Below are 56171 nucleotides of genomic sequence, written 5' to 3'. Positions count from 1 at the left end.
CTCGTACGTCGCCATGCCTTCGGACACCGGCTTGCCGATCACCAGGTCCGACATCACCGACGTCGCCGCCTGGCTGATCGAGCAGCCCACGCTGCTGTGCGTGACGCCCTTGACGGTGTCGCCGTCGAGCTCGACCCGGAGCGTGACCTCGTCCCCGCAGGACGGGTTCACGTGGTGCACCTCCACGTCGTACGGGTCCGCGAGGCCCGCGTGGTGCGGGCTGCGGTAGTGATCCAGGATGATCTCCTGGTAGAGGTTGTCGAGCTGCATATCAATCCACCTTGAAGTACTTGCGCACGAATCCGAGGCCGTCCACGAGCGCCTCGATCTCCTCGGGGGTCGTGTACAGATAGAAAGACGCTCTGGTCGACGATTGCATTCCGAACCGCTCGTGCACCGGACGCGCACAGTGGTGCCCGGCCCGTACGGCGATGCCGCGGGTGTCCAGCACGGTCGACACGTCGTGCGGGTGGACGCCGTCCAGCGCGAAGCTGATCGCACCGCCGTGGTCGGTGGCGTCCTGCGGTCCGAGGATCTTCAGACCCGGAACCGTCTTCAGGCCCTCGAGCGCGTACTCGACGATCGCGTGCTCGTGCGCCGCGATCTTGTCCATGCCGATCCCGGACAGGTAGTCGACGGCCGCACCGAGCCCGACGGCCTGCGCGATCGGCGGCGTACCGGCCTCGAACCGGGCCGGCGGAGCGGCGTACGTCGAACCGGTCATCCGGACGATCTCGATCATCTCGCCGCCACCGAGGAACGGCGGGAGCGAGGCGAGCAGGTCGTACCGGCCCCAGAGCACGCCGATGCCGGTCGGGCCGACCACCTTGTGGCCGGTGAAGGCCAGCAGGTCGGCGCCGAGCGTCGAGACGTCGACCGGGAACTGCGGGACGGCCTGCGACGCGTCGACGACCACGGTCGCGCCGACCGCGTGCGCCTTCGCGGCGATGTCGCTGATCGGGTTGATCGTGCCGAGCGCGTTCGAGACCCAGGTCAGCGCGACGACCTTGGTCTGCTCGGTGAGCAGTTCGTCGATGTTCGACAGGTCGAGCCGGCCGTCCTCGGTCACGCCGAACCACTTCAGCGTCGCACCTGTCCGCTCGCAGGCGAGCTGCCACGGGACGATGTTGCTGTGGTGCTCCATCTCGGAGACCACCACGACGTCGCCGGGCTTCAGCGAAGCGCCGAGCGTGTGCGCGGCGAGGTTGAGCGCCTCCGAGGCGTTCTTGGTGAAGACGATCTCGTCCCGCGACGGCGCGCCGATGAAGGCCGCGACCTTGTCCCGGCCGCCTTCGTACGCCGCGGTGGCCTCGGCGCCGAGCTGGTGCATGGCGCGGGCCACGTTCGCGTTGTGCTTGAGGTAGTGGTCCTCGATCGCCTGCACCACCTGGCGCGGCTTCTGCGAGGAGTTCGCCGAGTCCAGGTAGACCAGCGGGAACCCACCGGCCAACTCGCGCGACAGGATGGGGAAGTCCGCCCGGACCGACTGCAGGTCCAGCGGACTGCTGAATGTGGTCCGGGCGTCGGTCACTTCGCGCCTGCCTTCAGGAACCGCTCGTAGCCGTTGGCCTCGAGCTCTTCGGCGAGCTCCGGGCCGCCCTCCTCGGCGACGCGACCGTCGACGAAGACATGCACGAAGTCCGGCTTGATGTAGCGCAGGATCCGCGTGTAGTGGGTGATCAGCAAAACGCCCTTGTCGCCCTGGGCGGCGAACCGGTTGACGCCCTCGGAGACGATCCGCAGCGCGTCGATGTCGAGGCCGGAGTCGGTCTCGTCGAGGATCGCGACCTTCGGGTTCAGCAGCTCCAGCTGGACGATCTCGTGCCGCTTCTTCTCACCGCCGGAGAAGCCCTCGTTCACGTTGCGAGTGCCGAAGTCGGCGTCCATGTCCAGGTCGGCGAGCGCCTTGTTGACGTCCTTGACCCAGGTGCGCAGCTTCGGCGCCTCGCCGTCGATCGCGGTCTTCGCGGTCCGGAGGAAGTTCGCCACCGACACACCGGGCACCTCGACCGGGTACTGCATGGCCAGGAACAGGCCGGCCCGGGCACGCTCGTCGACCGACATGTCCAGCACGTCCTCGCCGTCGAGCGTCACGGTGCCGCTGGTGACGTTGTACTTCGGGTGCCCGGCGATCGAGTACGCCAGCGTCGACTTGCCGGAGCCGTTCGGGCCCATGATCGCGTGCGTCTGACCGCCGGCGATGGTCAGGTCGACGCCGCGCAGGATCTGCTTCGGGCCGTTCTCGGTGTCGACCGACACGTGCAGGTCGCGGATCTCGAGTGTCGCCATGAGGTTTCTTCTATCTCCGTCGTTTACAGGGCTGCTTGGTTCAGGGGGTTCTTCACGTCGACGAGTACGTCGTCGCCGTCGAGGCGGACCGGGTAGATCGGCACCGGGTCGTACGCCGGCAGGCTGGTCGGCTCGCCGGTGCGCAGGTCGAAGCGGGACCCGTGCAGCCAGCACTCGATCTCGCACTCGCCGACGTCACCCTCGGACAGCTGGATCTGCGCGTGCGAGCACTCGTCCCGCACCGCGAAGTACTGTCCCTCGCTCTTCACGACCGCGACCTCCACGCCGCCGACCTCGACCGGGATGACTCCCTCGTCGGGTACGTCGGCGGCGGCGCAGGCGCGCTCGAAGCTGTCGCTCACTGGCCGATGACCGCCTTGGCGGATTCGCTCAGCTCGGCGGTGCGGGCCAGCTTGTCTTCGATCACCTCGTGCAGGTGCTCGGTGACCTCGGGGACGCCGATCTTGCCGATGATGTCGTTGAAGAAGCCGGACACCACCAGCCGCCGGGCCGCGTCCTCGGGGATGCCGCGGGCCTGCAGGTAGAACAGCTGCTCGTCGTCGAACCGGCCGGTCGCGGAGGCGTGACCGGCGCCCTCGATCTCGCCGGTCTCGATCTCCAGGTTCGGCACCGAGTCGGCGCGGGCGCCGTCGGTCAGGACCAGGTTCCGGTTCAGCTCGAAGGTGTCGGTGCCTTCGGCCGCGGCCCGGATCAGCACGTCGCCGATCCACACCGAGCGGGCGTGGTCACCGGCCAGCGCGCCCTTGTAGAGCACGTTGCTCTTGCAGTTGGCCGCCTCGTGGTCGACGAACAGCCGGTTCTCGTGGTGCTGGCCCGACTCGGCGAAGTACACCCCGAGCAGTTCGGCGTCGCCGCCGGGACCGGCGTACCGGACGTTGGTGCCGATCCGGACGACCTTGCCGCCGAGCGTGACCGCGACGTGGTGCAGCCGGGCGTCCCGGCCGACGAGCGCGTCGTGCTGGCCGAGGTGGATCGACTCGTGGTCGCCCTGCTGGATCGAGACGACCCGCAGGTCGGCGCCGTCGCCGACGACGATCTCGACGTTGCTGCCGAGCTCACCGGAGCCGCTGTGATCGATGATCACGATCGCCTTGCTGTGCCGGCCGGACTCGATGATCAGGTGGCTGAAGCCGCGGGCGCCAAGGCTCGCGACGTTCACGTGCACCGGCTCGGTCAGCTCGGCCTCGACCGGGATCCGGACCGCGAACGCGTCACCCGCGTGGTTCCAGGCGACGGCCGCGGCGCGGTCCTGGGGCTTGCCGACCTTGAGCGAGTCCGCGGCGACGGTCTCGAAGACCACGCCCTCCGGACCGGACGCGTCGACCTTCGGGGTCTCGGTGCCGGCCGCGTCCTCGAACAGGGCCTTCAGCTGCTTGACCGGGGTGAAGCGCCACTCCTCCTCGCGCCCGTTCGGCACCGCGAAGTCGGCCACGTCGTACGACGTCGGCCGCTCGCTGCGGGCCTGGAGCGGGACCGGCGAACCCGGCCCGTGGGAGTGCGCCCTGTTGCCGGTAGCAACAAGGGTGTCAGACGACGACATCAGCCGACGGCCCCTTCCATCTGCAGCTCGATCAAACGGTTCAGTTCCAGCGCGTACTCCATCGGGAGCTCGCGGGCGATCGGCTCGATGAAGCCGCGGACGATCATCGCCATCGCCTCGTCCTCGGCCATGCCCCGGCTCATCAGGTAGAAGAGCTGGTCATCGCTGACCTTGGACACGGTCGCCTCGTGCCCCATCGCCACGTCGTCCTCGCGGACGTCGACGTACGGGTAGGTGTCCGAACGGCTGATGGTGTCGACCAGCAGCGCGTCACAGCGCACCGTGGACTTGCTGTGGTGCGAGCCCGGCGCGACCTCGACCAGACCGCGGTACGACGTCCGGCCGCCGCCGCGGGCCACCGACTTCGACACGATCGAGCTCGACGTGTACGGCGCGTTGTGGACCATCTTGGAGCCGGCGTCCTGGTGCTGGCCCTCGCCCGCGAACGCGACCGACAGGGTCTCGCCCTTGGCGTGCTCGCCCATCAGGTAGACGGCCGGGTACTTCATCGTCACCTTGGAGCCGATGTTGCCGTCGATCCACTCCATCGTCGCGCCCTCTTCGCAGGTGGCGCGCTTGGTGACCAGGTTGTAGACGTTGTTCGACCAGTTCTGGATCGTCGTGTAGCGGCAGCGGGCGCCCTTCTTCACGATGATCTCGACCACCGCGGAGTGCAGCGAGTCCGACTTGTAGATCGGCGCCGTGCAGCCCTCGACGTAGTGCACGTAGGCGTCCTCGTCGACGATGATCAGGGTCCGCTCGAACTGGCCCATGTTCTCGGTGTTGATCCGGAAGTAGGCCTGCAGCGGGATGTCCACCTTCACGCCCTTGGGCACGTAGATGAACGAGCCGCCGGACCAGACCGCGGTGTTCAGCGAGGCGAACTTGTTGTCGCCGACCGGGATCACGGAGCCGAAGTACTCCTTGAAGATCTCCGGGTGCTCCCTCAGACCGGTGTCGGTGTCCATGAAGATCACGCCCTGGGCCTCCAGGTCCTCACGGATCTGGTGGTAGACGACCTCGGACTCGTACTGCGCCGCGACACCGGCGACCAGGCGCTGCTTCTCCGCCTCGGGGATGCCGAGCTTGTCGTAGGTGTTCTTGATGTCCTCGGGCAGCTCTTCCCAGCTCGAGGCCTGCTTCTCGGTCGACCGGACGAAGTACTTGATGTTGTCGAAGTCGATCCCGGACAGGTCGGCGCCCCACGACGGCATCGGCTTGCGGTCGAACAGCTTCAGGCCCTTCAGCCGCAGGTCGAGCATCCACTCCGGCTCGTTCTTGAGAGTGGAGATGCCCCGCACCACGTCGGCGGACAGGCCGCGCTGGGCGACCGCGCCGGCGGCGTCGGAGTCGGCCCAGCCGTACTGGTAGTTGCCGAGGCCTTCCAGTTCGGGGTGAGCGGTTTGCGTCATCGTGCGGTCCTCGCAGCTTCGCCGTCGGATACAGGGGCAGCAGGCACTGAGTCGACAGGGCCTGGGATATGCGTCGTACAGACACCGTCGCCGTGGGCGATGGTGGCCAGTCGCTGCACGTGCTTGCCGAGGAGTCTCGAGAACACCTCGGTCTCGGCCTCGCACAGCTGGGGGAACTGCTCGGCCACATGCGCGACCGGGCAGTGGTGCTGGCAGAGCTGGGCGCCGTGGCCCGCCTCCGCCGTGGACGCGGCGTACCCGTCGGCCGTCAGGGCCTGGGCGAGCACCTCCGCCTTCTTGCTCTCGGGAGCCAGTGCGACCTGCTCCCGGTACCGCTCCTCCACCTCGGCGACACGGCGCCGGGCGAACTCCGCCACGGCGTCGTCTCCGCCGGCCTCGGCGATGAACCGCATCGCGGTCGCCGCCAGGTCGTCGTACGCCTGGTGGAAGGCGTGCCGGCCGGTGTCGGTCAGCACGAAGACCTTCGCGGGGCGGCCGCGGCCGCGCGGGCCGTAGATGCGCTCCTCGCGGGACTCGACCAGACCCTCGTCGAGAAGGTGGTCGAGATGCCGCCGGACCGCCGCCGGGGTCAGCTCGAGCCGCTCCGCCAGCACCGCGGCGCTGGACGGACCGTTGGTCAGGATCGAGCGTGCTACCCGGTCCCGGGTGGACTCGTCCCGCGCGCTACCGGCGCCGTGGGTCACGGCTCCGCTGTTCGCAGGATTTTTCACAACATCAGTGTCGCGTAAATACCCGGGCCCTTCAAATAAGGCTCCCCTAACCGGTTCACGCGTCCACGCGGGGCGCCGGACCGGACCGTGAGCGAGGTCACTTCCCGCCCCCAACCCCGAGCGGAGCGAGGGTTCTTTCAACCGGTTCTCTATGCTGCCGTTGTGCCAGTCGCGGTAGAGATCGACAACCTCGTCGTGCGGTACGGCGAGAAGACCGCGGTCGACGGTCTCGGTCTCACCGTAGCCGCCGGCACGGTGACGGCCGTGCTCGGCCCGAACGGCGCCGGCAAGACCACGACCGTCGAGAGCTGTGAGGGGTTCCGCCGGCCCGACTCCGGGCGGGTCCGGGTGCTCGGGCTGGACCCGATCGCGGATCACGACGAGTTGATGCCGCGGATCGGCGTGATGCTCCAGGAGGGCGGCGCCTGGTCCGGCGTCCGTGCCGTCGAGATGCTCAAGTACGTCGCGACGCTGCACACCCACCCGCTCGACATCGCGATGCTGGTGGAGCGTCTCGACCTGGGCAGCTGCGGACGGACGCCGTACCGCCGGCTGTCGGGTGGCCAGAAGCAGCGGCTGTCGTTCGCGCTGGCGATCGTGGGGCGGCCGGAGATCGCGTTCCTCGACGAGCCGACGACCGGCCTGGACCCGCACGGCCGGCGCGAGATCTGGCAGGTGATCCGCGACCTGCGCGACGACGGCGTGACCGTCGTCCTCACCACCCACGCGATGGACGAGGCCGAACAACTGTCCGACCAGGTCCACGTGGTGTCGGCCGGCAAGGTGATCGCCTCCGGCACCCCGGACGATCTGACCGAGCACCACAAGAAGTCCCTCGAGGACGTGTTCCTCGAACTCACCGCCAAACCGGAGCGCTCGTGAGTAGTTACGCACCGCAGCCGGGGAGTGCGCCGTGGCCGCGGAAGGTGCTGGCGCACTCGCGGATGGAGTTCAAGCTGCTCGTCCGCAACGGTGAGCAGTTGCTGCTGGCGCTGGTGATCCCGCTCGGCATCCTGCTGCTGCTCGGCGCCACCGGGCTGGGCGACCGCCTGCCACTCGGCACCGGCCGGCCGATCGACCAGGCCGTGCCGCGCGTCCTTGCCCTGGCCATCCTGTCCTCGTCGTTCACCTCGCTGGCCATCGCGACCGGTTTCGAGCGCCGGTACGGCGTCATCAAACGACTAGGCGCCTCGCCGCTGTCCCGCACCGGCCTGCTCGCAGGCAAGATCGGCGCCGTCCTGATCGTCCAGCTCATCCAACTCGCCGTCCTGATGGGGACGGGGCTCGCGCTGGGGTGGAAACCGGTAGGCGGCGTCGAAGCCGTCGTCGGGGTGATCCTCACCGTCCTGTGCGGCACGGCGGCCTTCGCATCACTCGGGCTGCTGATGGCCGGCGTACTGCGTGCAGAGGCCACGCTGGCCGCCGCGAACCTGCTGTATCTGTTGCTGCTGGTCGGCGGGGCGATCATGACGCCCGTCGACGAGTACCCGTCCGGCATGCAGAGCGTCGTACGCCTGCTGCCGAGTGCCGCCCTGGCCAACGGGCTGGCGAACTCGACCGTCGAAGGAGTGATCCCGTGGGCCGCCGCGCTGTCGCTCGCCCTGTGGGCCGGGGTGCTCGGCTACCTGGTCTCCCGGACCTTCCGCTGGGACTGACCTTTAGAGTGTCCCGGTGATGACGACGGAGCCTCCGCCTCGAGAAGCCGAACCAGTCAGCCGTTTCTGGCGGCTCGTGCCCGAGCCGAGCCTGGACGTGGTCCGCCGTTGGGGCTGGGCCTCGATCGTGGTGAACATCGGCATCGTGGTGACCGGCGGACTGGTCCGGCTGACCGGCTCGGGGCTCGGCTGCCCGACCTGGCCGTCGTGTACGGACGATTCGTACGTGCCGCATGCAGCCCTCGGCTATCACGGCGCGATCGAGTTCACGAACCGGATGCTCGGATTCGTGGTCGGTGTCGTCGCGATCTGCACCTGGCTCGTCGTGATGCGCTACCGCCCGGTCCGCCGCGACCTGCGCCGGCTCGCGACGGCGGCGGCTCTCGGCGTACCGCTGCAGGCGGTCATCGGCGGTATCAGCGTGCTCACCGGCCTGAACCCGTGGATCGTCTCGGCGCACTTCCTGGTCTCGCCGATCATCATCACGCTGACCGTGTCGATGATGCGCCGGTCGCGTACCAGCCCGTACCCGCACACTCCCCCGGTGGTCCGCGCGCTCGCGACCGCCTGTGTGGTGGCCGTCTGGCTGACTGTTGCCCTCGGCACCATTGTCACCGGCGCCGGCCCGCACTCGGGCGATCCCGAGACCGGGCGCAACGGCTTCGATCCCGAACTGGTCAGTCAGCTCCACGCGGACGTGGTGTTCGGGCTGCTCGGCATCACGATCGCGTTGGTGATCGCGACCCGGGTCACCGCGACCTCGCGCACGTTGCGCAAGCTGGCGGCCTGGTTACTGGCCGTCGAGGTGCTGCAGGGCGCTGTCGGCTTCACGCAGTACTTCACCGGGCTGCCCTGGGGTGTCGTGCTCGTGCACATGTTCCTGGCCGGGTTGCTGATCGCGCTCGTCACGGCCGTGTACGGCGAGCGCGGCACGCCCGCAACGTAGATCCGGCAACCTTCACCGGATCTACGTTGCGTCACAGCGTCAGCGACGCGTCAGCGTGACCGTCGCCGGCGTGATGCCGTACGGCGTGTCCGACGTGAAGGCCAGGCGGGCGTCGTACTTGCCTGCCGTGGACGTCGTCGCAGCGTCGAACCGCAGTCGTACCGTCACCGACCGACCAGCCGGAACGGTGACCTGAGTACGGTCGGCCGACAGCCAACTCACATCCGCGCCGAGGACACACGAGTCCTGACCGGACAGGTACTCGGCGAACGGCGTCGCGGTGAACGACCCGATCGAACCGCCGATCCTGCTCAACCCACAGGCCGCACCGCCGCGGAACATGCTGTACGTCGCATTCGGCAGGTCCGACCAGGCACCTGTCGCCGGGTCGAACTGGACGGCCTGGTTGGTGATGTAGCCACCGGTGATGCCGCCGACCAGTTGCAGCTTGCCGCCACTGCCCGAGTACGCCATGCCCCACGCGGGGTACGGCATGTCGGCGATCCGGGTCCAACTGTCCGAGTCGGGCGTGTACCGGTAGGCACTCGCGACCGGGAACTCGTGCCACGGGTCGTCGAGCAGCGGCACCAGGCCACCAGCGCAGATCAGTCCGTCACCCGATCCCGTGCACCCCGCCATCACGACGTGTTCCGGGTACGCCGCAACGCGCGTCCAGGTGTTGCGACTGGCGTCGTACCGGTAGGTGGGAGTCGCTTCTGTGCACGCCTGCGACGCACAGCCGGCCACCACGTACAAGGCACCGCCGACGACCGCGCCCGACGACGCGCTGCTCGGCACGGGGAGGTCGGCCACGCGTGACCACCGGTTCTTCGCCGGGTCGTACGCGTACGTCGCCGAGCTCGGGTTGCCCTGCGGGTCCCAGCCTCCGGTGACGTACAGCTTGCCGCCGACGAAGCCGCCGACCGCACTCTCCCGCGGCTCGGGCAGGTCGGCGATCCGCCGCCACGAACCGGCCGTCCGGTCATAGGCGTACCCGGCGGCGGTCAGACCGTCGTCGGTGGCTCCGCTGACCGAGTAGACGACTCCGTCGTTCGCTGCGACGACGTTGTCCATGATCGGCGTCGGGTAGTTCGGCAGTTGCGACCACGCCGGATTCGTCGACGCGTCCCGGGACGGCACCGGGTTGTGCCCGTTCTGCTTCCCCTTTGCGAACGACAGCGGGGATGCGTCCACCTTCTCGCGTCGCAGCGGCGCTCCGGGAGCCGTCGTCCGGTGATGACCGTCGGTCGCCGTGAACCCACGGTCCTGCTCGACCAGCGACACCTGAGCAGGCTTCGTGCCGTGATTGGTGAGCGTGATCGTCCGAGGTCCGATCGGCCCCTTGCCGGCGTTGACCGAGACCGTCGACGGAGTCACGGTGACCCGTCCTGCCTCCAAGGACCAGTCGAGCCGGGTCGTCCGGTGCGCGGCGATCCGCGCCGTCTGCTTCGCCTCGGCGTACTGCCGTCCAGTGGCGCTGAGCGCTGCGTTCCCGGTCGGGGCGAACAGCGAGTAGTAGCCGTCATCGAGCTGCGAGTCGTCGGTCGTCGCGTGGCTGACCGCGGGAGTGGTGCCGCCGGCGACCTGTGCGCCGGTCAGTGCAGCACCGGTGTTGTGGTCGCGGACGAAGCCGGCCACGAGTCCACCCGGAGTCGCCTCGCACGACCGGTTGCCGACGTACACGTCGTCCAGCTCCCAGTAGTTGTCGGCCTCCCCGCTGAAGCGGAACCGCACCCGGACGTCGGACTTGTGCGCGGCCTGCGGGATCGGCACGTCGACGTGTCCCCGGACGAAGGCGTCCGGCGCCCGCCAGACGTTCTGCCAGGTCGCGCCGCCGTCGAGGCTCAGGTCGACGACGCCGTCCTGCTCACCGAATCCGTAGTCGTAGTAGTAGGTGTCGAAGCCGATGGTCGGCTGGGACAGCTCGGACAGGTCCGCTGCCGGGCTGACCAGGCTCGTGTCGTTCCGATCCACCGGGAACGACCAGTTGTCGACGATCGCGAACTGGCCGGCGGCGCCGGTCAGGTTGCCCTTGCTGCCGGGATCGTCGAACGTCCAGGTCTTGCCGCTGCCCGCATCGTCGGTCACCTGCCAGCCGTCCTGAGCCTGCGACCATCCCTCGAAGCCGGTACCGGCGCCCTGGAATGCGCGACCATACCCTGCGGCTGTGCAGCTCGATTCGTCCACGCCCAGCGCGACGTCGCGCACCAGCGCGCCCTTTCCGTTGCCGACGGCAACACTGGAGTCGGCGGTCCGGTAGCCGGGCAGGTCGGCTGCCTGGACGTGCAGCTTGTACGTCGTACCGACCGGGAGCTCGACGCTGTAACGACCGGTGAACGGATCGGTGTGGACGGCTCCGTCCGGATACCCGTCGATGGAGATCTTCGCGTACATCGGCCACCCCTGACCGGATCCATCGGTGACGGTGCCACTGACCGTACGACGAGCCACTGCGGTCAGCGCGAAGTTCCTCGACACTGTTGCACCCGCGGACACGCTGACCTGGTCGAGCGTCGCGTCGGCGTACCCGAATTTCGAGGCGACGACCCGGTAGGTCCCCGCGGCTACCGCGACCCGGTAGTTCCCCGACTTGTCCACGACGGCGCGGGTGCGATAGCCGGTCTTGTCGGTGAACGTGACTGTCGCACCGTCGAGCGCCTGGTTCCGCGTCCGCACCGAGCCCGAGACCCAACCGGGCGACCCGAGCGTCAGGGCCGACACACCGTTGGGCGTACCGACGCCGGTCGGGCCGTCCCAGCCTGCGCCTGCCGTGCACCGTACGTCGCCACACGAACCGTCAGCGCCCTCGGTGACGTCGTTCAGCGAGCTGCCGTGGCGGTACACGTAGGTGGCCGGATTGCTTCCGGGGACGGGCGTGCCCGCCAGCGCGTACATCGCGGCGACCAGCGGGGCGGACAGCGACGTACCGCCGTACTGCGCCCATCCGTCCTGCCCGAGCGTGTTGTAGACAGCGAGCCCGGTGTCCGGGTCGGCTACGGCGGATACATCGGCGGTGGCCCGGGTGTCGGGGCAACCGGTGTCGAGGTCGCTCTGGTAGTCGGGGCGCGGCTCGTACAGCGAGCAACCGCTGCCACCGTCGGCCCAGGCCGCCTCGTGCCATCCGCGCGTGGTCGAGGCGTCCCGGGTCAGCGTCGTACCGCCGACCGAGATCACGTTGGGTGAGGTGGACGGGTAGCTCTGGACGTTGCCGGAATCGCCGGACGACACGGTGACGGCGATACCGGGGTGGTCGTAGTAGTGGTCGTAGTACGTCTCGAACGGGAGTTCACCGTCGATGCCGTACGAGTTGGAGATCGCCACGGCGCCCAGGGACGCCGCGGTGTCGACCGCCTGGCCGAGACTCGGTGAGCTGTTGCTGTCGGCCTGGACGAGCAGGATGTGACAGTCGGGACAGGCCGAGGAGACCGCGTCCAGGTCGAGAGCCGTCTCGATGGACCAGTCGGGATCCTCCTGTGGATAGTCCGTCCCGCCGCGCTGGTCGACCTTCCGGAAGCAGCCGTTCTCCGTCGTACAGGCAGGCAGGCCGTAGTGCGCCCGGAACACGGCCAGATCGGATTCGGCGTTCTCGTACCCGAAGGCGTCCACGATCGCGACGGTCCGCCCGTCGCCGCCATCCGGCAGGGCGTACGCCGACTTGATCTCGGCCGGCCCCAGCGATCCGGGGATCGGCCCGGCGGTGCGCTGCGCCAGCGCGCCCTGATCGCCGGCCCGTCCGACCGCGTAGCAGCGCGCCAGCGGCGTGGAACCGTCGGTGGCCGTCTGGGCGACATTGCACCCCGCCGGGACAGCGCGGCTGCCGCGCGGCCCACCTGCGGTCGGTGCACCTGCCGATGGTCGGCTTGCCGCGGATGCCGTAGCCGGTGTCACGGTCGACACTGTCACCGCGGACGCCACCACGGCCGCGATCGTGGTCAGGACGACCAGGAAGGTCCGGCCCGGTCTTCTCATCAGGCCGTTACGTCTTGTGCTCGTGCGTTGCACGCCTCACCCCTCGCTCGCTCTTCCGGCGGGACAGTCCCGTCGGGTTGCCCAGCTCACAACCAGCCCGCCCGCGCAGCGTGCAGACCGGCCTGGAATCGTGTTTCGGCGCCCAGGAGCGCCATCAGCGCGGCGATCCGCCGCCGGGTGGTTCGATAGCTCCAGCCGAGGTGCCGTGCGATCGCCTCGTCCTTCATCCCGCTCGCGAGCAACACCAGGACGCGCCGGTCGTTCTCGCTCGGTTCGACCGTCCCGTCCTCGTCGCCGGCCCGCAGCGAACCGTGCGACGTCAACGGCGTCGCCTGCTCCCACAGCTGATCGAAGACGAGCAGCAGTACGTCGAGCAGGCTGCACGGGTGCACCACGATCGCGCTGGCGATGTCGCCCTGGTCGATCGACTGCGGGATGAACGCCGTCCGGCGATCGAAGGTCGCCAGCTTCAACGGCAGCTCGGACGTGACCCGGGCCTGCTCGCCGGCCGCGACGTACCGCAGGATCGCACCCACCGCGTTCGGCGCCTGTTCCAGCGCGGCGCGGTCGTAGATCGCCCGGCAGGTCACGCCCCTGGCCAGCACCTCGAACTCGACGTCGTTGGTGTCCGGGCCTTCCGCACGCACGTACGGCGGAGTGTCCAGGACCTGCACCTCGTCGGTGGCGGCGCGCTGGAGCTGGTCGAAGCGGCTCAGCACTGCGTCGGCACCCATCACGACCTCGATCAGTTCGGTCGGCCCCGTACTGCGACCCGCGCGGAAGTCGGCGACCCAGGCCGTCGCGAGGGCCCGGATCCGCTCGAGTTCGGACTGCTGCCGGCGCACGAGCGCCTCGATCGCCGCATCCGGCGCCACCGGCAACAACCGGGGCGTGGGCACCGGCGAGCGGGTGATCAACCCGGTCTGTTCCAGCCGGGCGACCGCGCGGCGAACCCGCCCGGCCGGCGAACCGATCCGGTCCGCCAACCCGCTCACTGTCAGGCCCGGCCATCGCAGCAGGATCCGGTACGCCCGTTCCTCGAACTCGCCGACGCCGAGGACCGACAGCTCGGACCCAGTCTGCATGCTGAACCCCTCCCTGACGGTGCGCCTGGACCCTCACCGCCCGGGTACGCCGCAGCAGTCTCGTCAGGGCCACATCAGGGTGTCCAGCACCATCTCCGGCCTAAATAGGCCACGGCCATAACTGGCCAGCTCGGCCGGGAGATGCTGCGTGGACATCGCGCGGGGACCGTGAACATCTGATCAGATGTTCACGGTCCCCTGTTCCTGTCCTAGCCGTCAGGCTCAGTACTTCACGCGGTAGACCGCTCCCGGGCCGAAGACGGGGGCGGAGACGAAGAGTTGGCCCCAGCGGTTGAAGGCTGCTCCACCCGGCAGGGTCAGCTGATCCTTCACCAGTTCCCGCTTGTAGCCGGCGCGGTGGTTCCTGCCCGGGTACTGCAGGAACAGCCCGCCGTGCGTCGGGCCGCTCAGCTCGAACTTCAGCCAGCTCGCCTTGTCCAACTCGACGACCGCGAGCGTGCCGCGCGGACCGCCGGCCAGGTCGACGATCGACGTGTAACCGTCGGCGTACCGCTTGCAGTTGCCCTTGTTCGGCTTGACCGGGTCGCACACCGCGCCCACCGAGCCCGGCCTGATCCGCCAGATCTCCGACGTCCCCGGCGTTGCCGGGAAGCCACGGAGCTCACCGACGTACCAGTAGCCGTCCGAGCCCACCGTGACCGACGTGGCCACAGCTTCGGCGACGAACGGTGTACCGGCCGGCGGCAGCGGGTTGCCCTCCGGATCCTTGGCGGGCAGACCGGACGGGACCTTGACCGTGCGTGGCTTCAGCCGCGCGACCGTCTTGACGTGACCGTTCGGCCACACCCTCAGCAGATCGTTGTTCGCGGCATCGGACACCAGCACCGTGCCGTCACTCAGAGCCGCGACGCCGAACGGGTTGGACTCCGTCGGTGAGTCGGCCTGGTTGTACGGGTCCGGGTCGTGCGCCTGGTACGCCGCGATGTCCGCGACCTTGACCAGCGGCTTCCCGAACCGCATCCGGTACAGCGTCGAACTGCCGGGCACCGGCGGCTGTCCCGGCTCGCCACCCGCACCGGTCAGTGCGTACGTCGTACCCCATTTGTTCGTGTCGATCGCGGGCGGGAACCCACCCGAGCCCGGCACCGTGCCGAGTTTCACGGACCTGTGGCCGTTCGTCACGTACACCGAACCGTCGGTGACGCTGTAGATGACCAGGTTCTTGTACGTCGAGACGCCGCGCGGACCGTTCAAACCCGTTGCCACCGGCGTCAAACTGCTGCTGTGACCACCGGCATCAGCCTGCCCGGCCACCAGCAACGAGCCCGCCAACGCGAGTGCGGCAACTGCCGCAACACGTGTTCGTACCCCCATACGAAACCCCCTGCCACTGTGTCTCCCCAGGCGTGGAAACGCCTCCACAGACCGGACCATCGCAACACGTGGTCACGATCTGGTCAAGCGCTGCGGGTCAGTGCAGGAGCGGATCTACGGCCGCCGCGATGAACAGCAACGCCAGGTAGATATTCGAGAAGTGGAAGAGCCGCATCGGCCGCAGGGCAGCGCCTTCGGCGCCGGTGTGGGCCCGGAGCAACAACCGGCGGGCCTCGCGGAGGAACACGAAACCGAGCACGATCGAGGCCAGCGGATACACGTAGCCGGTGCCCGCGATCGGCCAGAGCGCGATCGACGTGATCACCATGACAACGGAGTACGCCATGATCTGCCGCGCGGTGGCGACCGGGGTGGCGACTACCGGCAGCATCGGCACGTCGACGGATGCGTAGTCCTCGCGGTACCGCATCGCCAGCGACCAGGTGTGCGGCGGAGTCCAGAAGAACACGACCAGGAACAGCACGACCGGGGTCCAGGCCAGCTTGCCGGTGACCGCGGTCCAGCCGATCAGGGTCGGGAAGCAGCCGGCGATACCGCCCCAGACGATGTTCTGCACGGTCCGGCGCTTCAGCACCATCGTGTAGCCGAAGACGTAGAACAGGTTCGCCGCCAGCGCGAGGCCGGACGACAGCCAGTTCACGAAGAAGCCGAGCTCCAGCGTGGCCAGGACGCCCAGCACGACGCCGAAGATCGTCGCCGAGCGCGGGCTGACCGCGTGCCGCGGCAACGGGCGGCGCCGGGTCCGGCGCATCTGCTCGTCGATGTCGCGGTCGAGCACGCAGTTGATCGTGTTCGCGCTGCCGGAGGCGAGGATGCCGCCGATCAGGGTGGCCACCACGACCTCGAGGCCGGGCACTCCCCCGGCGGCCAGGAACATCACCGGCACGGTGGTGATCAGCAGCAGCTCGATGATGCGCGGCTTGGTCAGACCGACGTACGCCTTCACCACGTCGCGCACCGACGGACTCACCACAGCAGTAGCGTCCGGCAGCGGCGTCGGGTACGACGTCGTCGCGGCGGGACGCGGGTCGACGGCCGTCACGAACACCTCGAACAGAGTGGGTTGACGCCGGGCTTCCGGCGCTGACGATTCAGCAGTCTACGACGCCCCGTAGGAGGGTTCTCGCACCCCCCTCCGATGAGGCCGGTACGAGCTCGGTACGGGCCCGGTACCAGCTCAGTAGGAGCACAGTGTGACCTCGCGGACGTCGGGGAACAGCGGAGGATGCTGAACGGTTGACAAACAGTCGAGCGGTGCGCAACAGGGACAGTCCCCCGCAGTAGGCTCATCCCGAGTGCGTACCGAGAAGGCCCAGTAAGTCTGCATCGAGAGGAGCGCCGGCGGCGTGACGGAGAAGACCAGCCCCAAGCTTGAATGGACCGAGCTCGACCAGCGCGCGGTCGACACCGTCAGGGTGCTCGCGATGGACGCGGTGGAGAAGGTCGGCAACGGCCACCCCGGTACGGCGATGAGCCTCGCGCCGGCGGCGTATCTGCTGTTCCAGAAGGTGATGCGGCACAACCCGGCCGACCCGCACTGGGCCGGTCGCGACCGGTTCGTGCTCTCCGCGGGTCACTCCAGCCTGACGCTGTACATCCAGCTCTACCTGGCCGGCTTCGGCCTCGAGCTGGACGACCTGAAGGCGCTGCGGACCTGGGGCAGCAAGACGCCGGGCCACCCGGAGTACCGGCACACCCCCGGTGTCGAGACCACCACCGGCCCGCTCGGCCAGGGCGTCGGCAACGCGGTCGGCATGGCGATGGCGGCCCGCCGCGAGCGCGGCCTGCTCGAGCCGGACGCGCCGAAGGGCGAGGGTCTGTTCGATCACAACATCTACGTGATCGCGTCCGACGGTGACCTCGAGGAGGGCGTCTCGGCCGAGGCGTCGTCGCTGGCCGGTCACCAGAAGCTCGGCAACCTGACCGTCATCTACGACGCGAACAAGATCTCGATCGAGGACAACACCGACATCGCGTTCTCCGAGGACGTCGCGGCCCGGTACGCCGCGTACGGCTGGCACGTCCAGGACGTCGACTGGACCCAGGGCGGCACGGGCTACCAGGAGGACGTCCAGGCGCTGTACGACGCGCTCGAGGCGGCCCGGGCGGTCACCGACAAGCCGAGCTTCATCCGGCTGCACACGATCATCGGCTGGCCGGCCCCGAACAAGCAGAACACGGGCAAGATCCACGGCTCGGCGCTCGGCGCCGACGAGGTGGCCGCGACCAAGAAGGTCCTCGGCTGGGACCCGGAGCAGTCGTTCCAGGTCGCCGACGACGTCCTCGCGCACACCCGCGAGGCGCTGGACCGCGGCAAGGCCCTCGAAGCCGAGTGGAACGAGAAGTTCGACGCGTGGAAGGCGGCGAACCCGGAGCGGGCCGCGCTGCTCGACCGGCTGTCGAAGCGCGAGCTGCCGGCCGGCTGGAAGGACGCGCTGCCGAGCTGGGACGCCGACGCCAAGGGCGTGGCCACCCGCGCCGCCTCCGGTGAGGTGCTGACGAAGCTGACGCCGGAGCTGCCGGAGCTGTGGGGCGGTTCGGCCGACCTGGCCGGCTCGAACAACACCACCCCGAAGGGCCAGCCGTCCTTCGTCCCGCCGGAGTTCGCCACCAAGGAGTTCCAGGGCGACTGGTACGGCCGCGTGCTGCACTTCGGCATCCGCGAGCACGCGATGGGCTCGGTGATGAACGGCATCGCCCTGCACGGCCTGACCCGCCCGTACGGCGGTACGTTCCTGGTCTTCTCCGACTACATGCGCCCGGCGGTCCGGCTGGCCGCGTTGATGAAGCTCCCGGTGACGTACGTCTGGACGCACGACTCGATCGGCCTCGGCGAGGACGGCCCGACCCACCAGCCGGTCGAGCACCTGTCGGCGCTGCGGGCGATCCCGGGCCTGGACGTCGTCCGCCCCGGTGACGCGAACGAGACGGCCGCCGCGTGGGCCGCGATCCTCGAGCACACCGACCGCCCGGCCGGCCTCGTGCTGACCCGGCAGAACGTGCCGACGTTCCCGCGCGGCACGGATGGGTACGCCACCACGGAGAACGTCCACAAGGGCGCGTACGTGCTGCTCGACGCAGATGACGCTGGGGGCACGCCCGACGTCGTGCTGATCGGCACCGGCTCCGAGGTCCAGCTCGCGGTCGAGGCGCGGGCCAAGCTGGCCGAGGAGGGCGTCAAGGCCCGCGTGGTCTCGATGGTCTCGCGCGAGTGGTTCGACGAGCAGGACGACGCGTACCGCGAGTCGGTGATCCCGGCCGATGTCCGCGCCCGGGTCTCGGTCGAGGCCGGGATCGCGCAGAGCTGGCACGACATCGTCGGCGACTCCGGCCGGTCGGTCAGCCTGGAGCACTACGGCGCCTCCGCGGCGTACCAGACGCTGTACGACGAGTTTGGCATCACCGCCGACGCGGTCGTCCAGGCAGCCAAGGACAGCATCGCCGCGGCCGCACAGATCAGCGGACCGGGCGTGCCGCCCGGCCGCGCCGCCGCCGGACCGGTCGGACCGGCCGACGCCAACTGAAGACACCCCCACCAGAACACTTCGGAAGAAGGCATCGGACACATGAACGATCGCTTGAAAGCACTCGTCGACGCGGGTGTCTCCATCTGGCTCGACGACCTCTCCCGCCAGCGGCTGACCAGCGGCAGCCTGCAGGCGCTGATCGAGGACAAGCACGTGGTCGGTGTGACCACGAACCCGACCATCTTCGCCAAGGCCATCTCGGACGCCGACGCGTACGCCGAGACCGTCAGCCGGCTGGCCGCCCAGGGCGTGTCCACCGACGAGGCGATCCGGGTGATCACCACCAGCGACGTCCGCGACGCGGCCGACGTGTTCAAGCCGGCGTACGACGACTCCGAGGGCCAGGACGGCCGGGTGTCGATCGAGGTGGAGCCGACGCTCGCGCACGACACCGCGAAGACCGTCGAGCAGGCCAAGCAACTGTGGGACATCGTCGGCCGGGAGAACATCTTCATCAAGATCCCCGCCACCAAGGCGGGTCTGCCGGCGATCACCGAGACGCTGGCCGCCGGGATCAGCGTGAACGTGACGCTGATCTTCTCCCTCGAGCGTTACAAGGCGGTCGTGGCCGCGTTCCTGAGCGGCCTCGAGCAAGCCGTCGAGAACGGCCACGACGTGACCAAGATGGCCAGCGTCGCGTCGTTCTTCGTCAGCCGGGTGGACACCGAGGTGGACAAGCGGCTGGACGCGATCGGCACCGACGAGGCCAAGGCGCTGAAGGGCAAGGCCGCGATCGCCAACGCCCGGCTCGCCTTCGAGGCGTACGAGGAGATCTTCGACACCGACCGCTGGCACGAGCTCGAGACCGCCGGCGCGAAGCCGCAGCGGCCGCTGTGGGCCTCCACCGGCACCAAGGACCCGTCGTACTCCCCCACGCTGTACGTCGACAACCTGGTCACCCGCGGCGTCGTGAACACGATGCCTGAGGCAACGATCAAGGCGGTCGAGGAGCACAGCGAGTTCTCCGGCGACACGGTCCGCGGCCACTACGACGAGTCCCGCAAGGTGATCGCCGACCTGGAGAAGCTGGGCATCTCGTACGACGAGGTCGTACAGCTGCTCGAGGACGAGGGCGTGGCGAAGTTCGACGCCTCCTGGTCCGAGCTGCAGGACACCGTCACGGCGGCCCTGAAGGGCGCGGCCAAGTGAGCGCTCCGAAGGTCAGCACGCAGAACGGCGACTGGACAGAGGTCGTCGACAAGCTGGTCGCCGAGAAGATCGCGTCCCGGATCGCCGCGAAGGACGCGACGATCTGGGGCCCGGACGCCGAACACGAAGCGTCGATCCGGCTCGGCTGGGTCGACCTGCACGACACCTCCCGCCCGCTGCTGGCCGAGATCGAGGCGCTGCAGGCGGACCTCCGGTCGGAGGGCCTGGACCGGATCGTCCTGTCCGGCATGGGCGGCTCGTCGCTGGCGCCCGAGGTCATCACGCGGACGGCGGGCGTCGAGCTCGTCGTCCTGGATTCGACCGACCCGAGCGTGGTCGGGCGGGCACTGGCCGGTGACCTCTCGAAGACCGTGATCGTCGTGTCGAGCAAGTCCGGCGGGACGGTCGAGACCGACAGCCACCGGCGTGTGTTCGTCAAGGCGTTCGAGGACGCGGGCATCGACGCCGCGTCGCGGGTCGTCGTGGTGACGGACCCGGGTTCGCCGTTCGAGAAGCTCGCGGCGGACGAGGGCTACCGCAAGACGTTCCTGGCCGACCCGAACGTGGGCGGCCGGTACAGCGCGCTCACGGCGTTCGGCCTGGTGCCGTCCGGTCTGGCCGGCGCGGACATCGCCGAGCTGCTCGACCAGGCGGCCGAGGCCGCTCCGGAGCTGCAGGCCGACTCGACCGACAACCCGGCGCTCTGGCTGGGCGCTGTGCTCGCGGCGAGCGCGGACCGGGACAAGGCGATCATCACCGCCGACGGGTCCGACATCGTCGGGTTCCCGGACTGGGCCGAGCAGCTGATCGCGGAGAGCACCGGCAAGAACGGCACCGGCGTACTGCCGGTCGCGGTCGAGGTCGGCGCGCCGGAGCTGCACAGCGACGCTGCTGACCTGACCAACGCGCTGCTCGCGGAAAAGGCGACCAGCGGTGTGCCGACGGCGCTGACCTCGGGCTCGCTCGGCGGTCAGATGCTGCTCTGGGAGACCGCGACGGCGGTGGCGGGCTACCTGCTCGGCATCAACCCGTTCGACCAGCCCGATGTGGAGAGCGCGAAGAAGGCCGCGCGCGGTCTGCTCGACGCGCAGCCGGAGCCGGAGGCGGCCGCCTTCACCGAGGGCGCCGTCGAGGTTCGGGGCTCCGAGGGTCTGCTGGACGGCGTGGACTCGCTGCAGGGCGCGGTGGACGCGCTGCTCGGCAAGCTCGACGCCAAGGGGTACGTCGCGGTCATGGCGTACCTGGATTCCGAGCGGGACGCCGACCTGTTCGGCGTACGGCCGGCGCTGGCGACCAGGACCGGTCGTCCGGTGACCTTCGGCTGGGGCCCGCGGTTCCTGCACTCGACCGGTCAGTACCACAAGGGCGGACACCCCGAGGGCGTGTTCCTGCAGATCACCGGGGCACACCCGACCGACGTGGAGATCCCCGATCGGCCGTTCAGTTTCGGTACGTTGATCACGGCGCAGGCCGCCGGCGACGCGGGAGTACTGGCGGAGCGCGGGCGTCCGGTCCTGCGTCTGCACCTGACCGACGTGGCGAACGGCGTACAGCAGCTCCTGTCGTTGTTCGGCAACTGAGACACGGGAGGAAGCGGGCAATGACCGCTGAGCTCGACGATGGGCCGGCCGACGTCAAGCCGTACCGGAACCCGCTGCGGGATCCGCAGGACCGGCGGCTGCCGCGGATCGCGGGGCCGTGCAGCCTGGTGATCTTCGGCGTGACCGGCGACCTGGCCCGCAAGAAGCTGATGCCGGCGGTCTACGACCTGGCGAACCGGGGGCTGTTGCCTCCCGGTTTCGCCCTGGTCGGGTTCGCCCGCCGCGACTACACCAACCAGGACTTCGCCCAGATCGTGCACGACTCGGTGAAGGAGCACGCCCGGACGCCGTTCCGCGAGGAGGTCTGGCAGCAGCTCTCCGAGGGTTTCCGGTTCGTGCCGGGTGACCTGACCGACGACGTGGCGTTCGAGCGGCTGCGCGAGACGGTCGACGAGCTGGACGTCACCCGCGGTACGGGCGGCAATCACGCGTTCTACCTGTCGATCCCGCCGGGCCTGTTCCCGGAGGTCGTGCGGCAGCTGTCCGAGCACGGACTGACCGACGAGAAACCCGGCTCCTGGCGGCGGGTCGTGATCGAGAAGCCGTTCGGTCACGACCTGAAGAGCGCCCGCGAGCTGAACCGCGTGGTCGAGTCGGTGTTCCCGCCCGAGGCGGTCTTCCGGATCGACCACTACCTGGGCAAGGAGACGGTCCAGAACATCCTGGCGCTGCGGTTCGCCAACGAGATGTTCGAGCCGATCTGGAACAGCAACTATGTCGACCACGTGCAGATCACGATGGCCGAGGACATCGGCATCGGCGGCCGCGCCGGGTACTACGACGGCATCGGCGCCGCCCGCGACGTGATCCAGAACCACCTGCTCCAACTGCTCGCGCTGGTCGCGATGGAGGAGCCGGTCAGCTTCGACGCCTGGTCGTTGCGCCAGGAGAAGAAGAAGGTGCTGAACGCCGTACAGCTGCCGGAGCGTCTGGACCTGCACAGCGCCCGCGGTCAGTACGCGGCCGGCTGGGCCGGTGGCGTGAAGGTCAAGGGATACCTGCAGGAAGACGGTATTCCGCCGAATTCGGCGACCGAGACGTTCGCGGCGCTGCGGGTCGACGTCGACACCCGTCGGTGGGCGGGCGTCCCGTTCTATCTGCGCACCGGTAAGCGGCTCGGGCGCCGGGTGACCGAGGTCGCGGTGATGTTCAAGCGCGCGCCGCACCTGCCGTTCACCAAGACCGAGACCGAAGAGCTCGGTCAGAACGCACTGGTCCTGCGGATCCAGCCGGACGAGGGCATCACCATCCGCTTCGGCGCCAAGGTGCCCGGGACGACGATGGAGATCCGCGACGTGAACATGGACTTCCAGTACGGCGGTTCGTTCACCGAGTCCTCCCCCGAGGCGTACGAGCGGCTGATCCTCGACGTACTGCTCGGTGATCCGCCGCTGTTCCCGCAGCACACCGAGGTGGAGCTGGGCTGGAAGATCCTCGACCCGGTGCTCGACTACTGGGCCAGGCACGGCAAGCCGGAGCAGTATCCGTCCGGCGACTGGGGACCGGCCTCGGCGCACGAGATGCTCGCCCGCGACGGACGGGCCTGGAGGCGGCCATGATCATCGACCTGACCGACACGACGTCGAGCGAGATCGCCTCGGCGCTGCTGAAGGCCCGCCGGCACGCGGGTTCGCCGGCGATGGGCATGGTCGGCACGATCGTGGTCGTCGTCGACGAGGCGTCGCACCACGACGCGATGAAAGCCGCGAACGAAGCCGGCCGCGAACACCCGTCGCGCGTCCTGGTCGCGATCCTGCGGCCCGGCCGTGGCGCGCCGGGGCTGGACGCGGAGGTGCGCGTCGGCGAGGGCATCCCGGGCGAGGCCGTGCTGCTCAGGCTGCACGGTGAGCTGGCGAAGGTGCCGGAGTCCGTCATCACGCCGCTGCTGCTGCCCGACTCCCCCGTCATCGTCTGGTGGCCGGGAGGCGGACCGAAGGTTCCGGCCGACGACCCGCTGGGGCGGCTCGGTCGGCGTCGCGTGACGGATGCTGCTTCGACTCGGCGGGCTTCGGTGGACTTCAGCGCGCGGGCCGAGGGCTACAAGCCCGGCGACACCGACTTTGCGTGGACGCGGTTGACGCCGTGGCGTGCGCTGATGGCGGCGGCGCTGGACCAGTACCCGACGAAGGTGACCGGGGCCGAGGTTGCGGCCGCCAAGGGTAACCCGAGCGCGGACCTGATGGCTGCTTGGCTGCAGTCGCGGCTGAAGGTGCCGGTAGAGCAGCGGAATTCGCGCGGTCCGGGCGTGACCGCCGTACGGCTGTTCACGCCGTCGGGCCAGATCGCGTTGACGCGGCCGGATGGCGCGGTGGCGACGTTCAGCGTGCCGGGTCAGCCGGATCGCCCGGTCGCGTTGAAGCGGCGTACGACGTCCGAGCTGCTGAGCGAGGAACTGCGCCGGCTCGACCCGGACGATGTGTACGCGAAGACGCTGGCGTGCATGGTCGAGCGGGACCAGATGCCGGCGGCCGAGAAGAAGGTCGACGCGTCGGCGCGGAAGTCGACGGCGGCGAGCGTGAGCGCGGCAGGCAAGAAGGTGGTCGCGGCGCAACAGCCGGCCGACTCGCAGAAGAAGGCGGCTGCTGCGAAGAACGCGGCGCCCTCGAAGAAGGCGGCTGCCAAGAAGACGGCGGCGAAGAAGACTGCGGTCAAGAAGACGGGTGCGGCCAAGAAGGTTGCCGGGAGCAAGCGGGTGGCGAAGCGATGACTGTCGATCCGGAGTTGCTGATTCACACCGACGCCGAGGACCTGGCGTTCTCGGTGGCCGAGCGGTTGATCACTGCGCTCGCCGACGCCCAGAGCACCGGCGGGGTCGCGCAGCTCGTCCTCACCGGCGGCCGAGTGGCCGCCGAGGTGTATCGCGCGGTGGCGGGATCGCCGGCGATGGTCGAGGTCGACTGGCACCGGGTCGAGTTCTGGTGGGGTGACGAACGCTTCCTGCCCGACGGCGATCCCGAGCGGAACGAGACGCAGGGGCGGGACGCTCTGCTGTCCGCGCTCGACGTCGACCCGGCGCGGGTGCATCCGATGCCGGCCGACACCGGACAGGGCGCGGAGGCGGCGGCAGCGGCGTACGCCGACGAGCTCGAGGCAGCCGGTCCGCCGACGTTCGACGTACTGATGCTCGGCGTCGGGCCGGACGGGCATGTGGCGTCGCTGTTCCCGGGGTATCCGCAGCTCGAGGTCCTGGACGTTGCGGTGGTCGCGGTGCACGACTCCCCCAAGCCGCCACCGACCCGGGTGTCGCTGACCATGCCGCTGCTCAACCGGGCGCGCGAGGTCTGGTTCGTCGTGTCCGGCGAGGACAAGGCGGACGCGGTCGCGACGGCTCTGGCCGAAGGTGACGTCCCGGCCGCCCACCCGAAGGGCGAGAACCGCACGCTCTGGCTGCTGGATCAGGCCGCAGCCTCGAAGCTGTCGTAGTTCGGCGCGCACCGAAGCGTCGGGGTGACAGACTCGGCGAATGACCTTCCGCGAGTTGCACGCCTCTCCGTTCGTGATGCCGAATGCCTGGGACGCCGGAAGTGCGGTGATCCTCGCGGCGGCCGGTTTCCCGGCGATCGCGACGACGAGCGCCGGGATCGCGTTCTCGATGGCGAAGGGCGATCACACACTTCCCGACGGCGCGCCGGCGGTGTCGCGGGAGGCGATGTTCGAGCGGGTGCGCGAGATCGCGGCTGCGAGCGCCGTACCGGTGAACGGGGACCTCGAGGACGGGTACGGCGCTGAGCCGGCGCGGGTCGCGGACACGATCACGCTGGCCCGCGAGGCCGGGCTGGCGGGCGGGAACATCGAGGACTTCGACGGGCGGGAGCTGTACGACGTCGAGCTGGCGGTCGAGCGGATCGTGGCGGCGCGGGAGGCTGCGGGGTCCGAGTTCGTGCTGACCGCGCGGACGGACGGGCAGTTGCTGCGTACGTCGACGTCGCTGGCGGACTCGATCGATCGCGCCAACCGCTTCCGCGCGGCGGGCGCCGACTGCCTGTACGTGCCCGGGGTGAACGACCTGGACGCGATTCGCCTGCTGGTGCAGGAGATCGACGGTCCGCTGAACGTCGTGATGGGCCTCGGTACGTCGACGCTCACCGTCGCCGATCTGCAGGGCGTCGGGGTGACCCGGATCAGTCTCGGCGGCAGTATCGCCCGGGCCGCACTCGGGTTCGTCCGCCGGAGTGCGGAGGAACTGGCGACGAAGGGAACAATCACCTTCGCCGCCGACCAGATCCCGCAGGCTGAACTGAACGTGCTTTTTGCGCGATCATCCAAGGGTGAGCACTAGGTCCGGCTTGCCCTTGGTGGCGACCGTCCACAGCATCGTGGGCTTCGCCACGTGGGCCTGCCTGATCGTCTTCTTCGCCGTCGGAGGTCCCTTCGGCACCATCAACGACTTCGGCAACGCCCTCTTCGGCGTCATCAGCTTCGCCCTGGCATGGATCCTTCGCCCTGCGGCTCCCCGGCTGTCCGGTGTGTTGGTGGGTCTTGCCGGACTGGGTGCGGCGTTGACGGTCGTGGGCACAGTGCTCGTGGTGGGCGAGATCACCGGGTACTACCTCGCCGGATTGTGGTCGAGCTCCGGGTTCGGGCTGATCGGGGTCTGGCTGGTGGGGATCAGCCGCCCGGCCACAGCGCGGATGCGTCGGACGGGATTGGTGGCCGGCGCGGTCATGGTGCTCGGGCTGGCCGGCGTACCTGGCATCTTCATGGGACTCGACATCCTGGAGACCGCTCCGGCGTGGACCTATCTGGCCGACATCAGCTGGGCCGGGACGTACCTGCTCTTCCCGGCCTGGAGCCTAGGGCTGGCCTGGCAGAACCGTCCCGAACGCGTCGGCTAGCGCCGGGAACATGCCGCGAACGTCTCCCCCGCCCACCCAGATCCCGATCGCCAACGCAGCAGTTGCCTCCAGCAACTTTGCCCGTGCCAACCCGCCAGCGGTGACGGGAACACAGCCGACGCTTTGGACCAGCTCCGCGACGAGGTCGAGTCCTCCGTCCCCACAGATGGGCACACCCAGGCCGGCCGGCGGGTTCCGCCAGACCGTGTCCGCGGCGAGGTTGAACGCCTTGACCACCTGAACCTCCGGGACCGCCCGGCTGATCGCCTCGGCCGTCGCCGGGTGTGCCAACGTGAAATCCCTGTGGTCCAAGGCATTCGTGCAGTCGATCAGCGTCCGCCCCGGCGGCACGAGCTTCGCCACCTCCACAGCCACTTCTGCCGGTACGGCGAGCAGCACCACCTCGCCGTACGCCGCCGCCTCCATCAACGAGCCCGCTACGGCGCCGATCCGCTTGGCCAGCTCGGCGGCCCGCTCGGGATCGCGACCGCCCACCATCACGTCGTGACCGGCCTCGACCCATCGGCCGGCCAGCGCCTCGGCCATCAATCCGTTGCCCAGTGTTCCTATTCGCATGGTCCGACGGTAGACAGTCCGATGCGCACCTCCGGGTGTCTATGCTGGGTCGATGTCGTCCGTGAAGCAGTTCCAGGTCACCTTCGATTGCGCGGATCCGGAGCGCGTCGCCCGCTTCTGGTGCGAGGTGCTCGGATACGTCGTACCGCCGCCGCCGGAGGGCTTCGCCGACTGGGGCGAGTTCGACCGGTCCTTGCCGCCGGAGAGCCAGGGTGCCGCGTTCGCCTGCGTCGACCCCACGGGTGTTGGGCCGCGGTTGTTCTTCCAGCGCGTTCCCGAGGGCAAGGTCGTGAAGAACCGCGTGCACCTCGATGTACGGGTCGGCACCGGGCTCGTGCGTGAGGAGCGGCTGGCGGTCCTCGAGGCCGAATGTGTCCGGCTGGAAGCGCTCGGCGCGACGCGTGGGCTGCTGCTGCGTTACGACGGCGTCAACGAGTCGTGCCAGAACATGCAGGACGTCGAGGGCAACGAGTTCTGTCTCGACTAGGTGTGATGTCCAGGAAGGAGCACGTATCACCACTAGGGCGCGTCTGATGGTTCGTCGCCGGCTGGCCTGCTCCATCGTGCGCTGCCGGTGGGCGCGGCGGGGGTCTCCGCCCATGGATCGAACCGCTGGCCGCGGGACGCCATGACCTGACCCGGGGTCGGCCGATCGCTTTGGGGCGTGGGGTCCTCGCCCCAGATGGCGCGGTACGTCGCCTCCTGGACCGACGCAGTTGTCGTCGGCTCAGGCGGGGTCGTCGTTGCATTGCGCACTGGCCGCTCGGGCACATTGCGCACGGGCGGCCCCGTCTCGCTGTGGCACGAGTGCGGGGATGGGGGCGCAGGCGGGTCGGATGGCGCGTCCGGTGGACCGGTCTGGGAACCGGGTCGTAGAGCGTCGGGTGGTGAACCAGGTCGTGCGGGGTTGCGTGGTGGGTCGGCCCAGGCGGGGCGGTTCACCTCGACGACTCCGTCGGTGATGGTGATGGTCCAGTGGCCGTCGTGCAGGTCGGTGTGGTGTCGGCGGCAGAGCAATGCCAGGTTCGACACTGCGGTGAGGCCGCCGTCGATCCACGACTGCAGGTGATGGGCGTCGCATTGGATCGGTGGTGCGCCGCAGACTACGCAGCCCTTGTCGCGGGCGTTCAGGGCGCGGCGCATCGCTCGGGTGACCAGCCGCTCGGACCGGCCGACATCGAGCGGCTCCGATTTCGAGCCGAGCACGAGTGGGAGGATCCTCGCGTCACAGGCCAGCCGGCGGATGGTTGCCGCGGACAGCCCGTCGCCGTAGACGAGTTGACCGGTGGCGTCGGCGGTCGCGGCCTTGAGGTCGTGGAAGTCGATAGTGATGGTGAGGTTCGCCTTCGCCCCGAAGCCGGGCACCCACCACCCCTCCTGACCAGCCTCAGCGGCCGAGGTGCCGTCGTGCGGCGTCGATGCAGGGTCGTTGGTCGGGCGGGGCCGGTAGCCGGCGTCGGTGGCCGCTGCGGCGACGGTCAAGGCGCTGGTGAGGGCGTCGGCCTGGCGCTTGTCGCGGGGACGGGGGTCGAGCTCGCCGTCGACGGTCTTGTGTGGGCGGGCGCCGGCATGGATCAGCGAGCGGAGGAGTTCGGCGTTCTCGTTGGCCAGGAACCCGCGGAACTTCACGCCGTTGTCCGCAGGAGCGAGCGTCAAGGACTCGCGGGCGGAGGCCTTGTGCTCGTCGGGTTCGGGGCCGTCGGAGTCCAGTAGGTCGCAGATCTGTTTGGCGGTCGCGCGGAGCTCGTCGGGCGAAAGGTGCACGGCCAGATTCACCAACTGCTTCTGCGCCACGTCGAGGTCTTCGACCGGCACCCTCGAGCGCACCCGTTCCAGCGCTGACACGATCGCCGCGGCCTGCGCCGGACGCAACAACCACCCACGCTCGGCAGATCCTGTGTCGGCGGGTCCCGCCTCGGCGCGTGGTGCGTCGGCGGGTGGTGCGTCGGCGGGTGGTGCGTCGGCGGGGTCCGGGGTGGGGGTGCCCTCGATCAGGGCGGTGGATACGTCGCCGTACTTCGGCAGGGCCCGGGCGAGCTTGACGTCACGGTAGGCGTCACGGCGGTTCTGCCGGTACCGGAGGGCCAGCAGCTCGACCGCGTCGCGGGCGCCGAGCTCTTCGGCATAGCCGGTCTCGTCGATGCGTGCGACCAGCTGCAGCCGGTAGGTCTCCTTGCGGGCGAGGTCGGCATCCACGGCGTCGAGAGCGGCCAGCAGGTCGCCGCCGCTCATCGACCATACCGGCCGCTCGTCCAGAAGTTCCATGCCACCAACGATAGACAGGCCAACCGACAGTTCTCAAACCCAGAAGCCCTTATTTTCAAGGAGATTTGTCATCCACAGCCTCCCGCCCACGCAATTGTTGCTTGAGGCAACTTCTGCCCGAGTGGCGTCGACGAAGACAAGACCGGTGGTCGTCCGCCGTCGAGGATCCGGCGCCCCGACGTACACGACTCGGGGTTCCGCGGCCTCCTCGCCGGCGCGTTGTCTGAGCGCTGACGTCTTCTGACGCGACAGCCGCGACACAAGTCGCTTTCGAGACCCTCGGGTGGGGCGCCACGCGACATCACCTGCTCTTAGGGCGGGAGCACGCAGCGGGCGAAGGAATGACAAGATTCTGCCGCCTGAGCCGCCGGATCATGCGCTGGACCGCTGCCGGGGTGGCTGGAGCATCCGGACTGCGTCATCGCCGGCCGGACCAACTCCCGCGGGTCACCCGAAAGACATTGCGCCGGGCAACGTGGGCGAGCGAGCCTTCAACCGGCTCGAGCGATGGCGCGGCATCGCCACCAGTTACGACGAACACGCCCTCTACTACCGCGCAGGCGTCGTCATCGCCTGCATCGTCTTGTCCGAGTGCCTCGTCAAGAAAGGTTGTGGTCGTAACGACCGCTCACCCGGGTGGCAACAGGAAGGGTTATCCGCGCGTGTTGGGCCTTCTGTGCTGGTATACGAGGTGAGAAGGCACAACAGCAGGGGAGAACCCCTCGGGTGGGGAATACAACCCGAACGTTGCTTGACCAGGCACTAGCTACGGTGATCCCGACAGACACGACTTGCCCGATACACACCATTCGGTGCGCAACGGCCGACGCACAATGGGCGGGTGGAGCCGAGATTCTTCTCCGACTGTCAGGCGCGGGTCGCCGCCGACCTGATCAGCGGGCGCTGGCCGATGGTCGTGCTGTACTCGCTCTCGTACGGCGCCGCCCGTCCCGGTGACCTCCGCCGGCAGATCGGCGGCATCAGCCAGAAGGTCCTCACCGAGACACTGCGCCGCCTCGAACACAACGGCCTGGTCGAACGCCGCCGGTACGCCGAAGCGCCGCCGCGTGTCGAGTACTCGCTGACGACCGCGGGCAAGGACCTGCTGGTACCGATCCGCGCGCTGGGCGACTGGGCCGAGGTTTACGCCGACCAGCTCCCGACCGAAAGCAAACCGTAAACGCCTCCAGGCACAGTGATCGAATCATCCACACCGGAGGTTCTGATCATGTTCACGCTGCAGCAGGTCGTCGACGCCCCACCCGCCGAGGTCGTCCGCGCGTTCACCGAGGCCGAGCCGTTCGCGGCCTGGTTCCTCGCCGAAGGCTTCACCACGCCCTCCGACCGCGTCACGCTCGACGTCCGGCCCGGCGGCCTGATCTCGGCCGTCTTCGTCGGCGAGGGCGACGTCGAGGTCCCGTTCACGCTCAGGTACGGCGACCTCGACCTTCCGCACCACTTGCTCCTGTATTTCGACGATCCCGCCGAGGAGATCACCGTCGACTTGTCAGGACTGCCTGACGGGAAGACCCAGCTCGACTACCGCAGCGTCGGCCTCATCGACGAACAGCAGATCCCGATCAAGCCCGGCGTCGCCACCATGCTCAACCACCTCGCGACCTACTTCAGCCGATGAACCCCTTGTACACCCCAGGCATCGGTCCTCGCTTAGGCAACCTGCCTGCCCCCGCGCTCGGCCCCGCCAGGCCCGGCGTCGCGCCAGGCTGAGGCGCCGCGCCCGGCCCGGCCATTCCTGGCTCCGGTGCGGTACCGGGGCCGGGCGGCTCGGCGGCGCCCGCCTGGTCGTCGGACGGCTCGCTTCCGGTCGCGCCGAGAAGGCGTCGGGTCAGCGTGTCGCGCGACGACAGCAGCTCCGCGACCGCGGCCCGCAGGTGATCCGCGCCCGGTGCCTCTCCCGCCTCGGCAGCGAGCAGCACAGTCCGTCGTACCAGCTCCTTCATGAACGATGCCGTCGTACCTGCCGTCTGCTCCACGATCTCATCCACCAACTCAGCCGACAGCTCCAGGCCCGGCCCGTAGAGGCGGAGCAACCGCCCTCGTCCATCGGCATCCGGCAGCGGCACCTCGACCGCCATGTCGACCCGACCTGGCCGCTGCATCAGCGCGGGCTCCAGCAGGTCCGCCCGGTTCGTGGTCAGCAGGAACGCCACATCCGCGTCCTGCGCCAGTCCGTCCATCTCGTTCAGCACCTGGAACAGCAGCGGATTCTCGGCGCCGCGCGAGTAGTCCCGCGCCTCGGCCACCAGATCGCAATCCTCGAGTACTACGAGCGCCGGCTGCAGCATCCGTGCCAGCGCGCACGCCTGCGAGATGAAGTGGATGCTCGTCCCCGCCAGCAGTACGACCGTGAAGTCCGGCAACTGCGACAGTACATACCGTATGGTATGGGTCTTTCCGGTCCCGGGCGGGCCGTACAGCAGAACGCCCCGCCGCAGGTGCTGACCCGCGGCCAGCAGCGTCTCCCGATGCGCGGCGATCCCGACGACCTCCCGCTCGATCCGCTCGAGCACACCGTCAGGCAGTACGACGTCCGCCCGCGTGATCCCCGGCCGCGGATGCAACCGGAACGGACCCACACCCTGGCCGAACTCATGCCCTTCGAACGACACGACCTTGCCCCGGAACACGTTGTGCTCCCGGATCAACCCCGGCAGCGCCCCGAGGAAGCGGTCACCCGCCGCCTTCTCCACCGCGAGCACCTCGAGCTCCACGCTCCCCCGCCCGTACTGCGGATTCGCCGCCCGCAGCAGAGCGACGTACCGGTCCTCGCCCCGCACGCCCAGGTAGAACCCGAACGCGACGCAGTCCATGTCCTCGTCGACATCGATCTGCAATCGCTGATAGTCGACGGCCCCGATCCCGAACCGGTCGTACTCGGCCAGCTCCAGCAATTCGCCGAGGGAGTGGTGACCGCGGTCGGACCCCGCCAGCCCGAGCACCTCGAACGACTCGAACCACGCCTCGATCGCCCGCTGCACGTTCGGCAGGTCGTACGGCGGGAAGCTCGCCGACACCACCGGGACCTGCTCGGGGTCGACGCCGAGATGCGCCCGGAGCCGGTCCCGCAGGCTCTCCCTGCTGCTCCGCGGCGCGCTCTGCTGCATCCGCTCCAGGAACCGCGTGAACAGCCGCGCGAACTCGTCGACCTCGGTCTCGTCAGGCATCTGGCCGTATCTCCTCGTCCTTGATCCGGACCTATCCGGAGGGTCCTCCGCAACGGCGGATAAGATCTTCACCATGACAGCTTCCGAGTCCACCGACCGTCCGTACGGCGCCTTTCCGGTACGGATCGGTCTGCAGGTCCAGCCCCAGCACGCCCAGTACGCCGACATCCGGCGCACCGTCGCCGCGGCCGAAGAGATCGGCGTCGACGTGGTGTTCAACTGGGACCACTTCTACCCGCTCAGCGGTGAGCCCGAGGGCCTGCACTTCGAGTGCTGGACCATGCTGGCCGCCTGGGCCGAGGCGACCGAGCGCGTCGAGATCGGCGCCCTGGTCACCTGCAACTCCTACCGCAACCCCGACCTGCTCGCCGACATGGCCCGCACGGTCGACCACATCAGCGACGGCCGGCTGATCTTCGGCATCGGCTCCGGCTGGTTCGAGAAGGACTACGACGAGTACGGCTACGAGTTCGGTACGGCGGGCGGCCGGCTGGACGCCCTCGGCGAGGCACTGCCGCGGATCGAGCAGCGCTGGACCAAGCTCAACCCGCGGCCGACCCGCGACATCCCGGTGCTGATCGGCGGCGGCGGCGAGAAGAAGACGCTGAAGCTCGTCGCCAAGCACGCGAACATCTGGCACGGGTTCGGCGACGCGGAGACGCTCGCGCACAAGCACGCCGTACTCGACGAGCACTGCAAGACGCTCGGCCGCGACCCGGGTGAGATCGAGCGCTCGGCCGCCGTCGGCGACAAGTCCCCCGCGGACATCGGCAAGTCGCTGCTCGACGTCGGCACCCGCCTGTTCACGGTGTCCTCCTCCGGTCCCGACTACGACCTCGGCCTGCTTCGCGAGTGGGTCACCTGGCGCGACGAGGTCAACGCCAAGTAGCAGCCAAGTAGCACCTTGGGCACCCACCAACCACCGGCGCCCGCCGGAAACGGTTGGTGGGTGCCCCAAGCCGGCGGCAGGTTAGGATTTCGGGCATGTCTACGTTGCCTGGGAACGGTTCGGTGCGGCCTATCACCCGCTGGGGTGAGGACGTCATGCATCGGGTCAACAAGCCTGTCACCGACTTCGGGGACGAGCTGCAGACGCTGATCGCCGACATGGTCGCGACGATGAACGCGGCCGAAGGCGTCGGCCTGGCGGCGAACCAGGTCGGTGTCGACCTGCAGGTCTTCGTGTTCGACTGCCCCGACAAGGACGGCAACCGGGTCCAGGGCGTGGTGTGCAACCCGACGGTCGAGGTGCCGGAGGGCAAGGACCGCAACCTGGACGAGGGCGACGAGGGCTGCCTCTCGCTGCCCGGAGCGTTCACCAAGTGCGCGCGCCCCGACTTCGCCAAAGTCACCGGCGTCGACCAGCACGGCGAGCCGGTCAGCTTCGAGGGCAACGGCCTGCTGGCCCGCTGCCTGCAGCACGAGACCGATCACACCCAGGGCATGGTGTTCGGCGACCGGCTGTCCCGGAAGTACAAGAAGCGCCTGTTCGCGGAGGCCGAGGAGTTCGCCGCGGACTACCCGTCCGACTGGCCGGTCTCCCCGATGATCGAGCACGAGAGCGACCACGAGGACACCCCCGCCACCTGATCTACCAGCGGGCCTTCTCCAGGTCGATCTCGTCGACCGTCTGGGCCGGGGTCTGGCCGGTGGTGTCCAGCCACAGGCCCCGGCGCGGAGTCTCGTCGAGGCTCGTCATCAGCGAGCGGACACCCTCCTCGATCGAGGGACCCCAGTCCCGGTACGCATTGTTGCCTCCGCGCCCGATCTCCCGCTCGACGATCGACTCGACCGACGGCACCAGGACGACGAGGTACGGGTCGACGCCCCGCAGCCGCGAGAACCATCGCTCGACGTGCTCACCCAGGACGATGTCGCTGCACACGAAGTCGAAGCCGGCGTCGGCGTAGTGCTGCGCCACCAGTGCGCTCGCGTCGTACCGCAACTCAAGCTGTCGGACCGCCTCCGGGGACGGATCCGGTGTCATGATCTCCGCGCCGGCGACGACACCGCGGTAGAACACGTCGCCGTCGAGGGTCGCCGCGGGCGGGCCCATCCTTGCCGCGAGCAACGGTGCGATCGTGGACTTGCCGGCCGCCTGCATTCCGGTGACGAGGACTACCGTCGGGTTGCTTTCCATGCCGTCCAGGCCTCCGCCGTCAGCGAGTAGATGGTGGCGTCGAACGGTACGCCGTCCTCCTCCAGCACCGTCTCGTGATCGAAGCTCATCCCGAGCCGGCGCATGACCGCGATGCTACGGACGTTCGGGGTATCGGTCACCGCAATAATGCGCGGCAGGCCGAGCGTCGTGAATCCGTGCTCGATCCAGGAAGCCGCCGCCTCGGTCGCGTAGCCGTGGCCCCAGAACTCGCGGGCAAGCCGCCAGCCGATCTCGAGGTCGTCCGGGTACCACTGCTCCTTCGAGAGACCGCATGCGCCGAGGAAGGCCCCGTCCGTACGACGCTCGACGGCCAGGAACCCATACCCGTGCGAGGCGTAGACCTCGTTGATCCCGGCCGCGTCCCGGTCGCATTCTGCCCGGCTCAACGGGCCTCCGAGGAACTGCGTGACTTGCGGATCTGCGTTCAGGGCGGCCCACGGCTCCAGGTCGGTGTCGCGGAACGGGCGCAGTACGAGGCGTTCCGTCGTACGCATGGCTCCCCCTCAGCGTCGAGTGGCGTAGAACGCTACCGCTGCTGAGGATGCCACGTTGAGCGAGTCGACGCCGCCCGCCATCGGGATGCGTACGGTCAGGTCTGCCTGTTCGAGCACGTGCGGTTTGAGGCCGTGGCCCTCCGTGCCGAAGATCAGCGCGAGCTTGTCGTCGTTGCGGTCGGCGAGCTCGTCGAGCGTGATCGCGTCGTCGGTGAGGGCCATCGCGGCGGCGACGTACCCGTGCTCCTGGAGGAGTCGCAGGTCGCCCGGCCAGTTCTGGAGACGCGTCCACGGGACCTGGAAGACGGTGCCCATCGAGACCTTGATCGAACGCCGGTACAGCGGGTCGGCGCACGTCGGCGTCACCAGCACGAGGCCGACACCCAGCGCGGCCGCGGCGCGGAATCCGGCGCCAACGTTGGTGTGGTCAACGATATCGTCGAAGATCGCGATCCGTCGTACGTCGTCGGTCAGGAGATCGCCGAGCGGTACGGCGGCGCGGCGCTTGTACGACGCGAGCGCGCCGCGGTGCACGTGGAATCCGGTGACCTGCTCGGCCAGCTCCTCCGAGACGACGTACACGGGTTTGTCCGGCCACTTGTCGAGAACGTCCTGGAGCGAGTCCAGCCACCGTGGCGCGAGCAGGAACGACCGCGGCTCGTACCCGGTCTCCGCGGCCCGCCGGATCACTTTGTCGCCCTCGGCAATGAACAGCCCGTGCTCCTCCTCGAGCAACCGCCGCAGATTGACCTCCCGCAACTGCACATAGTCGGCAAGCCGCGCATCCCCCGCATCCTCAACCGCAACCAGCGTCACCCCACCCCACCACCACCGCGCTCCGACGCCCCCGCCCTGTCGCGCGCCAACGCGGCTACCTCGACCACGTTGCCCACGACAACGATTGCTGGCGCGCCGACGCCATCGTCCTGCATCGCTCGAGCGATCCCGTCCAGGTCCGACGTCACCATCCGTTGGCCCGGGAGGGTTCCGTCGGCAATCGCCGCCGCCGGGGTGTTCGCCGGACGACCGGCCGAGATCAACCGTTCGGCGATCGCCGGAAGGTTCTCGACCGCCATCAGCAGCACCAACGTGCCGTGCAACTGCGCGAGCGCGTCCCAGTTGACCAGCGAGTCCGGGTGCGACGGCGGGATGTGCCCCGACACCACAGTGAACTCATGCGTCACCCCGCGATGCGTCACCGGGATCCCCGACACCGCCGGCACCGAGATCGAGCTCGTGATCCCCGGCACCACCGTCCACGGCACCCCGGCCTCGGCGCACGCCAGCGCCTCCTCGAAGCCCCGGCCGAACACGTACGGATCCCCGCCCTTGAGCCGTACGACGACCTTCCCGGCCCGCCCGCGATCCACCAGGATCCGGTTGATCTCCTCCTGCTGCGCCGCCCGCCCGCGCGGCAACTTCGCCGCGTCGAACAGCTCGACGTCCGGATGCAGCTCGTCGAGCAACGGCTGCGGAGCCAACCGATCCGCCACCACCACGTCAGCCTCGGCCAGCAACCGCCGCCCGCGCACCGTGATCAGATCCGGATCACCCGGTCCCCCACCGACCAGGTACACACCCGGGCGCCGATCCACGTCCCGCGCAGCCAGCTCACCGGTCCGCAGCCCTTCCAGAATCGCGTCCCGGACGGCGGCCGACTTCCGGTGATCGCCACCGCCGAGTACACCGATTGTCACGTTGTCGTGCTGACCGGATGCCGGCGTCCACGCGGTCGCCCGCGCACGGTCGTCGGAGCGCACGCAGAAGATCCGCCGCTCCTCCGCCTCGGCCGAAACCTGATCGTTGACCGAGGCATCATCCGTCGCGACCACGACGTACCAGGCTCCGTCGAGATCACCGTCCTGGAACCCGCGCTCGATCCAGCTCAGTGACGGGTTGCCGAGCAGTCCCTCGATGGTCGGCGTGATCGACGGCGAGATCAGGTCGATCCGCGCGCCTGATTCGAGCAGCCGCGGCAACCGGCGCTGAGCGACCCCGCCACCGCCGACGACGACCACGCGCCGCCCGTCGAGCACGAGACCGGACAGGTACTGATGTGTCACTGACCGATCCCCGCGTCCTCGAACGTGGCCATCTCGGCGAGCGCACGCACCGCGCAGGTCAGGATCGGGTACGCGAGCACCGCACCGGTCCCCTCACCGAGACGCAGATCGAGGTCGACGAGCGGCTGCAGGCCGAGCTTCTTCAGCGCGACCGCGTGACCGGGCTCGGCCGATCGGTGCCCGGCGACGCAGTAGTCGACGACGGCCGGGTGGAACGCCTGTGCCACCAGCGCGGCCGCTCCGGCGATCACGCCGTCGAGGATGACCGGCGTACGGTTGGCCGCCGCGCCGAGAATGTATCCGGCCAGAGCGGCGTGCTCGAGACCGCCGTACGCCTGGAGCGCCTTCAGCGGATCAGCCGAAGGTACGTCGTGGAGCGCAAGCGCATCCCGTACGACGGCTGTCTTGTGCGCCAGTGCCGCGTCGTCGATGCCGGTGCCGCGGCCCGTGACGGCGTCGGCGGTCGCCCCGGTGAAGGTCGCGATCAGCGCCGCCGAGGCGGTCGTGTTGGCAATGCCCATGTCGCCGGTCAGCAGGCAGCGATACCCGTCCTGCACCAGCGTGTCCGCGAGCTCGAACCCGACCGCGATCGCCGCGCGCGCCTCGTCCTCGGTAAGGGCCTCGGTCTGCGACAGGTCGCGGGTGCCCGGACGGACCTTGGCGTGGATGATGTCCAGCTGCTCCACCGGTGTCGCCACGCCGACGTCCACGACCCGTACGTCGACCCGGTTGTTCGCCGCGAACGCGTTCACCGCGGCACCACCGGCCGCGAAGTTCGCGAGCATCGCGGCGGTCACCTCCTGCGGCCACGGGGAGACGTTCTGCGCGTGCACGCCGTGATCCGCCGCGAACACTGTCACCACGGCGGGCTGCGGCACCTGCGGCGGGCAGGTCCCGGTCATCCCGGCCACCCGCACGGACAGCTCCTCGAGTACGCCGAGCGACCCGGCCGGCTTCGTCAGCTGCGCGTGCCGCGCCTCGGCCGCCTGCATCGCCGCTGAGTCGGCGGGAGCGATCCGCTCCAGGTACCCGTCCACCACGCCGTCCATCGAGTCCTCCATCCGTTCCCGGTCCACGGCGGGCCGTCCGCCCGCGCGACGGTCCCGCTGCCCGGTTCCGCCGTACCGGCTCGATCTTCGCATCTCCGATCGGGTGCCCCGGGGTGGGTCGGCGGCATGTGGACAGTAATGTCGGAATCACCACACGTCGCAGACGCTTCCAGATCCCGGAGGATCACCGATGTCGCTCGATCGTCCCGTCGCCCCGGACCCGTACGAACTGCTCCCGAAGGTGGGTTCGTTCACCGTCACCAGTACCGATGTCGCCGACGGCGAGCAGCTGTCGGACGACCACGCGTTCGGCGGCGGGAACAAGTCGCCGCAGCTCAGCTGGTCCGGGTTCCCCGCGGAGACCAAGGCCTTCGTCGTCACCTGCTTCGACCCGGACGCGCCGGTCGTGTCCGGCTTCTGGCACTGGGTCCTGGTCAACCTCCCGGCCACGGTCACGGAGCTCCCGACCGGCGCCGGCACTCCCGAACGCCTCGACAACGGCGCGTTCCACGTCCGCAACGACTTCGGCGCCAAGAACTTCGGCGGCGCGGCCCCGCCCGCAGGCGATCAGGTCCACCGCTACTACTTCGTCGTCCACGCCATCGACGTGGAAGCCCTGGACGTCGACGCCGACGCCTCGCCCGCCGTGGTCGGCTTCAACCTCGCCTTCCACACCTTGGCGCGAGCCATCATCACCCCGACGTACCAGATCGCGGAGTGAAATGCCTGGGAGCCGTCTCGTTCGAGACGGCTCCCAGGGTCACATCAGCGGGGGTCTGCGTCGCTCGGCAGCCGATAGATCGGCCGCCTCCTGACCGTCCCATTCGACTCTGTCCGAACCGCCGAGCTCGTCGCGTACGTCGGACCACCGGGCGGTCAGCGCGTACAGCACGAAGACGTCCAGCGCGATCATCAGCAACGCCCAGACCGGATACGCGCCGAGCCAGGCGATCTGCGTGACAGCGTGCAGACAGACGAGCACGATCGCGGCGATCCTGGCCCACGTCTGTGCCGTCAGCAGACAGGCGCCGACTGCCATCAGGATCAGGCCGAAGATCAGGATGATCCATCCCCACGCGGTCACGTCGACGATGATCAGGTTCTCCCGGGTGACCACCAGGCGCTCGTCCGAGAACAGCGCGATGAACCCCTCGAAGACGTTCACCAGTCCGGTCATCATGAGCAGCGCGCCGGCGAACACGATGAAGCCGGTCATCGCCGCCCGGCCTTTTTCGCAGCCATCCTGCTGTCTCCTCTCCTACGGCGTCCCGCCGCCGAGCCGGCGACGGATCACCCCTGGATCGTGTCCCGCCGGCCGCCCCGCCACCTCACCCCATGCGGATGAGGGCACCCCACCCACCGCACCCCCACCGCGAACACCCGCCCCCCAACTCAACCGGATGGGGTGATGAATCACCCCGATTGCCGCTCAGGCCCGGGAAATGCGCCTCACCCCACCCCAAGAAGGCGGCCCCCGATCCGAGCCGCACGCCTCCGGACCACGAGGCCAACCGTCATCCTGCGCACCCTTCGTACGCTCGAGGCGAGCCCTCAGAGCGCCGTATCCGCCTAACGGGTCCTTTTGGCCTCGACGCGATCAAAGGCGCCGGCTGGGTAGACGAAGACTCGTTTGACTGTCGTGATCGGTTCCTTGGCCCCGAGAAACGCAGTCCCTTTCGCACCCGGCAGCAGATAGAAGTTGCTGGAGTTCGACAGCTCGATCCCCCGGTTGTAGTTCCTGGCATCGCCGCCCTCACCGGCAAATGCATCCCGCCAGGTGTCGACGTAATTGCTGATCGAGGTGGCCTCGATCTGCTGTCCGTCGTTGGTGACGACGACGACCTCGTACATGTTGATGGTGTCGTCCGACTGATTGTCGACCTGCGCGATCAGGTAGGTGATCGGCCGCGCATCGGCGAGCCGCCGGTAGTCGCCGTACGGCTCCAACCGCGGGTCCTTGATGTTCGCGGGCACCTGGATCGTGCCCACCGCGCCCTCGTAGGAAAACGAGTAGGTTCCAGGACCGGTGAGGGCACGACGTGCCGGTGCGGAACTGGTCGGGCTGTCTCTCGGCGCGGTTGTCACCGCGGTAGGCGTCGGCACCCGAGAAGCACCCGCCGGCGGCGTCACCTTCTCTGGTGGCGTCGATGGTGCGTTGATGACGCATCCCGCACAACCGACCAGCAGCCCGGCTGCCACAAGAGCCTTTGCGCCGGACCACCCGTGCCTGATCCCCATAATGTTCCCCCTTGCGGCACCTCCCCCAGCGCCGACCCGGGCAATTATCGACTACCAGAACCGCGACGTACACCCGACGCTTGCCCGCCGATGAAGTCGCGCCGGCTGATAGTCGGCGAGCAGGTCTGTTGGTCGTACAGCGCATTGTGACGCAGTACTGGATCGCCTGAGCTGGTCTGCGGTGCCCGGGCCTACGCACATCCTGCGCCCAGCGGGTGATTTGGGTTCGTACCGCATCGCCCCGCCGAGGATCAGCAGGGTGGCCGGGATCGTCGGCCAGAGGATGTGCTCGATCGCGGTGGCGACCAGCGCGGCCAGCACCAGGAGACGGAGCAGGTTCAGCGTCACGCGATGTGTGCCCCACCTGCGGATCTCGGGTTCGGTCATAGCGCGGTGACGTAGACCCAGCGGCCGCCTTCGCGGGTGAAGGTGCTGTTCTCGTGCTGGACGCCGGGTTTGCCGGCTTCGATGTAGTGGGCACGGAATTCGACCGTGCCCTCCGTGTGGAACGCGCTCCCACCGGTCGCGCCCACGATCTCCAGCCCGGTCCACTCCCGGCCCGGTGGGAAGTCGATCCTCGCCGGTCGGGTCGTCAGCGACCAGGTCTGCTGGAGGTACGGCGCGTCGTGCATCACGAAGGCGGCGTACCGCGAGCGCATCAGCTGCTCCGCGGTTGAGGCGGTCGCGTCACCGCGGTGGAGCGGACCACAGCAGGCGGCGTACGGCAGGTCCTGACCGCAGGGACAGAGGGCTGGCATGGAGTGATTGTCGCCGATCGGCCGTATGCCTGCGTGATCTACTGCCGTCATGGCGGTGACGGAGGCGGCTCGGTGGCGGCGTGAGGCGGTGGAGCCGGTCTTGGACGCATTTGCGGCGGCCGACGGGGTCGACGCCGTGATGGTGAGCGGGTCGACCGCACGGGGAGACGCGGATCGGTGGTCGGACGTCGAGGTCGGGGTGTTCTGGGCGCGCCGGCCCTCGCTTGCTGAGCGGATCGCGGTGGCTCACGCCGCGCGGGCGGCTGACCTTCGGACGGTGAATGAGGGCACGCCGCCCTGGCACGACCACATCTACCTCGGCGCGCCGAGACCCGACGGACTGATGGTCGAGGTCGTGCACACGTTCACGTCTGCGGTCGAGAACATGCTGGACGACGTACTCATCTCCCACCGCCCCGACGGACCGAGCCTGGACGCGATCAAGGGCATCGTGGACGGTCGCGACGTTCGCGGCCCGCGTGCCGAGCTCGTCGCCGGCTGGCAGGAACGCGTGCAGCCCTACCCACGTGAGCTCGCGCTCGCCGTCGTACGGCGGGACGGGAACATCGAACAGTTCTGGCGCTGGCAGATGCTCGTCGACCGCCACAACCCGCTCCTCCTTGCCCGCGAGTTCATGCGCATCGCAAGCCAACTGCTGACCGTGCTCCACGCCCTCAACGGCAAGTACTGCGGTCATCCGTCCGCGTTCAAACGCCTCGACAACCTGGACCTGTCGTTGGCGCCGCCATCATTGGCGGCCCGCATCCGAGCCGTCTTCAACCATCCCGCACCCGAAGGCGCTCAACTGCTCCACGACCTCGTCGAAGAAACGTACGACCTGATCGAGCTCCATCTCCCCGAGGTGGACGTCCGCCTTCTCCGCACCAACTTCCGCAGCAACCGGAAGCCCCTCGACGCACTCCCCTCACCTGACTGACAGCTGCGGATCGCGCACCGGCATCGTCGCGACCTCTTCCTCCAAAGCGCCGTACTGCCTCGCGTCGAGCTTCTCGGACAGCACCACGTCGACCCGCCCGCCCTTCCGTCCCCAGGCGCCGACGATGCGACCGTCGACCAGCAATCCGTTCGGATGAAAGGAATCCGCGGCCGGCGTCAACTCGCGCAAACCCGGTCCGACGAACCGCCCGCCGTGATCGCGGCCGAACAGTCGCAGATCCGGGGCAGGGAGCAACCGAACCCCACGCGGCAGCGTTGCCGACCGCAACCATTCCTCGTCCGCGCCAAGAATCCACCCGGCAACACCCTCGAAATCGACCTCGACCAACTCGTCCGCCAGCGAATCCCAGACCGCACGAGCGTCCGCAGGCGATAACCCCGACCACCATGAGAATGTCTTCGGCGTTGTGGGCCCGAAGCAACGAACGTGCCGCCGGCACAGTTCCACCCGCGCCGCGGAGACGTCGATCGACGGCCGCGGAACCTCCCGCCCCCACAGCGACGTCGTGTCCCACCGCACCGCGATCCGCCCGCTCGCACACGCCTCGCGCAGCTCGCGCCCCATCCCTCCCCGCCGCTCATGCCCGTCCAACGACGCGCACAGCCGCTCCGCGAGTACGTCGATCCGCCGTACTGCGTTCGCGTCGAGCGGCAACCGCCCCAGCGTGAAAACGCCGAAATCGCGGGCCGGCAGCACATACACCGCCGCCCGCGGGCTGTACGTCTGGATCAACGAGGGATGCTCCCAGTCCGACGGCGCGCACCCAGCCATCCGAGCATGCAGCCCGAGCAACGCGTCCCGCGGAGCGGTGTCCTGCAGACCGACGTACGCCGCCTGCTCGCGCGATCCCGCCGGCAGTCGATCGACCAGGTGGTTGACGTGCAACCGGTAGGCAACGGCCTGCTCCCGCGTGATCATGCTTGAGGACCTTACGGCGAAAAGACGCCAGCGCTTGGCTTAGTTTCGACGGACCGTCGCGAGCCAACCCGGTGCGCCACTCTCATGCACTCGCGTCTCGATCCTGCGCGCTTCGATACTGAGGACCGACCAGCCGGAGTCGGCAGCGAACGCCGCGTGCAAATCGATTTGCGAGACCGGATGCGGCACGGCACCGGGTTCTTCGTCGCTGAAACACAACACATAAAGAGTCGCGCCGGATCTGGCGACCGAAGCCAGACTCACGACGTACTGCGAGCGCTCGCCCGCATCGAACGTGTGAAAGAGACCGCTGTCGAGAATCGTGTCGAACCTGCGCCCCAGCTCATCGAGCTGCAGCGCGTCTGCGGCAACAAACTCGGCGTCGACGCCGTGCTCGGCGGCCTTCTCCCGGGCACGTGCCAACGCGGTCGCGGCAACATCGAACCCCACCACAGGCACCCCGCTCGAAGCGATGAGCAGCGCGTTGTCGCCACTCCCACAGCCCGCGTCGAGCACCGCTCCCCCGAACGCACCCTCGGACACCAGCTGCGCAACCGCCGGCTGTGGCCCGCCGAACTCCCACGGCGCGGGACCGTCCTGGTACGAGGCATCCCACGGGCGACCTGACATCCGTTCATGGCTCGTCGGCTGCCGCGTGCGCTCGGACATCGTCGTACCCTTCCTGGGCTCAGAGGTCTCTACCCATCCTCACCCCAAATGAAGGGCACCGGCCCGATTTCGAGTCCGGTCAGCGGTAGTTGAGCACCATGATCCAGCCGACCCCGAGCGCCAGCACACACAACACCGCGCCGACCACGGCCAGCGGCTTCCCGCGCCGCGCGCCGATCAGCCCGGCGATCGCCAGACCGACGCCCGGTAGCGCGAGCGGAAAGGCGGCGTACTGGCGGAATCCCGTCATATCGACGGGTAGGAACGGCGCCACCAGGGCCGCGAGCCCGAGGACGAAGGCGAGTACGCCGAGCAGCGCCGTACCCTTCGGCTGACCCGGGAACGGCGCCTGAGGCTGCCAGGCAGGATCGCTCGGCGCCTGCGCGTAGTCCGGCCAGAGGTGCTGCGGATACCCTCCTTGCTGCGCGTCGGGGGTGCGATCCGGCTGGCCGTAGGTCATAGGAACTCCGTAATCGACAGGATGCCGTCCCCTGGGCTGACGCTCGGCCTTCCCAGCCGGTTCCGTCGACTTACTGCTCTCCGCGGAGCGGGTTACTGCTCTTCGCGGAGCGGGAAGGCGCGGATGATCACCGCGGTCGGTGTCACAGCGGTCGGTGTCGCGGCGGTCGGTGTCGCGGCGTCCGATCTCGGCTCGGAGCCGACGAAGTCGCGCAGTACTCGATGCAGGCGGGCGCGCAGCTCCGCGAGCTCCCCGTCGGCCAGTGTCACGACCTCGCTGAACGCGAAGTCCTCGTCCTCGGACGTCTTCGCCGCCAGCCAGCTCGCGTACGCCGTGTCCTCGAGCTCGCGGTTGAGCGTCGCCTGCTCGACCCGCATCCGCCGCCACGGCTTCACCCGCCCCACCGCGCCCGGCACCGCCTCGATCACCCCGAGCGCCTCCAGCCGCCGCAGGTGGAACGAGCACGACCCCGTGCTCTCCCCCAACTCGCGGGCCGCGATCGTCGACGTCGTCGTACCGTCCCGGTCGATCAGCTCCAGGAGCGCCTCCCGCAGCGGATGCGCGCGCACGACGTCGCGCCGGTTCGGCGTACTGCGGTGGTCGGCCATGTCCCGCATCTTAAACCGTTCGCTTTGCAAAGTGTGAACTTTGCAGACTACGCTCTTTGCATGCCGACCTACATCCAGGGGCGCTTGGCCCGCCGCCTGCCCGAGCTGACCGACGAGGTACGGCGAGGCACGCCGCGGCGGATCACGGAGTACGGCGAGGAGATCCTGCACCGCCCGTGCCAGCCGGTGACTGAGTTCGGCGCGGAGCTCTGGGGTTCGCTGATCGACGATATGTTCACCACGATGTGGATCGCCGAGGGCTGCGGCCTCGCCGCGAACCAAGTCGACGTCGACGCAGCCTTGTTCGTTTACGACCTGACGGACGAGTACGGCGACCGCCATGTCGGGCACGCGTTCAACCCGCGCATCGAAACCATGACCGCCCTCTTCGGCACCCAGCCCGGCACCGAAGGTTGCCTCTCCCTCCCCGGCGCCAACGCCCCACTCCCCCGTCCCGCCCGAGCCACGCTCCACGCCCAGGACGTCGAAGGCCGCCCCTTCACCCTCGACTCAACCCGCTACCTGTCCCGCTGCCTGATCCACGAAACCCAGCACCTAGGTGGCACCGTCTACGTCGACCACCTCGCACCCGCCGCCCACACAACCGCCCTGAACGAGTCAGCCACCAACCGCAACGGCGTCCTCTCTCACCGCGCCGCTCGCCAACTGCTACTCAGCAAGTAGGGCGTCGGCTCGCTGCGGGATGCTGACGTCCTGGCGGAGGGCTTGGAGTACTTCGAGTTCGCGGTCGATCTCGCGGCGCTTGGCCTCGAGGCGTTCGACGCCTTCTGCGAGGAGGACTTCGAGTACGCCGGTGCGCTCGGCCGGCGGAGCCTCCAGGCAGGGCAGGAGCTCTCCGATGGTCGTGCTGCCCAGGCCGGCTGCCAGCAGGTGCTGGATCATCACGACGCGCTCGACCATGGACGGGTCGAACTCGCGCCAGCCGCCCGCGGTCCGGTCGGAGCGGATCAGGCCCTGCTCCTCGTAGTACCGCAGGGAACGTGTGCTGACGCCGGTGGCGTCCGCGAGTTCTCCGATGCGCATGAACTCAGTCTTGCACTTCACACCAGTGTGAAGTCTGACCCTGATGAGGCACCCGCACTGAAGGGAACCTCATGCACTGGCTCTACCTGGCCGTCGCCGTCGTCTTCGAAATCGCCGTGGCAGTCTCCGCCGGCAAAGCCCAAGGTTTCACCCACCGCGCCTGGACCGCCACCACCCTCATCACCGGCGCCCTAGGCACCTACTTCCTCAGCCGAGCCCTCCTCACCTTCGACGTCGGCGTCGGCTACGCCCTCTGGACGTCGCTCGCCGGCGTCGGCATCACGCTGCTCGGCGCCCTGCTCTTCGGCCAACAACTCACTTGGCGCAAGGCAATCGGCATCGCCCTGGTCATCACCGGCGTAGTCGGCCTCCAACTCACCGACTGATCCCAAGGAGCTCTCCCATGCGCACCGCTTGGCTCACGTTGCTGTTGGCCGGCGTCTTCGAGATCGGCTATGCCCTCTCCGTAGGCGGCAGCCACGGCTTCACGATCCGGACCTGGTCCGCCGCGGCCGTTGTGTTCTTTCTCCTGACGCTCTGGGCCCTCAGCCGCGCCCTCCGCAGAATCGACGTGAGCACCGGCTACGCCGTCTGGTCCGGCCTCGGCGCTGTAGGAGCCGCCGTCCTAGGCCCGCTCTTCTTCCACGAAACCCTCACCCCCACAAAAGCCATCTGGCTGGCCGTCATCATCACTGGCGTCATCTGGCTGAAGCTCGCCGACCACTCAACCACAGATGCTGTACCTAACGACGGGTAGAGCACCCGCGAGACGGTGTACACAACAGCACACCCACGCTCAGGTGCACTACCGGTTGCCGAACACTACCCGTCCATCCGTACGTCATCAGCCACCGCACATCCGCGCGGGGCGTCCTACGTCTGCGATGGGTCCAGGGTGATGTCGATTGTGTGGTGGCCGTGCAGTGAGGTCGGTACGCCGTACTCCGTCGATGGGGTGCCGTCGAGGTTGAAGGAGCGGATGATGTTGCCCGTGCCACGAAGGGTGATTGTCAGGACGGCGTCGCGGTAGGGCACGCCGCTGAGAGTTACGTCGCCCCAGCCGGGCGGGAGGGTTGGCGCGAAGGTCAGGCCGCGGCTGTCGAATGTCATACCGAACAGGCCGGTGTGCATCATGTCGATGAAGGCCGTCGCGGACCAGGTCTGGTCGGGCTGCGAGTCCCAGTGGCGTTTGAGTACGCCGGTTGCGCCCTGGTAGCCGCCCTCCACAGCACCGGTGTTCCCGTCGTAGATCTCCCAGAAACCGCCGCTGTCCCTGACCAGCTCCGCGAGCAGCCTGGTCTCGGTCGCGAACCCCTCCACATCGCCGTGCCTGGCCAGCCCTTTCGCCCAGAGTCCTTGCACGAGCGGCCAGACGATCGCGTTGTGCCGTCCGGGTTCCGCGTTGGAGTACCTGTCCCAGTGCGGAAAGGTGTCAGGCATTCCCCAGGTCATCCGCTGCGCGTTCGACATCACGGACTGGGCTTGCGAGGCATCGGCGATCCCGAACAGCAGGGTGAACGCCAACCCCGCACCTTCCTGGTACGCGCCCGGCCTCCCGTCAGCCGTGAGCTCGTAGTTGTAGCTTCCGGTTCGCGGGTTCCAGAAATACTGGTTGATCGCTTCCTTGATCGCCGCCGCCTTGGCGCGATCGCCATCAGCCGACCGACCGAGCACGTCCGCCATCTCGGCCGCGCGCATATAGGCCGCGTAGTACAACACATTGGTGCTCAGATACATGGCCGAGACGACATCCGGGTACGACGTACTCTCGCTGCCCCGCGACTCTCCCGCGTCCGCCGTCGGTGCCGGGAAGCCGGAGACGCCGTCGTTGAAGAACGACGGACCGGTGAACAGCCCGTACCGGGCATCGCGGCCGAAGACGGCGGCCTGCTCGCGGACGGCCAGCGTGTTCGTGACAACGTCGTACGCACGCTGCAGGAAGTCCCGGTCGCCGGTCACCAGATAGTTGTGCCAAGCGCCGACAGTCCAGATCACCTGATCCCACTGCTGGCTGTCCTGCTGCACGATGAGCTTGCCATCGGCATCCTTTTCGACCACTGCCCACAGTGTGTTCGCGGCGAGCGCGGGCGCCAGCAGGCTCGTTGCGTTCCAGCTGTTGATCGTCGCGTCCCGCGTCCACGGCTGCTCGTACCCACCCCCAGCCCGGACCATCCCGACCGCCGGATCCATCAACCCACTCCTGGCATGCACCTCGCCGAACGGAACGGTATTGATCCCCAGCAGGTTCTCGAGCGCCGCGCCGTAGATCGCCCCGTACAGCGCCTGACTCGCCGCATCCTCGAACCGCAGCACCGGACGAGAGTCTGTCGTCGTCATACCCCCATTCCATCAGCCGGCCCGACCAGCAGATGCAGCGCCGGGACCCAGCAGGGTGCAAGGATGCTGGTATGACGCTGCCGGCTCTGCCTGAGGAATCCTTTCAACGGGTGTTGTGCGTTGTGGCGCACCCTGACGACATGGAGTACGGGAGCTCCGCGGCCGTTGCCCGGTGGACCGCGCGCGGTATCGAGGTCGGGTACCTGCTGCTCACCCGAGGCGAGGCCGGGATGCCGAATCCTCCCGCCGAGACGGCTCAGCTGCGGCTTGCCGAACAGCAGGCCGCGTGCGACGTCGTGGGAGTCACCCATCTGACCGTCCTCGAGCATCCGGACGGTGTGCTCGTCTACGGCCTCGACCTGCGCCGCGACATCTGCCGGGAGATCCGCCGGTTCAAGCCTGACGTCGTACTCGGTGTCGGGTACGACGTGGAGACGCCGTTCGGCTTCGACCAGGCCGACCACCGCGCCGCCGGGCTCGCGACCCTCGACGCGATCCGCGACGCGGGCAACCGCTGGGTCTTCCCCGAACAGATCGACGACGAGCAGCTCGAGCCGCACTCACCTCGCTGGTACCTCGTCCCCGGCCTGGGCGGCAACGCGACCCACGGCGTCGACGTCACCGGCGAACCGCTCCGCAAGGGCGTCGCCTCACTCGAGGCACACGCCGCGTACCTGGCCGCGCTCCCCTGGCACCCGGCCCCCGCCGAGTTCATCCCGATGTTCGCCAGGATGAGCGGCAAGGCCATGGGCGTCGAGCACGCCGTCCTCTTCCGCGCCCACGACCTGCAAGCACCGCCCGCCTTCCCCACCGACGACGCCGACGACACCGACGACACCGAGGACACCGGGGACTGACAGCGCGCGACGCAGATGTGCCCGCGATCCGGTAGGAACGCGGGCACATCGCGATCAGCTCAGCACAGTGCGCGAAGGATCACTTCTGCGCAGCGCGCCCGGCGTACCGCTGCTTGAAGTCCGCAGACTCCTTGGCGGTGATGATCACGTCGTAGTAGCCGTCCTCGGTCGGCCAGGTGACGACGCTGTGCTTGCCGGCCGGCACCACGATGGTCGTCGTCTTCCCGGCGAAGTCGTTCGCGGTCAGCGTGTAGGTCACTGACCGGCCGCCGTTGGCGGACAGGGTGAACGCGACCGTCGGGTCGACCCGCCCGTGTCCCTTGGCGAGCCGTACGTCGACCCGCGGCTGGGCCGAGGTCCGGTCGCTGGCCGGGACCACGGTGCCGGCGAAGGACCGGATGAAATGGTCGGGGCCGTAGAAGGTGAAGGCGTACTTGCCGTTGGTCGCCTTGGTGTCCCAGGCGTACGAGCTCGACCGGCGGTTGCTCGCCGTGAGAGGCAGCGCGTCCTGACCGATGCCGAGCGGCTCGGCGCCGGTCAGGGCGGGCACGTACTTGTCGGCCAACCCGACCAGGTTGACCGCCTTGCCGTCGGGACCGCCTTCGACGGTGAAGGTGACCGTCACGGCCCCGGTCACGGGGTTCTCGACGAGGACGCCATTGGGCTGGAACGACAGCGGGCTGCGCTTCGCCTTGCCGGTGATCTTCTGGGTCGGCATGACCTGCGCGCCGACGGCCGGCTGGGGCACGGGCGGCAGGCCGGCATCGGTCACGACCGACTTGAGCAGGTCCGCCGGCTTCGGCAGGGTCGGGAACGACGTGTCGAAGTTGCGGAAGTCGATCGCCGACAGCAGGTTGCCGGCGACGCCGCGGCGCCAGTCGTTGATGTTCTCGCAGATGGCCGGCCTGCCGAGGCTCTTGGTCCACTCCTCGATCAGCTGGATCGTCGAGGTGTGGTCGAAGACCTCGGAGTTGACGAAGCCGCCACGGGTCCACGGCGAGACCAGCACGAACGGCACCCGACCGCCCATGCCCGGCTTGATTCCGGGCGCCCGCTCGCCGACGGTGCCGACCTCGGGGATCGGCGGTACGACGTGGTCGAAGAAGCCGCCTTCACCGATGCGGTTCGCGTGGTCGGGCTCGTCGTAGTTCAGGATGATCAGCGTCGACTCCCACAGTTCGGGGTTGTCGTGCACCGCCTGGATCACGCGGTCGGTGTAGACCGCGCCGTTGTTCGGAGCGTACGTCGGGTGCTCGGTCCACGCGGCGGGCGCAACGACCCAGGACACCTCGGGAATGTCCCCCGAGGCGCAGTCGGCGATGAAGTCCCGCAGCACGTAGTCGACGTTGGACGTGTCGTTCTTGATGCCGGCCGGCTGCGTGGTGTGGGCGTACACCACGTTGCCGCGGGCAAGCAGTCCCTCGCGGGGCAGGGTGTTCTCCGGGGTCGCGTTCGCCGGGTTGAACGCCGCGAACGACCGGACGGTGTTGTCCGTGTAGTCGCCGAGGAAGTCGTCGTCGGTGTCGTTGTTGACGTAGATCTGCCAGCTGACACCGGCCTCCTGCAGCGTCTCCGGGTAGGTCTTGAACTTGTAGGCGTAGCCGTAGTCGCCGTTGTTGTTGATGACCGGACCACCCTGCGTGCCGGCCGCGTCGTTCGTACCGGCCCACATCATGATCCGGTTCGGGCTGGTGCTGGTGTCCAGCGAGCAGAAGTAGTGGTCACCGATCGTGAAAGCCTTGGCGATCGCGTGGTGCCACGGCACGTCGGCTTCCATGAAGTACCGGTTGCGCGCGCTGGTGTTCTGCGCGTTGTACTTGAGGCTGTCGGCGTGGTACGGCAGCAGGTAGCCCTCGGCGCGGCTGTTGGGGTCGTAGTAGATCGTCTGGCCGTTCTGCCAGGTCAGCACCTGCTTGTCGCCGAAGCCGCGTGCGCCGGCCAGGTCGAGGGTGCCGAAGTAGTGGTCGAACGACCGGTTCTCCTGCATCAGGATCACGACGTGCTTCAGGTCCTTGATCGTACCGGTACGACGCGAGTGCTGCGCCGTGGCCGAGCCGGACGTGCTATCGGCCGTGCCGACCGTACCGACCGTCGCGGTCGCGTCCGGCGCGGCGTCGGCCGGGGCGGCCGACAGCCCTCCGGCGGCGGCAACAGCGCCCGCGGCGCCCGCGGCCTGCATCAGCCGGCGTCGGCTGATCCGGTTGCGCTCCGCGGCCGCCTTGGTGCCGTCCGCGGATGCCGAATCGTTGTCAGACATAGGTTTGCTACCTAATCTCTCGTGGCGGGGATTCCTCCAAGAGTCAACTGCCAAAGGTCCGGACCTCGCGAGCATCGCGTCATGAACAATCCCTGAAGACTCAGGGACTCCGTGATCTCGACCTGCCGGCCGGTCACCCGCTGTTCACCGGCGCGTCGGAGTCAGCATCGGATCCGTTCACAACCGCCGCCCAGCGTGGGCCCGGTGAGCAGTACGACGGCCTCGGCGGCCGCACGATCCTTGCCGTCGAGCCGGCCGCGGCCGATCGAGCTGGTCGTCGGCTCGCCGTACGGCATCGACGACTGGCTCGGCGGACCGGCCGGCCGCTACGAGTTCATCTTCGTGAACAACGAGGGCGCCGGCGCGGAGGTCTACCTGGAGGACCCCGCGACCGAGCGGATCTACCTCGAGGTCGAGCACTTCGGCCGCGGCGTCAGCCGTGCGGTCACGGCGTCGGTACCGCCCGGGACATACCGCTGGGTCTGCATCACCGACTACACGATCAAGTACAGCCGGCCGGTCGTCGTCACCGGTGATCCGCTGCCGTACGACGTACACGGGATCGTCCCCGTGACCGGGCTCGACCTCCGGATCCCGATCAACTCCTACGTCGGCTGGATCATCGGGCAGCTGCCCAGGCTGACTGATGAGGTTGAGCAACTGCATGCCGCGGTCGAGCTTGGCGACGCGGCGGCCGCTCGACGCTACTGGCTGACGGCCCACCTCACCTACGAGACGCTGGGCGGCGCCTACCGCGCGTACGACGAGACCGGTGACGACATCAACGCCGACCCGCCGCGCGGCGTCGCCCCCGACCGCCTCGCGGACGCGGACTTCGAGGGCTTCCGCAAGATCGAGGCGATGCTGTGGCACGACCGGCCGATGGCGACGATCGGGCCGTACGTCGACGCGTTGCTCGAGGCGATCGGGCGGCTCGCCGAGGAGCTGGCGCTGCCGAACGCGATCGCGCCGATCGACATGGCCCGGCGGGCTCACGAGATCCTCGAGGACGCCCTGCAGTGGGACCTGAACGGCATCGGTGACGCCGGCAGCCAGACCGAGCTGGCGACCGTGGACGCGAACATCACCGGGGTCTGGCAGGCGCTGAACCCGCTGCGGCCGATCCTGCGCAAGCAGAACCCGTACTTGCACGAGACTGACGAACAGCTCCGGCTGACCCAGCAGCTCGTCCGCAGCCACCACCACGACGACGGCTGGGTCGGACTGGCGGCACTGTCGGTCCGGCAGCGGGCCGCGGTCAACGCAGCCGTGCAGCACAGCGTCGAACTGCTCTCCCACACCGCGGCCATCGTCGACCCCCGCAACGCCACCCGCGACCGAGGCCCAATCACCCATGCCTGACCACAACACCACCGCACCGGACAGCGCCGCACCGGACGTCGCTGCACCGGATAGCCGGTCGTTCGAAGGTGCGCACCAGGCCGGCATCCTTGAGCCTGCGCAGCAGGCGGCGATCGTCGTCGCGTTTCTGGTGACCGCGCCCGACCGGCTGGCGCTGCGGCGGATGTTCCAGACGCTGTCGGCAACCATCCGCTACCTGGTCACCGGAGGCGACGCACCGACCGGACGCGGCAGCGACGACGGTCTCGTCTCAACGCCGTACGAGAACGGCGTACTCGGCCCCGGCATGGTCCCCGACGGTCTCACCGTCACGGTCAGCGTCGGTGCAAGCCTGTTCGACGACAGGTTCGGCCTCGCCGACGCCAAACCGGCCCGACTGCGCGCGATGGACGAGTTCCCGAACGACGCGCTCGACCCCGACCGCTGCGACGGCGACCTGCTCCTGCAGATCTGCGCCGATCACCGTGACACCGTGCTGCACGCGCTCCGCATCCTGATGCGCGCAACCCGCGCCGACCTGCAAGTGCTGTGGCAGCAGGAGGGCTTCACCAGCCCGCCGCGGCCGAGCGGCACACCCCGGAACCTGTTCGGGTTCAAGGACGGCACGGCCAACCACGAGTTCCTCGACCGTCCCGAGTTGCTCGATCACCTGGTATGGACCAAGGCCGGCGGCGACGAACCGGACTGGGTGACCGGCGGTTCGTACCACGTGGTCCGGCTGATCCGGATGTTCGTGGAGTTCTGGGACCGGATCTCGATCAACGAGCAGCAACGGATCTTCGGCCGCGACCGCGACACCGGCGCACCGCTGTCCGGCCGCCCGGGCGAACGAGTACCCGGCCAGGAGGAGTTCCAGCTCCCCAGCTACTACCGGGACGCCCACGGGAACACAGTGCCGCTAACAGCCCACACCCGCCTAGCCAACCCCCACGACGGCACCGCCGACGACCGCCGGATGCTACGTCGCGGCTTCAACTACAGCGCCGGCATCGAGCCCAACGGCCAACTCGACATGGGCATGATCTTCATCTGCTTCAACGCCGACCTGGACCGCCAGTTCGTAGCCACCCAAACCCTCCTCATCGACGAACCCCTGGTCGACTACATCCTCCCCTTCGGCGGCGGCTACTTCTTCGCCCTCCCCGGCGTACAAACTGCCGACGACTGGCTGGGCCGCACCCTTCTCATCTGAACGCCGCACAAACCACAGACGGCGGCCTGGGACTTCAGCTCAGAGGCGTTCGCGGCCCGGTAGCACGCAGAGCAGTAAGGAACCAGGTGAAGACCGGGGCGAGAGAGGGTGGTGGTTCGTTGCCGTTGACAACAGCTAGCAGGTGCCAGTATCGCTCGAGCAGTGCATCGCTCCCGACCTCCACCCGGCGTGCGACCCGCGCCCGGTACTCCGGTGTGTCGGCTTCGTCGAAGGTCTCGCAGTACTGCGTGATCAACACGTCCAGAACCGGCTTCGCGGCCGCGGAGGCAGGATCGACGCCGTCGGCGATCGCCTGCTCGATGGTGTGTCGTACGAACACAGTGAGATCGTGGTGCAACCCGGTCCGGTCCCCCGCCGCCCTCTCTTGAGCCTGATGCTGCGCTGCCCGGCGCACCGCCGCCCTGAAGTCGACCCGGCCGACCAGCTCGGCCAGCTCGATCCAACCCTCGAGCTGCTCCGGGGCCGGCTCCGCGGGCATCTCGGGCATCGCCGAGCGGAGCAACTCGACGAGCTCCGGATTCGCATCGAGGTCACCGAACGCCTCGTCGATGAAGTCCATGATCAGTCGACGACGGTCCAGGTCGGACAGCTCAGCCAGTCGGTGCACGAGTTGTAACTCCTCGGGTCGGGAGCCGCGCCGCGCCACCATCCGCAAAACCGCGCGCCGGATCCGCAGGCTCCGGATCTGCACATCCAAGGCCTCCGCGTGGGCCGCGGCCACCTCGGTAACGGTTCGCTCCCGCTCCAGCACCTGCTGGATCGTCGGAAGATCGATACCGAGTTCCCTCAACGTGCGCACCAACTCCAGCCTCGCCAGCGAGTCGAAGTCGTAGCGGCGGTAACCGGACGGACTCCGGTCTGTCGGAGGCAACACACCGCGATCGGAGTAGAACCTGATCGTCCGCACCCTGAGTCCGGTCCGCTCGGCCAGGTCACCGATCGAGAAGAGTCTGCTGTCTCCAGTGGTCATGGCAACCACTGTGCAGTCTCCATCTAGTGGAGACGCAAGCCGGTTCCGCACTGGCAGACGGCGAACATGATTGCCGCTACGTGACGGCGTCGAGGAGTACTGCGACAGCCATCATCATCCGGTGCCTGATAGTGCCCGGTACTGCGCCTCCTCGGCGACCGCGCCTGGTGGCTGCCCGGTGTCCTCAACCGACGGATCCCAACCCTCCCCGTCGAGGGCAGCCGAGACGCGAACGCGACGCCCGCCCCGAGCCCCCCAGCCGGCGACTGCCCAACCGTGACACCTTGGGCTTCAACATGCAGCGGGTTCTCCTGGCGGACAGAAGTGGACCGCATAATCGGCTCGAGCGTCGAGACGAGTTCCTCGTGCGGTCGGCCAGGCCAAAGGCAGCAAGATGCGCCCGCTCGCCCTCAAACACCAGGCACTCGAGGTTCTAGGGTTCGCTCTTCGGCAAGGAAATGGCATGCGGTCGGGCGTGGAACGGTGCCAGGATGCCGGCATGGTTGCGCGTCTGTTTGAAGTCCGGGTGGTGCCGGAGCCGTACGAACGGTTCATCGGCCCTTCGAGCCAATGAGCCACGGAACCCATCCCGAAGAGCTGCCTACCGAGGTCCTGGACGATGTGGCCGGCGTCGTCGGGGCAGAGGTCACTCTTGTCGGTCGCCTACCCGGAGGCTTCGATGTGGGTGCCATGCGCGTTGAGTTGGCCGGAGGGGCAAATGGAGTGCTCAAAGCATGGCCGAGGGTACGCCCCAACCAGCTGGACGAGTCGTTGCGAACCCAGAGAATCGTCGAGCACATGCGTAGGCGCGGCTATCCCACCCCGGCCTGGCTCGGAGTAGGGGCCACAGCCACTCATGTATGGCACCTCATCGACTTCGTTGACGCAGCTCCCGCGCCGGAGCTGACCCCCTCCCTCGTTGAGCAGCTGACGGAGATCAACGAACTCCAGGCCGGCCAAGCCTCGGAGCCCTACGACCACTGGTCGTACGCCTGGCGGCTCGCCACCGGTCAGGACTTCGGTCGAGACTTAGCCCCGAGTTTGTCGAGGGCTGTCGCCGGGCTTTCGGAGTACTCCTCCGCGGTATCGGCACTGGTCGAGCGCCTGCGGCTCATGTGTGCCGACGGCTCCCCACCAGCAGAGCCACCTGACATGGTCCACGCCGATTTCAAGCCCGACAATGTCCTGGTCCGTGACGGAGCGGTGGTGGCGGTCGTGGATATCGGGAACGCAGGTAGCGGCACGCGGGCGACTGATCTCACCACCCTCCAGTGGCACACCTTCCAGGATCCGCTGGACGATGCCCGACGGCGGCTGTCAACGAGGATCCTCGACCTCGTCGGCTGGGAGGCCGCGGCGGTGCTCGCAGCGACCCAGATCCTCGTGCAGCTTGAGTGGCCCATCCGTCACGGGCGCCACGAGGTCGTTCCAGGGGTGGTCAAGCGCGCCCATCGCGCCCTCGACGAGCTGAACGCGCTCCGCTAACTGGAGCCGGGCCACACGCCCGCGCCATGAACGGCCGCTCGCTCGGCTTCGGCAAGTCCTTCAATGTCAACTCAGGCGACTGGCACCTCGATTGGCTCGAACCCTACCCACCCGATCCACTGATCAAC

56 protein-coding genes (1 of these 56 running past the window's edge) are annotated in these 56171 nt (G+C 68.7%); 25 read left to right on the top strand and 31 right to left on the bottom strand.

Annotated elements, in window-relative coordinates:
• The 7 genes in view from sufU to EV653_RS07250 are tightly spaced (at most 23 nt apart) and all read right to left on the bottom strand, a layout consistent with a single transcriptional unit that may run on beyond the window.
• A protein-coding gene (gene sufU / locus EV653_RS07280) for a Fe-S cluster assembly sulfur transfer protein SufU (protein ID WP_134099179.1) crosses the window boundary here: on the bottom strand, positions 1-270 show its 5' portion. Its footprint begins 189 nt before the window's first position; the window shows 270 of its 459 coding nt (coding positions 1-270); its start codon is at positions 268-270; its stop codon lies beyond the left edge, outside the window.
• 1 nt (position 271) lies between these two features.
• Complete coding sequence (locus EV653_RS07275; protein WP_134099177.1) at positions 272-1531, bottom strand: cysteine desulfurase; 1260 nt, start codon at positions 1529-1531, stop codon at positions 272-274.
• Entirely contained in the window at positions 1528-2289 is a 762-nt protein-coding gene (sufC, locus tag EV653_RS07270; RefSeq protein ID WP_134099175.1) for a Fe-S cluster assembly ATPase SufC, read from the bottom strand. The genes EV653_RS07275 and sufC overlap by 4 nt, the downstream gene beginning before the upstream one ends.
• Before the next feature lie 23 nt (positions 2290-2312).
• On the bottom strand, positions 2313-2651 hold the full coding sequence (locus EV653_RS07265; protein WP_130438612.1) for a non-heme iron oxygenase ferredoxin subunit: 339 nt from the start codon (positions 2649-2651) through the stop codon (positions 2313-2315).
• Positions 2648-3850, bottom strand: a complete 1203-nt coding sequence (gene sufD / locus EV653_RS07260) for a Fe-S cluster assembly protein SufD (RefSeq protein WP_134099174.1) — start codon at positions 3848-3850, stop codon at positions 2648-2650. The genes EV653_RS07265 and sufD overlap by 4 nt, the downstream gene beginning before the upstream one ends.
• Positions 3850-5262, bottom strand: a complete 1413-nt coding sequence (gene sufB, locus EV653_RS07255) for a Fe-S cluster assembly protein SufB (RefSeq protein WP_134099172.1) — start codon at positions 5260-5262, stop codon at positions 3850-3852. The genes sufD and sufB overlap by 1 nt, the downstream gene beginning before the upstream one ends.
• Positions 5259-5993: a helix-turn-helix transcriptional regulator gene (locus EV653_RS07250; protein WP_134099170.1), complete on the bottom strand. Its 735-nt coding sequence runs from the start codon at positions 5991-5993 to the stop codon at positions 5259-5261. The genes sufB and EV653_RS07250 overlap by 4 nt, the downstream gene beginning before the upstream one ends.
• Before the next feature lie 162 nt (positions 5994-6155).
• Between EV653_RS07250 and EV653_RS07245 the strand changes: the two genes are divergently transcribed.
• From EV653_RS07245 to EV653_RS07235, 3 genes are read left to right on the top strand one after another with little or no spacing between them, the layout of a single operon-like run.
• The gene (locus EV653_RS07245) at positions 6156-6875 is read left to right on the top strand and encodes an ABC transporter ATP-binding protein (protein ID WP_134099168.1); all 720 of its coding nucleotides are present in this window, start codon (positions 6156-6158) and stop codon (positions 6873-6875) included.
• Positions 6872-7648: an ABC transporter permease gene (locus tag EV653_RS07240; protein ID WP_134099166.1), complete on the top strand. Its 777-nt coding sequence runs from the start codon at positions 6872-6874 to the stop codon at positions 7646-7648. Before EV653_RS07245 ends, EV653_RS07240 begins: the two co-directional genes overlap by 4 nt.
• A gap of 19 nt (positions 7649-7667) precedes the next feature.
• Complete coding sequence (locus tag EV653_RS07235; RefSeq protein ID WP_134099164.1) at positions 7668-8594, top strand: COX15/CtaA family protein; 927 nt, start codon at positions 7668-7670, stop codon at positions 8592-8594.
• 39 nt (positions 8595-8633) lie between these two features.
• Here EV653_RS07235 and EV653_RS07230 read toward each other — a convergent pair whose 3' ends face one another.
• From EV653_RS07230 to EV653_RS07215, 4 genes are all read right to left on the bottom strand, one after another.
• Positions 8634-12563, bottom strand: a complete 3930-nt coding sequence (locus EV653_RS07230) for a carboxypeptidase regulatory-like domain-containing protein (RefSeq protein WP_134099162.1) — start codon at positions 12561-12563, stop codon at positions 8634-8636.
• Between the two features lie 86 nt (positions 12564-12649).
• Positions 12650-13648, bottom strand: a complete 999-nt coding sequence (locus EV653_RS07225) for a TrmB family transcriptional regulator (RefSeq protein ID WP_134099160.1) — start codon at positions 13646-13648, stop codon at positions 12650-12652.
• 222 nt (positions 13649-13870) lie between these two features.
• Entirely contained in the window at positions 13871-14983 is a 1113-nt protein-coding gene (locus tag EV653_RS07220) for a ScyD/ScyE family protein (RefSeq protein WP_166679309.1), read from the bottom strand.
• Positions 14984-15080: 97 nt separating this feature from the next.
• The gene (locus EV653_RS07215) at positions 15081-16046 is read right to left on the bottom strand and encodes a heme o synthase (protein ID WP_134103993.1); all 966 of its coding nucleotides are present in this window, start codon (positions 16044-16046) and stop codon (positions 15081-15083) included.
• A 304-nt stretch (positions 16047-16350) separates the two neighbouring features.
• Between EV653_RS07215 and tkt the strand changes: the two genes are divergently transcribed.
• The 8 genes from tkt to EV653_RS07175 are packed head-to-tail and all read left to right on the top strand — an operon-like array spanning position 16351 to position 26116.
• The gene (gene tkt / locus EV653_RS07210) at positions 16351-18528 is read left to right on the top strand and encodes a transketolase (protein ID WP_134099156.1); all 2178 of its coding nucleotides are present in this window, start codon (positions 16351-16353) and stop codon (positions 18526-18528) included.
• Positions 18529-18570: 42 nt separating this feature from the next.
• Positions 18571-19680 carry a transaldolase gene (gene tal, locus EV653_RS07205; protein WP_134099154.1) on the top strand — a complete coding sequence of 370 codons (1110 nt, stop codon included), beginning with the start codon at positions 18571-18573 and terminating at the stop codon, positions 19678-19680.
• Complete coding sequence (locus EV653_RS07200; protein WP_134099152.1) at positions 19677-21260, top strand: glucose-6-phosphate isomerase; 1584 nt, start codon at positions 19677-19679, stop codon at positions 21258-21260. The genes tal and EV653_RS07200 overlap by 4 nt, the downstream gene beginning before the upstream one ends.
• 20 nt (positions 21261-21280) lie before the next feature.
• Complete coding sequence (gene zwf, locus EV653_RS07195; protein WP_134099150.1) at positions 21281-22840, top strand: glucose-6-phosphate dehydrogenase; 1560 nt, start codon at positions 21281-21283, stop codon at positions 22838-22840.
• Positions 22837-23988, top strand: a complete 1152-nt coding sequence (locus EV653_RS07190) for a glucose-6-phosphate dehydrogenase assembly protein OpcA (RefSeq protein WP_134099148.1) — start codon at positions 22837-22839, stop codon at positions 23986-23988. Before zwf ends, EV653_RS07190 begins: the two co-directional genes overlap by 4 nt.
• Positions 23985-24704: a 6-phosphogluconolactonase gene (pgl, locus tag EV653_RS07185; protein ID WP_134099146.1), complete on the top strand. Its 720-nt coding sequence runs from the start codon at positions 23985-23987 to the stop codon at positions 24702-24704. Before EV653_RS07190 ends, pgl begins: the two co-directional genes overlap by 4 nt.
• A gap of 40 nt (positions 24705-24744) precedes the next feature.
• Entirely contained in the window at positions 24745-25560 is an 816-nt protein-coding gene (locus EV653_RS07180; RefSeq protein WP_134099144.1) for an isocitrate lyase/PEP mutase family protein, read from the top strand.
• Positions 25550-26116 (top strand): hypothetical protein, encoded by a 567-nt coding sequence (locus EV653_RS07175; RefSeq protein ID WP_134099142.1) that lies wholly within the window; start codon positions 25550-25552, stop codon positions 26114-26116. Before EV653_RS07180 ends, EV653_RS07175 begins: the two co-directional genes overlap by 11 nt.
• On the opposite strand, the gene EV653_RS07170 is transcribed toward EV653_RS07175, so the two are convergent.
• Positions 26075-26692 (bottom strand): NADPH-dependent F420 reductase, encoded by a 618-nt coding sequence (locus EV653_RS07170; RefSeq protein WP_134099140.1) that lies wholly within the window; start codon positions 26690-26692, stop codon positions 26075-26077. The genes EV653_RS07175 and EV653_RS07170 overlap by 42 nt on opposite strands.
• A gap of 52 nt (positions 26693-26744) precedes the next feature.
• Between EV653_RS07170 and EV653_RS07165 the strand changes: the two genes are divergently transcribed.
• On the top strand, positions 26745-27179 hold the full coding sequence (locus EV653_RS07165; protein ID WP_134099138.1) for a VOC family protein: 435 nt from the start codon (positions 26745-26747) through the stop codon (positions 27177-27179).
• 32 nt (positions 27180-27211) lie between these two features.
• Here the strand turns inward: EV653_RS07165 and EV653_RS07160 are convergent, their stop codons facing one another.
• Entirely contained in the window at positions 27212-28957 is a 1746-nt protein-coding gene (locus EV653_RS07160; protein WP_134099136.1) for an HNH endonuclease signature motif containing protein, read from the bottom strand.
• Positions 28958-29798: 841 nt separating this feature from the next.
• Between EV653_RS07160 and EV653_RS07155 the strand changes: the two genes are divergently transcribed.
• Entirely contained in the window at positions 29799-30137 is a 339-nt protein-coding gene (locus EV653_RS07155; RefSeq protein ID WP_238159610.1) for a winged helix-turn-helix transcriptional regulator, read from the top strand.
• A 48-nt stretch (positions 30138-30185) separates the two neighbouring features.
• Complete coding sequence (locus EV653_RS07150; RefSeq protein ID WP_134099134.1) at positions 30186-30593, top strand: SRPBCC family protein; 408 nt, start codon at positions 30186-30188, stop codon at positions 30591-30593.
• On the opposite strand, the gene EV653_RS07145 is transcribed toward EV653_RS07150, so the two are convergent.
• Entirely contained in the window at positions 30583-32142 is a 1560-nt protein-coding gene (locus EV653_RS07145) for an AAA family ATPase (protein WP_134099133.1), read from the bottom strand. The genes EV653_RS07150 and EV653_RS07145 overlap by 11 nt on opposite strands.
• A gap of 73 nt (positions 32143-32215) precedes the next feature.
• Here EV653_RS07145 and EV653_RS07140 point away from each other — a divergent pair, with 73 nt between their 5' ends.
• On the top strand, positions 32216-33031 hold the full coding sequence (locus EV653_RS07140; RefSeq protein ID WP_134099131.1) for an LLM class F420-dependent oxidoreductase: 816 nt from the start codon (positions 32216-32218) through the stop codon (positions 33029-33031).
• A 95-nt stretch (positions 33032-33126) separates the two neighbouring features.
• Entirely contained in the window at positions 33127-33732 is a 606-nt protein-coding gene (def, locus tag EV653_RS07135; protein ID WP_134099129.1) for a peptide deformylase, read from the top strand.
• Between the two features lies 1 nt (position 33733).
• Here the strand turns inward: def and EV653_RS07130 are convergent, their stop codons facing one another.
• From EV653_RS07130 to cobT, 5 genes are read right to left on the bottom strand one after another with little or no spacing between them, the layout of a single operon-like run.
• Positions 33734-34282 (bottom strand): AAA family ATPase, encoded by a 549-nt coding sequence (locus EV653_RS07130; protein ID WP_134099127.1) that lies wholly within the window; start codon positions 34280-34282, stop codon positions 33734-33736.
• Positions 34261-34797, bottom strand: a complete 537-nt coding sequence (locus EV653_RS07125; protein ID WP_134099125.1) for a GNAT family N-acetyltransferase — start codon at positions 34795-34797, stop codon at positions 34261-34263. The genes EV653_RS07130 and EV653_RS07125 overlap by 22 nt, the downstream gene beginning before the upstream one ends.
• 9 nt (positions 34798-34806) lie before the next feature.
• Entirely contained in the window at positions 34807-35613 is an 807-nt protein-coding gene (locus EV653_RS07120; RefSeq protein WP_134099123.1) for a TrmH family RNA methyltransferase, read from the bottom strand.
• Entirely contained in the window at positions 35610-36860 is a 1251-nt protein-coding gene (gene cobA, locus EV653_RS07115; protein ID WP_134099120.1) for a uroporphyrinogen-III C-methyltransferase, read from the bottom strand. The genes EV653_RS07120 and cobA overlap by 4 nt, the downstream gene beginning before the upstream one ends.
• Positions 36857-38002, bottom strand: coding sequence for a nicotinate-nucleotide--dimethylbenzimidazole phosphoribosyltransferase (gene cobT / locus EV653_RS07110; protein ID WP_238159609.1), 1146 nt, complete (start codon positions 38000-38002; stop codon positions 36857-36859). Before cobT ends, cobA begins: the two co-directional genes overlap by 4 nt.
• Before the next feature lie 97 nt (positions 38003-38099).
• Here cobT and EV653_RS07105 point away from each other — a divergent pair, with 97 nt between their 5' ends.
• Complete coding sequence (locus EV653_RS07105) at positions 38100-38630, top strand: YbhB/YbcL family Raf kinase inhibitor-like protein (protein ID WP_134099119.1); 531 nt, start codon at positions 38100-38102, stop codon at positions 38628-38630.
• Between the two features lie 39 nt (positions 38631-38669).
• On the opposite strand, the gene EV653_RS07100 is transcribed toward EV653_RS07105, so the two are convergent.
• The 4 genes from EV653_RS07100 to EV653_RS07085 form a co-directional block, all read right to left on the bottom strand.
• Positions 38670-39125 (bottom strand): DUF7144 family membrane protein, encoded by a 456-nt coding sequence (locus EV653_RS07100; protein WP_134099117.1) that lies wholly within the window; start codon positions 39123-39125, stop codon positions 38670-38672.
• A 353-nt stretch (positions 39126-39478) separates the two neighbouring features.
• Positions 39479-39898, bottom strand: a complete 420-nt coding sequence (locus EV653_RS07095; protein ID WP_134099115.1) for a hypothetical protein — start codon at positions 39896-39898, stop codon at positions 39479-39481.
• Positions 39899-40198: 300 nt separating this feature from the next.
• Positions 40199-40534, bottom strand: a complete 336-nt coding sequence (locus EV653_RS07090) for a hypothetical protein (RefSeq protein ID WP_134099113.1) — start codon at positions 40532-40534, stop codon at positions 40199-40201.
• Positions 40531-40905: a YchJ family protein gene (locus EV653_RS07085; protein ID WP_134099111.1), complete on the bottom strand. Its 375-nt coding sequence runs from the start codon at positions 40903-40905 to the stop codon at positions 40531-40533. The genes EV653_RS07090 and EV653_RS07085 overlap by 4 nt, the downstream gene beginning before the upstream one ends.
• A gap of 49 nt (positions 40906-40954) precedes the next feature.
• Here EV653_RS07085 and EV653_RS07080 point away from each other — a divergent pair, with 49 nt between their 5' ends.
• Entirely contained in the window at positions 40955-41842 is an 888-nt protein-coding gene (locus EV653_RS07080; protein WP_134099109.1) for a nucleotidyltransferase domain-containing protein, read from the top strand.
• Here the strand turns inward: EV653_RS07080 and EV653_RS07075 are convergent.
• The 4 genes from EV653_RS07075 to EV653_RS07060 form a co-directional block, all read right to left on the bottom strand.
• Positions 41831-42781 carry a DNA glycosylase AlkZ-like family protein gene (locus EV653_RS07075; RefSeq protein ID WP_134099107.1) on the bottom strand — a complete coding sequence of 317 codons (951 nt, stop codon included), beginning with the start codon at positions 42779-42781 and terminating at the stop codon, positions 41831-41833. The two genes, EV653_RS07080 and EV653_RS07075, sit on opposite strands and share 12 nt — an antisense overlap.
• 39 nt (positions 42782-42820) lie before the next feature.
• The gene (locus EV653_RS07070) at positions 42821-43450 is read right to left on the bottom strand and encodes a class I SAM-dependent methyltransferase (RefSeq protein WP_202871497.1); all 630 of its coding nucleotides are present in this window, start codon (positions 43448-43450) and stop codon (positions 42821-42823) included.
• Positions 43451-43529: 79 nt separating this feature from the next.
• Complete coding sequence (locus EV653_RS07065; protein WP_134099105.1) at positions 43530-43910, bottom strand: hypothetical protein; 381 nt, start codon at positions 43908-43910, stop codon at positions 43530-43532.
• Positions 43911-44002: 92 nt separating this feature from the next.
• The gene (locus EV653_RS07060; RefSeq protein WP_166679308.1) at positions 44003-44518 is read right to left on the bottom strand and encodes a winged helix-turn-helix domain-containing protein; all 516 of its coding nucleotides are present in this window, start codon (positions 44516-44518) and stop codon (positions 44003-44005) included.
• 60 nt (positions 44519-44578) lie between these two features.
• Here EV653_RS07060 and EV653_RS07055 point away from each other — a divergent pair, with 60 nt between their 5' ends.
• Positions 44579-45202, top strand: a complete 624-nt coding sequence (locus EV653_RS07055; protein ID WP_134099102.1) for a peptide deformylase — start codon at positions 44579-44581, stop codon at positions 45200-45202.
• Here EV653_RS07055 and EV653_RS07050 read toward each other — a convergent pair.
• The gene (locus EV653_RS07050) at positions 45188-45562 is read right to left on the bottom strand and encodes a MerR family transcriptional regulator (RefSeq protein WP_134099100.1); all 375 of its coding nucleotides are present in this window, start codon (positions 45560-45562) and stop codon (positions 45188-45190) included. The two genes, EV653_RS07055 and EV653_RS07050, sit on opposite strands and share 15 nt — an antisense overlap.
• Before the next feature lie 71 nt (positions 45563-45633).
• On the opposite strand from EV653_RS07050, the gene EV653_RS07045 reads away from it, so the two are divergent.
• Positions 45634-45948, top strand: coding sequence for a DMT family transporter (locus EV653_RS07045; RefSeq protein WP_134099098.1), 315 nt, complete (start codon positions 45634-45636; stop codon positions 45946-45948).
• A gap of 17 nt (positions 45949-45965) precedes the next feature.
• Positions 45966-46319: a DMT family transporter gene (locus EV653_RS07040; protein ID WP_134099096.1), complete on the top strand. Its 354-nt coding sequence runs from the start codon at positions 45966-45968 to the stop codon at positions 46317-46319.
• A gap of 116 nt (positions 46320-46435) precedes the next feature.
• On the opposite strand, the gene EV653_RS07035 is transcribed toward EV653_RS07040, so the two are convergent.
• On the bottom strand, positions 46436-47899 hold the full coding sequence (locus EV653_RS07035) for an MGH1-like glycoside hydrolase domain-containing protein (protein WP_134099094.1): 1464 nt from the start codon (positions 47897-47899) through the stop codon (positions 46436-46438).
• Positions 47900-47931: 32 nt separating this feature from the next.
• On the opposite strand from EV653_RS07035, the gene EV653_RS07030 reads away from it, so the two are divergent.
• On the top strand, positions 47932-48756 hold the full coding sequence (locus tag EV653_RS07030; protein WP_134099092.1) for a PIG-L deacetylase family protein: 825 nt from the start codon (positions 47932-47934) through the stop codon (positions 48754-48756).
• Positions 48757-48835: 79 nt separating this feature from the next.
• On the opposite strand, the gene EV653_RS07025 is transcribed toward EV653_RS07030, so the two are convergent.
• Positions 48836-51013 (bottom strand): alkaline phosphatase family protein, encoded by a 2178-nt coding sequence (locus tag EV653_RS07025; RefSeq protein ID WP_134099090.1) that lies wholly within the window; start codon positions 51011-51013, stop codon positions 48836-48838.
• A gap of 204 nt (positions 51014-51217) precedes the next feature.
• On the opposite strand from EV653_RS07025, the gene EV653_RS07020 reads away from it, so the two are divergent.
• Together EV653_RS07020 and EV653_RS07015 are read left to right on the top strand one after the other, a co-directional pair.
• Positions 51218-52375 carry an EfeM/EfeO family lipoprotein gene (locus tag EV653_RS07020; protein ID WP_166679306.1) on the top strand — a complete coding sequence of 386 codons (1158 nt, stop codon included), beginning with the start codon at positions 51218-51220 and terminating at the stop codon, positions 52373-52375.
• Positions 52368-53567, top strand: coding sequence for a Dyp-type peroxidase (locus EV653_RS07015; protein ID WP_134099086.1), 1200 nt, complete (start codon positions 52368-52370; stop codon positions 53565-53567). The genes EV653_RS07020 and EV653_RS07015 overlap by 8 nt, the downstream gene beginning before the upstream one ends.
• Before the next feature lie 34 nt (positions 53568-53601).
• Here EV653_RS07015 and EV653_RS07010 read toward each other — a convergent pair whose 3' ends face one another.
• Positions 53602-54558, bottom strand: coding sequence for a helix-turn-helix domain-containing protein (locus tag EV653_RS07010; RefSeq protein WP_134099084.1), 957 nt, complete (start codon positions 54556-54558; stop codon positions 53602-53604).
• A 621-nt stretch (positions 54559-55179) separates the two neighbouring features.
• On the opposite strand from EV653_RS07010, the gene EV653_RS07005 reads away from it, so the two are divergent.
• Complete coding sequence (locus EV653_RS07005; protein ID WP_202871496.1) at positions 55180-56043, top strand: phosphotransferase; 864 nt, start codon at positions 55180-55182, stop codon at positions 56041-56043.
• Positions 56044-56171: the final 128 nt, after the last annotated feature.

The sequence above is a fragment of the Kribbella pratensis genome, assembly GCF_004365355.1.
Lineage (GTDB): Bacteria > Actinomycetota > Actinomycetes > Propionibacteriales > Kribbellaceae > Kribbella.
This window is presented reverse-complemented; position numbering and strand designations above follow the sequence as displayed.

Excerpts from the sequence above, each read along its gene's own strand:
- EV653_RS07145 (WP_134099133.1), bottom strand. The coding sequence starts at position 32,142 with ATGCCTGACGAGACCGAGGTCGACGAGTTCGCGCGGCTGTTCACGCGG.
- EV653_RS07180 (WP_134099144.1), top strand. The coding sequence starts at position 24,745 with ATGACCTTCCGCGAGTTGCACGCCTCTCCGTTCGTGATGCCGAATGCC.
- sufB (WP_134099172.1), bottom strand. The coding sequence starts at position 5,262 with ATGACGCAAACCGCTCACCCCGAACTGGAAGGCCTCGGCAACTACCAG.
- EV653_RS07075 (WP_134099107.1), bottom strand. The coding sequence starts at position 42,781 with ATGATCACGCGGGAGCAGGCCGTTGCCTACCGGTTGCACGTCAACCAC.
- EV653_RS07140 (WP_134099131.1), top strand. The coding sequence starts at position 32,216 with ATGACAGCTTCCGAGTCCACCGACCGTCCGTACGGCGCCTTTCCGGTA.
- EV653_RS07230 (WP_134099162.1), bottom strand. The coding sequence starts at position 12,563 with ATGAGAAGACCGGGCCGGACCTTCCTGGTCGTCCTGACCACGATCGCG.
- EV653_RS07225 (WP_134099160.1), bottom strand. The coding sequence starts at position 13,648 with ATGCAGACTGGGTCCGAGCTGTCGGTCCTCGGCGTCGGCGAGTTCGAG.
- EV653_RS07090 (WP_134099113.1), bottom strand. The coding sequence starts at position 40,534 with ATGACCGAACCCGAGATCCGCAGGTGGGGCACACATCGCGTGACGCTG.
- sufD (WP_134099174.1), bottom strand. The coding sequence starts at position 3,850 with ATGTCGTCGTCTGACACCCTTGTTGCTACCGGCAACAGGGCGCACTCC.
- EV653_RS07235 (WP_134099164.1), top strand. The coding sequence starts at position 7,668 with ATGACGACGGAGCCTCCGCCTCGAGAAGCCGAACCAGTCAGCCGTTTC.
- EV653_RS07025 (WP_134099090.1), bottom strand. The coding sequence starts at position 51,013 with ATGTCTGACAACGATTCGGCATCCGCGGACGGCACCAAGGCGGCCGCG.
- EV653_RS07080 (WP_134099109.1), top strand. The coding sequence starts at position 40,955 with ATGGCGGTGACGGAGGCGGCTCGGTGGCGGCGTGAGGCGGTGGAGCCG.
- EV653_RS07035 (WP_134099094.1), bottom strand. The coding sequence starts at position 47,899 with ATGACGACGACAGACTCTCGTCCGGTGCTGCGGTTCGAGGATGCGGCG.
- EV653_RS07220 (WP_166679309.1), bottom strand. The coding sequence starts at position 14,983 with ATGGGGGTACGAACACGTGTTGCGGCAGTTGCCGCACTCGCGTTGGCG.
- zwf (WP_134099150.1), top strand. The coding sequence starts at position 21,281 with ATGACCGCTGAGCTCGACGATGGGCCGGCCGACGTCAAGCCGTACCGG.
- EV653_RS07165 (WP_134099138.1), top strand. The coding sequence starts at position 26,745 with ATGTCGTCCGTGAAGCAGTTCCAGGTCACCTTCGATTGCGCGGATCCG.
- EV653_RS07015 (WP_134099086.1), top strand. The coding sequence starts at position 52,368 with ATGCCTGACCACAACACCACCGCACCGGACAGCGCCGCACCGGACGTC.
- pgl (WP_134099146.1), top strand. The coding sequence starts at position 23,985 with ATGACTGTCGATCCGGAGTTGCTGATTCACACCGACGCCGAGGACCTG.
- EV653_RS07130 (WP_134099127.1), bottom strand. The coding sequence starts at position 34,282 with ATGGAAAGCAACCCGACGGTAGTCCTCGTCACCGGAATGCAGGCGGCC.
- tal (WP_134099154.1), top strand. The coding sequence starts at position 18,571 with ATGAACGATCGCTTGAAAGCACTCGTCGACGCGGGTGTCTCCATCTGG.
- EV653_RS07085 (WP_134099111.1), bottom strand. The coding sequence starts at position 40,905 with ATGCCAGCCCTCTGTCCCTGCGGTCAGGACCTGCCGTACGCCGCCTGC.
- EV653_RS07100 (WP_134099117.1), bottom strand. The coding sequence starts at position 39,125 with ATGACCGGCTTCATCGTGTTCGCCGGCGCGCTGCTCATGATGACCGGA.
- EV653_RS07105 (WP_134099119.1), top strand. The coding sequence starts at position 38,100 with ATGTCGCTCGATCGTCCCGTCGCCCCGGACCCGTACGAACTGCTCCCG.
- EV653_RS07045 (WP_134099098.1), top strand. The coding sequence starts at position 45,634 with ATGCACTGGCTCTACCTGGCCGTCGCCGTCGTCTTCGAAATCGCCGTG.
- EV653_RS07160 (WP_134099136.1), bottom strand. The coding sequence starts at position 28,957 with ATGGAACTTCTGGACGAGCGGCCGGTATGGTCGATGAGCGGCGGCGAC.
- EV653_RS07040 (WP_134099096.1), top strand. The coding sequence starts at position 45,966 with ATGCGCACCGCTTGGCTCACGTTGCTGTTGGCCGGCGTCTTCGAGATC.
- EV653_RS07030 (WP_134099092.1), top strand. The coding sequence starts at position 47,932 with ATGCAGCGCCGGGACCCAGCAGGGTGCAAGGATGCTGGTATGACGCTG.
- EV653_RS07125 (WP_134099125.1), bottom strand. The coding sequence starts at position 34,797 with ATGCGTACGACGGAACGCCTCGTACTGCGCCCGTTCCGCGACACCGAC.
- cobT (WP_238159609.1), bottom strand. The coding sequence starts at position 38,002 with ATGCGAAGATCGAGCCGGTACGGCGGAACCGGGCAGCGGGACCGTCGC.
- EV653_RS07170 (WP_134099140.1), bottom strand. The coding sequence starts at position 26,692 with ATGCGAATAGGAACACTGGGCAACGGATTGATGGCCGAGGCGCTGGCC.
- EV653_RS07010 (WP_134099084.1), bottom strand. The coding sequence starts at position 54,558 with ATGACCACTGGAGACAGCAGACTCTTCTCGATCGGTGACCTGGCCGAG.
- def (WP_134099129.1), top strand. The coding sequence starts at position 33,127 with ATGTCTACGTTGCCTGGGAACGGTTCGGTGCGGCCTATCACCCGCTGG.
- sufC (WP_134099175.1), bottom strand. The coding sequence starts at position 2,289 with ATGGCGACACTCGAGATCCGCGACCTGCACGTGTCGGTCGACACCGAG.
- EV653_RS07050 (WP_134099100.1), bottom strand. The coding sequence starts at position 45,562 with ATGCGCATCGGAGAACTCGCGGACGCCACCGGCGTCAGCACACGTTCC.
- EV653_RS07070 (WP_202871497.1), bottom strand. The coding sequence starts at position 43,450 with ATGTCCGAGCGCACGCGGCAGCCGACGAGCCATGAACGGATGTCAGGT.
- EV653_RS07150 (WP_134099134.1), top strand. The coding sequence starts at position 30,186 with ATGTTCACGCTGCAGCAGGTCGTCGACGCCCCACCCGCCGAGGTCGTC.
- EV653_RS07190 (WP_134099148.1), top strand. The coding sequence starts at position 22,837 with ATGATCATCGACCTGACCGACACGACGTCGAGCGAGATCGCCTCGGCG.
- EV653_RS07065 (WP_134099105.1), bottom strand. The coding sequence starts at position 43,910 with ATGACCTACGGCCAGCCGGATCGCACCCCCGACGCGCAGCAAGGAGGG.
- EV653_RS07055 (WP_134099102.1), top strand. The coding sequence starts at position 44,579 with ATGCCGACCTACATCCAGGGGCGCTTGGCCCGCCGCCTGCCCGAGCTG.
- EV653_RS07060 (WP_166679308.1), bottom strand. The coding sequence starts at position 44,518 with ATGGCCGACCACCGCAGTACGCCGAACCGGCGCGACGTCGTGCGCGCG.